Below are 56,746 nucleotides of genomic sequence, written 5' to 3' on the forward strand. Positions count from 1 at the left end.
TCGGCAGGCACATGCGGATCCTCGTCCCATGTCGACAGCAGCACCGGCATGCCTGCCAGCCACGGCCGCGCGCACTCGCGCGGCGCGCCCGGGGGGCCGATCAGCCCGCCGGTCAGGGCGATCAGGCCCGCATACCGGCGCCGCTGGCGCCAGAGGAATTCACTGCACAGGCAGGCGCCCTGCGAGAACCCCACCAGCACCTGCGAGGTGTAGGGAAAACCCATCGCCAGCAACGCCTCGGACAGCACCTCGATGCGCGCCAGCGCCTGTGACAGGCGCGGCTCGTTGGCCTCGAGCGGAGCGATGAAGCGCTCCGGATACCAGGTGTTTTCCGCGGCCAGCGGCGCGAACCATGCCACCTGGGGGCAGTCGAGCCGGTCGACCAGCAGTTCGCGCATCAGCGCCGGCGACTGGCCGCGGCCATGGACCAGGATCGCCGCCAGCCGGGCATTGCCCGCCGGCGCGTCGAACACGCTCAGCGGCGTGTGCAGGTGAGGATTGAGGACAGGCATGATGTTTCCGGCTTCGGGCCATGCACGGCCACACAGCGCGACGAGGGTCCGCTTCAGTAGTGCAGGCTTTCCAGCGATTGCAGGATGGTTGCGCGCTGGCTCTCGAACTGCGGCGCGATCTGCAGCGTCGAGCCCATGCTTTCATAGGGCTCGTCGATCAGGAACGCCTGGGGCTTCGACACGGTGGCCTCGAACATCGCGCCGCTGGGGGTACGCACGTAGATCGATTCGAAGTAGCCGCGGTCCTTGCGTTCGGAGGTGTCGGTCAAACCCAGGCCCTCGAGCCGCGCCTTCACCATGTCCTGCACCACGCGGTCTTCGACCTGGAATGCGCAGTGGTGCACGGTGCCCTCGCCGTAGGTCCAGCTGGCCTGGGGCAGGTCGGGCTCGAGCGAGAAATCGACCAATTTTCCGGAGGCACCGTCGCCGAAGGCATAGCGCAGGTACTTGCCATCGCGCCCGACTTCGCGCCCCGACCATCCTTCCTGCATGAATTGCTGCGACGACTCCATTTCGCGCACGTTCACCGCGATGGTATGCAGGCCGCGGATCGCGAACTCGGCCGGCACCTCGCCGTTGGAGTAAGGCGTACGCGCGTCATCGGCGATGCCGATCAGCTCGTACTCGACCCCGCACGGGTGGGCGAAGGCCAGCACGACCTCGCCAAAGCGTTCGGTACGGCGCACCTCGAAGCCGTGGTCGAGCAGGCGCTGGTGCCAGAACGGAATCGCCGAGCCTGGCACCGACAGCGCCAGGCTGCCGATCTGGCCCGTGCCCCGCGTGCCCTTGCGGCCGAAGTGCGCGACCGGGAAGCAGGTGATCAGCGTGCTTTCCTCACCCAGGTCGTTGCCGTAGTACAGGTGATAGAACGGCGTGCCGCCGTCGTAGATCAGGGTCTTCTTGACGCTCTTCAGCGAAAGCACCCTGGTATGGAAATCATAGTCCTGCTGCGCGGTCCCCACGCTGAGGGTGATGTGGTGGTGCCGCTGGATGGCTCGGTCGGCTGCTGTCATGGCGTCTCCTTCTGATTTCTGTTTGTCGATTTGCGGCGGTGGTCAGTCTGGCCCGCCCGCGCTGCGGGCGGGTGTCATGGCCTCGTCAACGAGGCTCCACACAAAGCGTCCCGAGGGTTCGCGCTGTTCCTCGGCGATATGGGCGATCAGCCCCGCGGCGCGGCTCAGCACGGCAAAGCCCCGCATCAGCCGCGCCGGGATGCCGATGTCGCCCAGCACCGCCGCCACGGCGCCGGTGGCATTGATGGTGATATGGCGGCCGGCGGCGGCATCGACTTCGGCGGCCAGTCGTTCCAGCGCGGCGCAGCGTTCCCCATAGGTGCCCAGCTCGCGCGCCAGCGCCAGCAGCGCCAGCGCGCGCGGATCGTCGGGACGGTGCAGGTGATGGCCGAAGCCGGGCACGGGCTCGCGCCGCGCACGGTATGCGCGCGCGATGCGCCGGGCCTCCGCTGCGCCGTCGGCACCGGCCGCCGCGATCTGGTCGAGCAGCCCCGCGGCGGGTTCCATGGTGCCGATGAACTGGCTGGCCACCGCCAGCAGGCCCGCCGCAACGCCGGCCTGCAGGTTTTCCGGCGAACTCGAATAGATCATGCGCGTGGCAATCGCGCTCGGCGTCATGCCATGTTCCATCAGCGTCACCAGCACCGCCTCGGCGATGCGGCGCTGCGCCGGGCCGGGCGCGCTGCCGAAGGTCTGCTTCATGAAGACGTCGATGAAGCTGGCCTGGCCGAGCAGGTCCGCAACCAGGTCGTCCTCGCCGTAATAGACCGCTTGCTCGGTGTAGCGACAGAGCCGCGTGCGCGGCGCAGCGGAGGCTTTGGGCGAAGTCATGTCGCGCTCCAGGTGGACAGGATCGACTCGCGCACCGCCGGCTTCAGCACCTTGCCGACCGCGCTGCGCGGCAATGCGTCGAACACGTGGATGTGCTTGGGCGTCTTGACCGAACCCAGCTCGCGCTTGACCAGCGCGATCAGTTCGTCTGCGGCAACCTGCATGCCGGGGCGCAACTGCACCGCGGCGTGCACGGCCTCGCCCCACTTGGCGTCGGGGATGCCGACCACCGAGCAGTCGGCCACCGCGGGGTGGGCGGACAGCACCACCTCGACGTCGCCGGGATAGACGTTGAAGCCGCCGGTGATGATCACATCGCGGATGCGGTCGCGCAGGAACAGGAAGCCGTGCTCGTCGAAGACGCCGGCATCGCCGGTGCGCAGCCAGCCGTCGACCAGCGTCTTGCGGGTTTCCTGCTCCGCTTTCAGGTAGCCGCTCATGACCAGGTCGCCGCGCACTGCGATCTCGCCCTCTTCCCCGGCGCCGAGCACGTTGCCGGCCTTGTCGACGATGGCCACCCGGGTCAGCAGCGACGGCCTGCCGACCGAAGCGAGCCGCTCGCCGTGCATCTCGCCCGGCGGCAGGAAGGTGATGATCTGCGGCGCTTCGGTCTGGCCAAACGACGTGCACAGCACCGGGCCGAACACCGCCTGCGCGTCGCGGATCTGTTCCGGGCGCATCGGCGCGCCGCCGTAGACCAGATAGCGCAGCGCCGGCAACGCGCGCGGCGCGCGCCGCTGCTCTTCGACCAGTGCCAGGATCAGCGTCGGCGGCGCGAAGAACAGCGTCGCGCCGTGGGCCTGGGCCGCATCGAGCAGGCCGGCCGGCTTGGCCGATTCCGGGAACACCAGCGCCCCGCCGGCACCGAGCAGCGGCAGCATGTAGGTGGAGGTTCCATGCGTGATCGGCGCCGCCACCAGGTAGCGGTCTGCCGGCGTCAGGCCAAGTTCGTGGATCTGGGTTGCGATATTGGCGTTCCATGCCCGCAGCGGCTGGATCACGCCCTTGGGAAAACCGGTTGAACCGCCGGTGAACTTGACCGCCTGCGCCGCTTCCAGCGGCACGCCGCCGCGGCCACGAGGGCCCATCACCACCGCAGCGAAATCGCCACCGTCTGCGCCGAGGTCGGACAACAGGCGCAACGGCGCCGCGATGCCGGCGAGGCGCCCGGCCATGCCGGCATCGGCCAGCACCAGCGAGGGCTCGACGAAATCGACAATGCGGCGCAGCTCGGGATCGCCGTTGCGCGGATTCAGCGGCACCCATACCTTGCCGGCGGCCAGTATCGCCAGGATCGCCACCAGGTGATCGACCGTGTTGGCGGCGCCGACGCAGACGCGGCTGCGGGGCAACGGATCGAGCGCCACCAGGGCCGCGGCGCGACGCAGCACCGCGTCGGCAAGCACCCGGTATGACAACTGGCCATCGGCACTGAAGATGGCGGTCCGCTCGGGGTGGCGGTGGGCGGCGCGCCACAGGAAATCAATGGGATACATGCGGGAAGCTTCTCCGAAATCGAGGAATGGATGCGTGGTTGCCGGATACGGGCAGCGCGGCAGGTCAAGCATCTGCATGGCTCGAACTATAGGACTTTGTTCGAACATTCGAATATTAGGAAAAACCCTGCGCGCAATGCTAAGATCGATCCGCGCGTCGCGGCGGCTGTCACGGGCATCGGCCGCGGCGCCGACGCCCTTGCCGCCGACCTCTCGCCAATTCATGCAAAGAGACATCGACCCCGTTTCCGCCGCCCTGGGCGCGACCTCGCCGCGCCATCTCGACCTGGCCCGCACGCTGATGCAGGAAATCGTGAACGGCAACCCTCCCGTCGGCGCGCTGCTGCCGACCGAGGCGGAGTTGTGCGAAACCTGGAACCTGAGCCGGTATGCGGTGCGCCAGGCGGTGCAGAAGCTGACCAACCTGGGCATGGTTTCGCGCCAGGCCGGTGTCGGCACGCGTGTGATCTCAGACCGTCCGCAAAGCCGCTTCACCCAGCTGATGGACTCACCTGCCGATCTGGTCAGCTATGCCAAGGGAACGACGTTGCGCACCTCGGCGTTCGGCACGGTGAAGGCAGATGACACGCTGGCGGCATTGCTGCGCTGCGCGCCCGGCGCGCGCTGGCTGCATATCCGCGGCACCCGCTTCGACAGTGCGCCCGGCCACGAGCCGATCGGGCTGGTCGACATCTATGTCGACGGCGCTTACGGCGAGCTGTCTCCGCCCGGCGAGACGCTCGACGTGCCGGTGTACACGATGGTGGAGAAGCAATACGGGATCAAGGTCACCCGCGTGGAGCAGGAGGTGCAGGGATGGCTGGTCGAAGGCGCGCAGGCCGCTGCCTTGCAGGTGCCGGACAAGTCGGCGGGCCTGCGCATCGTCCGCACCTATTTCCTGCGCGACCAGGCGATCATCGTGACCACCGGCGTGCATCCGGCCAGCCGCTTCAGCTACTGCTCGACTTACCAGCTGCAGCAGGCCGGCAGCTAGTGCGGCACTGAGCCCGCCTCAACCCCGGTGGGCCCAGCCGGTCATGCGCTTCTCGGCCACCGCGAACAGCTCGTACATCGCCATCGCCATCACCGCGATCACCACCAGCCCGGCAAAGGCCAGCGGCATCTTCATGGCGGAGCCGGCCGACACCAGCAGGTAGCCGATGCCCTCGTTGGCGGCATTCATCTCCGACACCGTGGTGCCGACAAAGGCCAGCGTGATCGCCACCTTCAGCGAGGCGAAGAAATACGGCAGCGCGCGCGGCAGGCCGACCTTGAACAGCACGTCGCGCCGTTTGGCGCCCAGCACGCGCAACACGTCTTCCAGTTCCGGCTCCAGCGTGGCCAGCCCGGTGGCGATATTGACCATGATCGGGAAGAACGAGATCAGGAACGCGGTCAGGATCGCCGGCCCGGCGCCGAGCCCGAACCACACCACCAGGATCGGCACGAAGGCGGCCTTGGGCAGCGCGTTGAAGGCGGTCATCAGCGGGTAGCTGGCGGCATAGAGCAGCCGCGACGAGCCCATCGCCAGCCCGAGCAGCACGCCCACGCCGATGGCCACGCCAAAGCCCACCATGGTGGTCCAGAAGGTGCGCCACGCATGGCCCGCAATCACGTCCGCATAGTCCGCCAGCGCGGCCACGATGGCGGACGGCGCCGGCAGGATGAAGTCGGATACGTCAAAGGCCATGCACGCGCCCTGCCAAAGCAGCAGCACCGCGGCCAGCAGCAGCCACGGCGCCACGCGCTGCACGCGGCGCTCCTGCGCGGAAGTCAGCATCATCATCATTGTCTTGCCTCGGGGTCTGCTTCAGTGTTGGCGCACATGGCCGATCTTCTCGCGCAGCGCGTGCACCAGCCCGGCAAAGGGCTCCGTATAAGTCAGCTCGAGATCGCGCGGGCGCGGCAGGCCGATCTCCTTGCGCAGCACGATGCGGCCGGGGCGCTGGCTCATCACGTAGACCGTGTCGGCGAGGAACACGGCCTCGCGCAGGTCGTGCGTGACCAGGATCACGTTGAAGCGCTGCGCCTGCCACAAGTCGCGCAGCACGCACCACAGTTCCTCGCGGGTGAAGGCGTCGAGCGCACCGAAGGGCTCGTCCAGCAGCAGCATGCGCGGCTGGTGGATCAGCGCGCGGCAGATCGAGGCGCGCTGCTGCATGCCGCCGGAGAGCTGCCACGGGTACTTGTCCTCGTAGCCGCCCAGGCCCACGGTATGCAGCAGCCGGCGGGCGCGGTCGACGTATTCGTCGCGCCTGGCACGCAGAGTCGAACGGTAGGGCTCGACGATTTCCAGCGGCAGCATCACGTTGTCGAGCGTGGTGCGCCATGGCAGCAGCGTTGGCGCCTGGAACGCCATGCCGACCTGCTTGAGCGGCCCGCTCACCTTCTGACCGGCCACCTTCACGGTACCGCGCGTGGCCGGTCTCAGCCCGGTCGCCAGCTTCATGAAGGTGGACTTGCCGCAGCCGGACGGGCCGACGATGGCGATGAACTCGCCCGGCGCAGCCTGCAGCGACAGGTCTTCCACCGCGAACTCGCCCTGGCGCGCGAGCGTGTCGTCATAGGCCAGCCAGACCCGGTTGAAATCGACGAAGGGCTCGACGGGCGCGGACGCTGCCGCCGCGGCAGCCGCGGTGGCCGGCATGGATTCAGCCAGGCCCGCCATCATCGCAGCACATCCAGTTCGGCCGCGCTCGGCAGGTACGCGTCGGTCCACAGCGCATCGGCGTTGATACGGCCCTTGGTGCCGAAGGCATCGGCCACCTGCGAGGCCATCAGCGACAGGCGCGGCTTGCTGATGCGGCCAAAGCCCTCGGCCTTGGCGTCGGGCGACCGGACCACGCTGTCCAGCGCCAGCTTCAGCCGGCGCGTTTCCAGCTTTTCGTCGATGATGCCGTCGCGCGCCTTGAGGGCGCGGATGCCCTCTTCCGGCCTCGCGATCACTTCGCGCGCCGACTTGCTGAAGGCGCGCAGGAACGCCTTCACCGCCTCCGGGTTCTTCCTGATGAATTCCTCCGACGCGATCACGGCGTTGCCGTACAGCTTCACGCCGAACTGCGGGTACGGCAGCACCACGATGTCCTCGTCCTTCACGCCGCGCGCGTTCAGGTTCAGGATCGACGTGAACGAGAACCCGGTGATGGCATCCAGATCGCCGCGCACCAGCATGGTTTCGCGCAGCGTCGGGTCCATCGCCTGCCAGTTGAACGACGATGCCTGCAGGCCGTTGGCCCGGGCGAAGATGGGGAAGGCGCGGCGGCCGGCGTCGAATACCGGCGCGCCCAGGCGCTTGCCGGACAGGTCCTTCGGCGCGCGGATGCCCGACTTCTTCAGCGCGAGGATGGCCGCGGGCGTGTTGTTGTAGACCATCATCACGGCCACCGGCTTGTTCTTCGCGTCCGGGTTGTTGCCGTAGAACTCCATCACCGACGACATGTCGGCGAAGCCCATGTCATAGGTGCCCGAGGCCACGCGGTTGACCACGTTGCCCGAGCCGTTGCCGGCATCGATCGCGACTTCCAGCTTCTCGGCCTTGTAGTAGCCCTTCTGCTCGCCGAGCAGGAACAGCGCCGCCGGCCCTTCGAAGCGCCAGTCGAGCTGGAACCGGACCTTGGTGGACGCAGCCTGCGCGTGGGCCGCGCCGGCGAATGATGTCGACAGCACCAGGCTGGTGCCGAGCATTGCGCCCAGCTTCAGCAGGCGGCGGCGTGCCGAAGCGCGGGCCGGGCGCGCACCGGCATGGCCAGCGCCTTCGGTGGCAGCCGTGAAAACGCCGGGCAACACTTGCGCAGCGCGGGATTTGGGCATGGCATCTCTCCGTGGATAGTGATTTCGGAGGGATTCGTCCGCAAGGGACATGCCAGCTTTGCCGGCCCCGTTCCAGGGCGTGCCCGCACGCGATTGTCGAACCAGAAATGGGCGTGGCGATTGCCGCGGCGGCATCGTCGGCAGCGATTGCCGACAATCCGCGCCGCGCCCTGGTGCAAGCCGGCGCGGCGCAACAGCGCTCAGGCGTCCTGCGTGGCGTCGCCCACGTCGAGCGCCAGCGCGTCCGCGCCGACCGCGTCGCCGCCCCTCGCGGCGGCGCGTGCCTGGATGTCCCACATCTCGGCATAGCGCCCGCCCGCGCGCATCAGCTGCGCATGGGTGCCGCGCTCGACGATGCGGCCGTGGTCCATCACCAGGATCTGGTCGGCATGAACCACGGTGGAGAGCCGGTGCGCGATCAGCAGCGTGGTGCGGTTCTGCGCCAGGCGCATCAGCTCGGCCTGGATCGCCTGCTCGGTGCGCGAATCCAGCGCGGAAGTCGCCTCGTCGAACACCAGCACCGGCGGGTTCTTCAGCAGCGTGCGCGCGATCGCCACGCGCTGCTTCTCGCCGCCGGACAGCTTCAGGCCACGCTCGCCCACGGGCGTGTCATAGCCCTGCGGCAGCTCGCGGATAAAGGCATCGATCTGCGCCGCCTGCGCCGCGGCGATGACTTCGTCGCGGGTCGCGTCCGGGCGGCCGTAGGCGATGTTGTAGTAGATGCTGTCGTTGAACAGCACGGTGTCCTGCGGCACGATGCCGATGGCGCGGCGCAGGCTGTCCTGAGTGATGGCGCGGATGTCCTGGCCGTCGATCTCGATCGCGCCGCCGCCCACGTCGTAGAAGCGGAACAGCAGCCGCGCCAGCGTCGACTTGCCCGAGCCGCTGTGGCCCACCACCGCGGTGGTGGTGCCGGCGGCGATGGTGAAGTCGACCCCGTCCAGGATGGTGCGGTCCGGCTCGTAGCCGAAACGCACGTCGCGGAAGCGCACCTGCGCCCCGCCGACTCGCAGCGGCGGCGCGCCCGGCGCGTCGGCCACCTCCTGGTGCGTGCCCAGCAGCACGAACATGCGGTCCATGTCGGTGGTGGCCTGCTTGATCTCGCGGTAGATCACGCCGAGGAAGTTCAGCGGGATATAGAGCTGGATCATCAGCGTGTTGACCAGCACCAGGTCACCCAGCGTCAGCTTGCCGTCGACCACGCCCACTGTGGCGCGCCACAGGATCAGGATCAGGCCGATCGCGATGATGGCCTGCTGGCCGAAGTTGAGGAACGACAGCGAGTTCTGCGAGCGGATTGCCGCGGTGCGGTACTTGCGCAGGTTCTCGTCATAGCGCTGCGCCTCGTAGGCTTCATTGCCAAAGTACTTGACGGTCTCGAAGTTCAGCAGCGAATCGATCGCCTTCTGGTTGGCGCGCGAATCCAGCTCGTTCATGCGGCGGCGGAAGTGCGTGCGCCATTCCGTTACCACGATGGTGAAGACGATATAGCCCACCAGCGCGGAGCCGGTGATGGCGGCGAACCAGATGTCGTAATGCAGGATGAAGAAGCCGATCACCAGCGCCATCTCCACCAGCGTGGGCAGGATGCTGTACAGCGAATACGAGATCAGCGACTGGATGCCGCGCGTGCCGCGCTCGATGTCCCGGCTCATGCCGCCGGTCTGGCGGTCCAGGTGGAAGCGCAGCGACAGTGCATGCAGGTGCCGGAACACCTGCAGCGCGATTTCGCGCACGGCGCTCTGCGTGACCTTGGAAAAGAGGATCTCCCGCAACTCGGTGAACAGCGTCGCGGACAGGCGCAGCATGCCGTAGGCGACGATCAGCCCGACCGGCACCGCCAGCAGCGCGCGCGGGTCTCCGGCGGAGATGTTCATGCTGTCGATCAGCCGCTTCATCAGCACCGGCACGCCCAGGTTGGCAACCTTGGCCGCCACCAGGCAGGCCAGCGCCAGCATCACGCGCCACTTGTAGTGCCAGACATAGGGCAGCAGGTTGCGCACGGTCTGCCAGTCGCTGCGGGGGGCGCGCTGGCCGGGAAAGAGCTTCACCGAGGCCGTGTCGGGGGCCTGCTCGGCGGTCGTGGAATAGCGGCGCATACGTTAGAATCCGGGCCAATGCGCGATTGTCGCAGAGATCGCGTTGCGCGGCTGGCGAAGGGTCTTTCGCTGCCACGCCCCATCCCCAGCCCTCAGCAGTCCACCCGCATACCGCCATGAACGCTCCCCACACCGTCCCCGCCCTGCCTGCCGGCAAGAACCCCGCGCTGCGCGTGGTGCCGATGCCCGCCGACGCCAACGTGCACGGCGATGTGTTCGGCGGCTGGATCATGTCGCAGGTGGATATCGCCGGCTCGATCCCGGCGGTCGAACGCGCACAGGGGCGCGTGGCCACCGTCGCGGTCAATTCCTTCCTGTTCAAGCACCCGGTGTTCGTGGGCGACCTGGTCAGCTTCTATGCCGACATCGTCAAGACCGGACGCACCTCGATCACGGTCGAGGTCGAGGTCTATGCGCAGCGCATGCGGCACAGCAATGAGATCGTCAAGGTGACCGAGGCGACGTTGACGTATGTGGCGACGGATGAGTCGCGGCAGCCGCGGGTGTTGCCGACGGCTTGAGGGATAAAAGGCTCCTGCCCATCGGTCGGTGTGCTCCCTCTCCCGCTTGCGGGAGAGGGTTGGGGTGAGGGCGGGCGCTGGCCGAAGCTATCGCGCTGGAAAAAACCGTTGGCCCCGCTTTATGTGGTTCCTTGCCTAGCCCACCCCTCACCCCGGCCCTCTCCCCATGAGGGGAGAGGGTGAACATCTTGCTTAGGCGAGATCAAGCGGCTTGGGAGCACTCCCTCATTCAAACTTCCTAAAATCCGGCTTCCGCTTTTCAAAGAACGCGCTGAACGCCTCCTTCGCCTCCGGCGCCACCAGCATGCGCCGGAACACCGCGCCCTCGTCGGCCATCTGCTTCTCCACTTCGGCCATCGCGCCGGCCTTCATCAGGCGCTTGGTCTCGCGCAGCGACGACGCCGGCAAGGCCGCCAGCTTGCGTGCCTGTGCCAGGGCAAAGTCATGCAACTCGGCCACCGGCAGCACCCGCGTCACCAGCCCGATCTCCAGCGCTTCCTGCGCGCTGAAGGCCTCGCCCAGCAGCAGCTTCTCGGCCGCGCGCTGGTAGCCGACCAGCCGCGGCAGCAGCAGGCTGGAGGCGGCCTCGGGGCACAGCCCGAGCTGCACGAACGGCAGCGACAGCTTGGCGGTGTCGGACGCATAGACCAGGTCGCAGTGCAGCAGCATAGTGGTGCCCACGCCCACCGCGGCGCCGCTGACCGCCGCGACCACCGGCTTGCTGGCATGGCTGATCTGGTACAGGAACTGGAACACCGGGGCGGCTTCGGCGCCCTCGCCCGCGCCGGGCGGGCGCTGCATGAAATCCTCAAGGTCGTTACCCGCGGTGAAGACTTCGGGCTTGCCGCGCAGCAGGATGGCGCGCACGGCGGGATCGGTCTCGGCCGCGCGCAGCGCGTCGGCCAGCGACTGGTACATCGCCGCGGTGATGGCGTTCTTCTTGTCGATGCGGTCGAATTCGAGCGTCAGGATGCCCTGCTCGATGCTGGTACGGATGCTCATGGTGTCCTCGTCTGTGGGAGTTATTCGAAAGGCGGCGGCGACTCGGCGAGATAGCTGAGCCCGAACGCGCGCGCGCCGACATTCAGTGCCACTGTCAGGCTCATCGGCGCCAGCATCAGCTCGACGCCCTGGCTTCGTGCGGTATTCGCCAGCGACTGGTACGCCGGCATCGCGCGCACTTCGTCCAGCGGGCCTGCATAGCAGGCCGAGATCGCCGGCACCAGCAGGTCGCCGGCGCGCAGGCATTGCTCGGCATGCTGCAGCACGCGGCGCCTGCCTTCTTCCGAGCCACGCGCCCTGGCGATGGCTTCGGTCTGGCCGCGGTGCATATGCACCACGGGGCGGAGGTTGAACGCGCTGCCCATCACGTAGCGGCCCCAGGTAATGCTGCCCTCGCCCTTCTGCCGTGCGCGGGTGTACAGGTAGAGCAGTTCGTCGGGCACCAGGAACATGTGGGCGGCATCGCGCAGCCGTGTTTCCACGGCCTCGCGCACGGCCTGCGGACTGGCGCCGGCCAGTGCCATGCGCGCGGCTTCGCGCACGATCAGCGCCTGGCCCGGGCCGATGGCCCCGGTGTCGACCACGGTCAGGTCGAACAGCCCCGGGCGTCCCGCTTGCTTGCGCAGCCGCACGCTGCGCGCCACGGTGCCGATCACCGCGCCGCTCGCATGCGCATACAGCTTGCTGCGCGTGCTGGCGATGGTGAACAGGATGGCGCGGTCGCACTGCGCCGCCACGTTGCGCAGCAGGTGTTCCTCCAGCTCGCGCTCGACCATCGGCACCGATTCGGCATAGTGGTCCTGGCGCCCGACCAGGTATTGCTGGTAAAGCCGCGGCAATGCGTCTTCATCGCGCGTGTCGGCGACGAACTGCTCGCCGGCGCGGATGCGGAACGGAATGGTGTGGACCTTCAGCGCGGCCATGACGTCGCGTGGCAAGTCGCACGCGGCATCGGCCAGGATGGCTGTCTCCTGCATATTGTTGTCTCCTCCCCTACCTGGTGACCCGCGTCGCGGGCGGCAGCCCCGGTACTGCTTTCTTCACCTGATGCAGAAGGGCGGGATGGCCATGGGCCATCCCGCAGGCGCGTTTATACGCGCTCGAATATACCTGCGGCGCCCATGCCGGTGCCGACGCACATGGTGACCATGCCGTACTTCAGGTTGTGGCGGCGCAGCGCATGTACCACCGTGGCCGAGCGGATCGCACCGGTCGCGCCCAGCGGGTGGCCCAGCGCGATCGCGCCGCCCATGCGGTTGACCCTCGCGGGATCGAGGTCCAGGTCGCGCATTACCGCCAGCGATTGCGCGGCGAAGGCTTCGTTCAGTTCGATCCAGTCGAGCTGGTCCTGGGTCAGGCCCGCCGCCTTCAACGCCGCCGGGATCGCTTCCTTGGGGCCGATGCCCATGATCTCGGGCGGCACGCCGCGCACCGCGAACGAGACGAAGCGCGCCAGCGGCACCAGGTTGAACTGCTTCAGGATCTTCTCCGAGACCAGGATCAGCGCGCCGGCGCCGTCCGAGGTCTGCGAGCTGTTGCCGGCGGTGACGCTGCCCTTGTTGGCAAACACCGGGCGCAGCTTGCCCAGGCCTTCGAGCGAGGTATCCGGGCGCGGGCCTTCATCCAGCGCGATGGTGCGGGTCTTCACGCTGACCTGGCCGCTGGCGAGATCGGGGAAGCGCTCGACGGTCTCGACCGGCGTGATCTCGTCGCGGAACTCGCCGGCCTGTTGCGCGGCGATGGCCTTCTGGTGCGACGCCAGCGAGAACGCGTCCTGGTCCTCGCGGCTGACCTGCCACTGCTGCGCCACCTTCTCGGCGGTCAGGCCCATGCCGTAGGCAATGCCGACGTTCTCGTCGCGGGCGAAGATCTCCGGCGACATCGACGGCGAGTTGCCCATCATCGGCACCATGCTCATCGATTCCACGCCGGCGGCAATCATCACGTCGGACTCGCCTACGCGGATGCGGTCGGCGGCCATCGCCACCGCGCTCAGGCCAGAGGCACAGAAGCGGTTGACGGTGATGCCGCCGACGGTGTTGGGCAGGCCCGACAGCAGCGCGCCGATGCGGGCCACGTTCAGGCCCTGCTGGGCTTCCGGGATGGCGCAGCCGACGATGGCGTCCTCGATCAGCTTCGGGTCCAGGTTCGGCACCTGGGCCACCGCGGCCTTCAGGATGGTGGCCAGCAGGTCGTCGGGGCGCGTGTGCTTGAAGGCGCCCTTGGGGGCCTTGCCGATCGGCGAGCGGGTAGCCGCAACGATGTATGCGTCTTGCAGTTGTTTCATGATCTCGGTTCCTCGCTAGCCTGATTAGTTACGCACCGGCTTGCCGGTCTGCAGCATGCCCATGATGCGCTCCTGCGTCTTGGCGGTGCCCAGCAGGTCGACGAAGGCCTTGCGCTCCAGCGCCAGCAGCCAGTCCTCGCTGACCAGCGCGCCGGCCTCGACGTCGCCGCCGCACACCACTTCGGCGATGCGGGTGGCGATCAGGAAGTCATGCGCGGAGATAAAGCCGCCGTCGCGCATATTGACCAGCGACGCCTTGATGGTGGCGATGCCCGAGCGGCCGGCCACCGGGATCAGCGCCGGCAGCGGCGCGCGGTAGCCGGCATCGGCCAGCGCGCGCACTTCGTTCTGCGCCACGTGCAGCAGCTCGTGCACGTTGAAGACGATCCTGTCCGACGGCTGCAGGTAGCCCATCTGGCGCGCTTCCAGCGCCGATGCGGAGACCTTGGCCATCGCCGCGCTCTGGAAGCGGCTGGTCACGAATTGCAGGATGTTGGTGCTGCCCGCTGCCTGCGCGGCGCGTGCTGCGGCCAGCGCGGCTTCCTTCAGGCCACCGCCGGCGGGCACCAGCCCCACGCCGACTTCGACCAGGCCCACGTATGTTTCCAGCGCAGCCACGCGTGCCGCCGAATGCAGCATCAGTTCGCAACCGCCGCCCAGCGCGATGCCGGACGCCGCCGACACCACCGGCACCGAGGCGTACTTCAGGCGCATCATGCCGTCCTGGAACTTCTTCACGAACGGCTCGATGCCCTTGGCGCCGCCCATCATGAAGGCCGGCATCGCCGCTTCCAGGTTGGCGCCGGCGGAGAACGGGCCACCCGGCGCGCCCAGCTGCAGCGAGGTCGGCTGCCACACCACCAGGCCCTTGTAGCCAGCCTCGGCCAGGTCGATGGCGCGGGTCAGGCCGTCGATCACGTCAGGCCCGATGGTGTTCATCTTGCTCTTGAACGAGACCACCAGCACGTCGTCCTGGCCCTCGCTGACCCAGATGCGCACGGCGTCGTTTTCCTCGACGGTGCGGCCCGCCTTGCGCGGATCGACCGCTTCGCTGCCCTTCAGCGCGGCACGGAACACCTGGCGCTGGTACACCGGCAAGGTGCTGCGCGCGACGAACGACTGCGTCGCCGGCGACCACGAACCTTCGGCGGCATGCACGCCCTGGCGCTCGGCGACGGGGCCTTCAAAGACCCATGCCGGCAGCGGCGCGGCCGAGAGCGCCTTGCCGCTTTCCACATCTTCCTTCACCCACTCGGCCACCTGCTTCCAGCCGGCCGACTGCCAGTCCTCGAACGGACCGGAGTTCCAGCCGAAGCCCCAGCGGATCGCCAGGTCGATATCGGCGGCGGAACCGGCGATCTGCTCCAGGTACACGGCGATGTAGTGGAACACGTCGCGGAACACCGCCCACAGGAACTGCGCCTGCGGGTTGGTCGATTCGCGCAGCAGCCTGATGCGCTCGGCCGGCTCTTTCTTCAGCATGCGCACCACGATCTCGTCGGCCTTCTTGCCCGACTCGACGTACTGGCCGGTCTTGGCGTCGAGCACCTTGATGGCCTTGCCTTCCTTCTTGTAGAAGCCGGCACCGGTCTTCTGCCCGAGCGCGCCCGCGTCGACCAGGCCCTTGAGCACCGCCGGGGTCTTGTAAACCGGCGCGAACGGGTCGTCGTGCAGGTTGTCCTGCATGGTCTTGATCACGTGCGCCATGGTGTCCAGGCCGACCACGTCCGCGGTGCGGAAGGTCGCGGACTTGGCGCGGCCCAGCTTGGCACCGGTCAGGTCGTCGACCACGTCGAACGGGATGCCGAACTTCTCGGCCTCGGCGAACACCGCCAGGATCGAGAAGATGCCGACGCGGTTGGCGATGAAGTTGGGCGTGTCCTTGGCGCGCACCACACCCTTGCCGAGCGTGGTGGTCAGGAAGGCTTCCAGCTGGTCGAGGATCTGCGGCTGCGTGGTCGCGGTCGGGATCAGCTCGACCAGGTGCATGTAGCGCGGCGGGTTGAAGAAGTGGACCCCGCAGAAGCGCGACTTCAGGTTATCGTCAAACCCGTCGGACAGCGCGGTGATCGACAGGCCCGAGGTGTTGGTGGCGAAGATCGCGTGCGCGGCCAGGTGCGGCGCGACCTTCTTGTACAGGTCGTGCTTCCAGTCCATGCGCTCGGCGATCGCTTCGATCACCAGGTCGCACTCTTTCAGCAGCGCGATATCGTCCTCGTAGTTGGCGGCCTGGATCAGGCCGGCCTCGTCCTTGATGCCGAGCGGCGCGGGCGACAGCTTCTTCAGGTTGTCGATGGCGCGCAGGGCGATGCCGTTCTTCGCGACCGGGGAAGCGGACGGGGCCCCTCCCCCGTCCTTGTCCTTGGCGGGAAGGTCGAACAGCACCACCGGCACGCGCGCGTTGATCAGGTGGGCGGCAATCTGCGCGCCCATGACGCCGGCACCCAGCACGGCGACTTTCTTGACGATGAAATTGGACATACTCGCTCCTGAGCAATGAGCGTTGTAAATCGTCGTCCCCGCGTACGCGGGGACCCAGTGACTTTGGTGTTCCGTCAGCGCCTGTAACGACGCCGGGTTCCCGCCTTCGCGGGACCGACGGACTTAGAACAGATCCGCGTCCAGCGCCATCAGCGAAGCCGAACCGGCGCGCGCCTTGCGGATCTCGGCGGCCGTTTCCGGCAGCAGCTTGGCAAAGTAGAAGCGCGCGGTGGCCAGCTTGGCGGTGTAGAACTTGTCGCCGCTGCCCTGCTTCTCCAGCGCGATCTTGGCCATGCGGGCCCAGAAGTACGCGAACACCAGGTGGCCCACCACGCGCAGGTACGGCACCGCGGCGGCTCCCACTTCGTCGGCGTTGCCCATCGCCTTCATGCCGATTTCCATGGTCAGCTTCTGCACCTTGTCGCCCAGGTCGGCCAGCGGGTTGACGAACTCCTGCATGGCTTCATTGGTGCCTTCGGCCTCGACGAATTCCTGCACGATCTTGCCGAAGGCCTTCATCTTCGCGCCCATGTCGCCCAGGATCTTGCGGCCCAGCAGGTCCAGCGCCTGGATGGTGTTGGTGCCTTCGTAGATCATGTTGATGCGGGCGTCGCGCACGTATTGCTCCATGCCCCATTCGGAGATGTAGCCGTGGCCGCCGAACACCTGCATGCCCTCGTTGGTCGAGGTGAAGGCGTTGTCGGTCAGGAACGCCTTGATCACTGGGGTCAGCAGCGCGACCAGGTCGCCCGCCTGCTTGCGCACGGCCTCGTCCGGGTGCGACAGCTCGCGGTCGATCTGCAGCGCGGTCCAGTAGCTGAAGGCGCGGCCGCCTTCGGCGTAGGCGCGCTGGGTCAGCAGCATGCGGCGCACGTCGGGATGCACGATGATCGGATCGGCGGCCTTCTCCGGCGCCTTCGGGCCGGTCAGCGCGCGCATCTGCAGGCGGTCCTTGGCGTAGGCGACCGAGTTCTGGTAGGCCACCTCGGTCAGGCCCAGGCCCTGCGCGCCCACGCCCAGGCGCGCGGCGTTCATCATCACGAACATGGCGTTCAGGCCCTTGTTGGGCTCGCCCACCATCCAGCCGCGCGCGCCGTCCAGGTTCATCACGCAGGTGGCGTTGCCGTGGATGCCCATCTTGTGCTCGATCGAGCCGCACTGGATGCCGTTGCGCTCGCCCGGGTTGCCGCTGGCATCCGGGATGAACTTGGGCACCACGAACAGCGAGATGCCCTTGGTGCCGCCCGGCGCGTCCGGCAGGCGCGCCAGCACCAGGTGGATGATGTTCTCGGCCAGGTCGTGCTCGCCGGCGGAGATGAAGATCTTGGTGCCGGTGATCAGGTAGGAGCCGTCGGCCTGCGGCTCGGCCTTGCTGCGCAGGATGCCCAGGTCGGTGCCGCAATGCGGCTCGGTCAGGCACATGGTGCCGGTCCACACGCCGGACACCAGCTTGGGCAGGTAGGCCTGCTGCAGCTCGGGGGTGCCGTGTGCGTGCAGGGCCTCATAGGCGCCGTGCGACAGGCCGGGGTACATGGTCCAGGCCTGGTTGGCCGAGTTCAGCATCTCGTAGACCACGTTGTTGACCACGATCGGCAGGCCCTGGCCACCGAAGGCCGGGTCGCACGCCAGCGCTGGCCAGCCGGCCTCGACATACTGCTGGTAGGCTTCCTTGAAGCCGGTGGGCGCCTTGACCACGCCGTCGCCGACATAGGTGCAGCCTTCGCGGTCGCCCACCTGGTTGAGCGGGAACACCACGTCCGAGCAGAACTTGCCGGCTTCCTCGATGACCTGGTTGATGGTGTCCGCGTCGATGTCCGCGTGCGGCGGCATCGCCTTGAGTTCGGCTTCGGCGCCGAGCAGTTCATGGAGCACGAACTGCATGTCGCGCAACGGTGCGGTGTACTGGCCCATCAGAGACTCCTTGGAGTTGTGCGATGCCGCCACGCCGCCCGCCTCGCTTGACGCGATCCGGTCCGACCCGACGGCCTCAGGTACGGTAAGACTGAATCAGCTTGTTGAGCGCGACCATGGCAAGCTCGGCGCTGTCGGGCAGGCGCAGGAAACGGGCGTCATGATGCAAGCCTAGTTCAAGGCTGTACATCTCGAACAGCATCAGGCGCGGATCGCAGTCCGCGCGCAGATGCCCCTCTTCCTTGGCCTGGTTGATGGCGCGGGTCAGCGCTGCCCGCCAGATGGTGACGCTCTTGACCAACTCGTCACGCACCAGGCTGCCGGCACGGTCGTCGTACTCCACCGCGCCGCTGATGTAGATGCATCCCGTCGTCACTTCCTGGATGCGCTTCTCCATCCAGCGCCGCACCATCGACCACAGCCGGGGCAGGCCGCGCGGCTCCTGCAGCGAGGGATAGAACACCTCCTGCTCGAACCGGCGGTGATACTCCCGCACCACCTCCACCTGCAGGTCCTCGCGCGAACCGAAATGCGCGAAGACGCCGCTCTTGCTCATCTGCATGCGTTCCGCGAGCAGGCCGATGGTCAGACCTTCGAGCCCGTCGCGGGACGACAATTCCAGTGCGGCATCCAGAATCGCCACGCGCGTCATCTCGCCCTTGCGCATGGGCGAGGGCGACGAGGCGGCGGATTCGAGACGGGCTGACTGGTGTCGCATGTTTTTTCTCCGTTCTGCGGCGCCTGCTGCGGCACCGCGTATGACCCTGACGTTGCATTCATTGCTTGCGGGCGGCCGGCGGATTTGCCGGTGCATACCGCGAATGCACGCAGTCTAAGCCAAAAAAGAACGGTCGTTCAGATTATTCTGGCGCGGCACCTGCCCATCAAGCTTTTAATTAGACCGCTGTTTCTAAACGGACTGCAATGCAGCATGTCCGCCAGCCGCGATGCTGCCACCGGTTTCAGCGCGGCCGTTGCCGCATGGCAGCAAACGCACACCGGCCGCCACGCCGTTTCAGTAGCGGCCGGTGACGCCGGCAATGATCACGCCCAGTCGCAGCAGCATATAGGCCGTCCAGTTGGCCAGCCGGTGCAGCGGCGAGCGCCGCGCATGCACGTCGGGCAGCACGCGCACGCTGCGGTGCGCAATGGCGCGCTCCAGCGCTTCGCGCAGTTCAGCGGCGAAGGCCGCATCATAAACGGCAACGTTGGCCTCGCGCGCGAGCAGCAGGCTGAACGGGTCCATGTTGCTCGACCCGACCGTGGCCCAGGCCTCGTCGACCACACCGACCTTGGCGTGCAGGAAGCTCTCGGCGTACTCGTAGATCTCGACCCCGGCCTCGAGCAACGAGGCATAGAGCGCATGGGTGGCGTAGTGCTGCAGCCGGTATTCGACCATGCCCTGCAGCAGCAGCCGCACGCGCACGCCGCGCTCGCGGCAGGCCAGCAGCGCGCGCCGCATCTTGTGGCCGGGCAGGAAGTAGGCGTTGGCCAGGATCACGTCGTGGCGCGCCGCGCCCAGCGCGCGCAGGTATTCGCGCTCGATGGTGCGGCGGTTGCGCAGGTTGTCGCGCAGCAGCAGCGTGGCGCGAATGCCGCCGGTGGCTTCGGGGCGCGGCGGCAGGTCGGTCACCAGCGGGTAGTCGGCGACCGCCGCGGCGCGCTCGCTGCCGCGCGCCTCGCGCAGCGACAGCCGCCACCACAGCCGCTCGGACGACAGCGCGATGCGGTCCACCAGCGGCCCGCTGACCTGCACCGCGAAGTCATAGCGCGGCCCCAGGTTGGCGCCTTCGAAGGGACCGTGGTTGTGGTCGTCGATGATGTTGATGCCGCCGACGAAGGCGACATGGCGGTCGATCACGGCGACTTTGCGATGCAGCCGGCGCAGGTGGCGCCGCGCCAGGCGGAAGCCGCGCAAGGCGCGGTAGACGCGCAGGCGCACGCCGCCCGCGCGCAGCCGCTCGGCCAGCTCGGCGGGCATGTCGCCGGCGCCGAAGCCGTCCACCGTCACCCGCACCGCGACCCCGCGCGCGGCGGCCCGGATCAGCGCGTCGGCGACGGCGCGGCCGACCTCGTCGTCGGCATAGATGTAGGTTTCCAGCATGACCTGGAACGCGGCCTGGTCGATGGCGGCGATCAGCGCCGGAAAGAAGTCGTGGCCGCCGTGCAGCAGCCGAACGGTATTGCCGGTGGTGGGCTTGCCGCGGCGCCAGGCCCAGCGCAGCATGTGGTGGCGATAGGTCGGCTCGCCGGAGGTGGCGGTGTCGTGCACCGGGGCGCTCTCGGCCTGGGCGGAGTGGGAGATCCGTGACATGCCGTGATTATCGGACAGTTTGCCGCGGGCAAGGCGCAGCCTGCACATTGCCGCCCGGAACTCTGCTATCGTCGATGCCGATGCCCGCCCCGCCGCTACCGCAGGTGGCTGCAGGCAGACTCCCGACGCCCCCTACGGAAACCATGGTGAAGGTATTCGGCATTACCGGTTCGTCCGGCAGCGGCAAGACCACGCTGCTGGACCAGCTCATCCCCTGCTTCGTCGGCGCTGGCCTGCGCGTGGCCGGCGTCAAGCACACCCACCACGGCTTCGATCCCGACACGCCCGGCAAGGATTCGTGGCGCATGCGCGCGGCCGGCTGCGCCAACGTCGTGCTGGTCGGCGCGCGCCACCTGACGCTGATGCGCCATTACCCCGAGGCCGTGCCGTCACCCGAGCTCGACGACGCGCTCGCGGTGCTGCCGCCCGATACCGACCTGGTGCTGGTGGAAGGATACAAACGCAGCGATTTTCCCAAGCTCGAAGTATTCCGCCCCGCGCTGGGCCGTGCACCGCTATGGGACGAGGTGCCGGGCGTGGTGGCGGTCGCGAGCGACGATCCCGCCGCCGTCGCCGCCATGACCACGCTGCCAGTGCTGGACCTGAACGATGCCCAGGCGGTGTTCGCCTTTATCCGCGACTATCCCCTGCCCGGCCGCGACGGCGGCGCGGGCTGACCGGGCTCTGCCTCAGGCGGCCTTGTCCGCGGGCGCGTCCCGCTCCACCATTTCGCCGAGCGGATGGCCCAGCTCCGCCACCAGCGGCACGTGGTCGGAGCGTTGCGCCCAGTCGCGCCCGGTCAGCGCGTGGGCGCGTTCGATCTCGTAGCCGCGCACATAGATGCGGTCGAGCTGCCACCACGGCATATGGCTGGGAAAGGTGTGCAGCCGCGCCCCACGCGCATGCGAGGCCTCGACCGCGCCCAGCGTATTGCAGATCTGCGCGTCGAGCCGGTGGTTCCAGTCGTTGAAGTCGCCGGCGATCACCAGCGGCACGCCCGCCGGCACCACGTTCTGCACACGCTCCACCAGGGCCTCGGCCTGGCGCGCACGGCTGCGCGCGAACAGGCCGAAATGCACGCAGATCAGGTGGGTCTCGACGCCGTGCACGTCCGCCACCGCGTGCAGCAACCCGCGCTGCTCGAAGCGGTGGTCGGAAATATCGAGGTTCTCGGACATCAGGATCGGATGGCGCGACAGGATCGCGTTGCCGTGATGGCCGTAGTCGTAGACCGCATTGCGGCCGTAGACCGAATGCGGGTACGCATCGGTCGCCAGGTAGTTGAGCTGGGTATGGTCGGGATCAAACAGCGCCGCCGCCACCAGGCGGTCGTTGCGGTCCTGCACTTCCTGCAGGAAGACGATGTCGGCATCCATGGCATGCAGGCCGGCCCGCACGTTCTGGATGCGCGGGCGCCGCGACAGGCCGGTCACCCCTTTGTGGATGTTGTAGGTGACCACGCGCAGCTTCATGGCCGGCCTCCGAGGGCTGCCTCGCGGCTGGCATCGGTGCCCGCAGCGGCCGGCGCGCCGGCACCGCCCGCGCGCCATCCCAGCTGGCGGATGGCATCGGCATTGCTGCTGGAAAAGCACTGTTGCGCCGCCTGCTGCCACGGCAGCCACTTGTACTGCAGGTGTTCACGTGGCGCCAGCGTCACCGGTAGTGCCTCGGCCACGCGCAGGCCGAACCAGTGCTCGGTATTGCGCGTCACCCCTTCGGCGTAGCGGTGGCGCCACTGCGGATAGATGTCATACTGGATGGCATGGCCCCAGTCGGTCAGCTGGTGTTCGCCGGCGATGATGCCGGTTTCCTCGGCGACTTCACGCGCGGCGGTCAGAGCCAGGGGTTCGTCCAGGGTGTCGAGGCTGCCGGTGACGGACTGCCAGAAGCCCGGGCGATCGGCGCGTTCCAGCAGCAAGACTTGAAGATCTGGCGTGTAAATCACCACCAGCACGGATTCCGGGATCTTGTATGACATGGGTCTGGGCCAAAGGACAAACCCAAGGATAGCGCAGGCGCGCGCGCTTGCCACGGGAAAGCGCTGCGGCGCCCGTGCGCGGGCGCCGCAACTTGTGGCCGTGTCAGGCTGCGCTGCGCGCGCCCTGCATGCCGTGCGGGGCCAGGTAGGGTTCGGTGCTGCCGTGGCGCTGCCAGGTGTCGAACACCTGCGGCGATTCGCCGTGGCCCCAGGCCGCGCGCAGCTGCTCCATCAGCGGTGCCAGCGCGTGGCGGTAGCGCTTGGCGGCGGCATGCGCGTGGGTGGCCAGGGCGTCGGCGCGCTGGCGCACTTCGCCCTGCAGCCGCATCCGTTCCTGCGCGATTTCCTTCTCGCGCTGGCCCAGCGTGTTGTACTTCTGGATCAGGAAGCGCTGGTAATCGCCGCCATCCATGCCCTGCGCCGCCTGGGCATTGACCTGCTCGAAGCGCAGCACGATGCTGCCGGTTTCCTGTTCGATATGGGCGGCCTCGGTATCCAGCGCCTGCAGCGCCTCCTGCACGCGCTGGGCGTCGCGGCGCAGCGCCTGCACCTGCGCGGCCTCGTCCTCGAACACGCGCTGCGCATCGAGGTAGGCTTGCACCACCGGTTGCGGCGCCACCACCAGCAGCGGATCAGCGCCATCGGCGCGCTGTCCGGCAAGCAGCGCATCGTCAGCCACGCGCAGGTTGCCCAGCTCGTCCAGCCAGCGTCCGCGCGTCATCACCACGCCGACGGTGTCCAGTGCCAGCCGGCGCAGGGCTTCGGCGCGCTGCATCTCGACCGGCTCGGCCGCCGCCTGGGGCGACGCCGCCTGCACCGCGTGGGCGATATCGGGCACGCACGCGGCCACCGTGGTCGCCACCGATTCGGACATGGCCTGCGCCGCGCGGCGCTGGGCGCGACGCAGCTCGAAACGGGCCAGCAGCATCATGATCAGTCCGGCCGCCAGCCAGGTCAGGATGGTTTCCTGGTGGGCCAGCAGGAACTGGCGGATCAGTTCGGTATCCAGGTTCAGGTTCACGAATTTCCTCCCGAGTGCCGGGGACCTTCATGACAGGGCCCCTCGGCAAATTACGTGTCAAAGGAAGGAGACCGGCCCGCCGCCGGCTTCGTTCCGACCGGTAACAAATCGAAACCAATGCGCCGGGTGCCGATGTTGCGCAAAAAGCAAAAAAGCCGCGCAACCGCGCGGCTTTTCTTGCAGATCATGCGATCGGGAACCGGTCAGGCGTTGGGCTTCGGTTCGGCGGTGCGCAGGCGGATATGCAGCTCGCGCAGCTGCTTCTCGTCGACCGAGCTCGGTGCCTGCGTCAGCAGGTCCTGGGCACGCTGGGTCTTGGGGAAGGCGATCACGTCGCGGATCGAGTCGGCACCAGCCATCATCGTGACGATGCGGTCCAGGCCGAAGGCCAGGCCGCCGTGCGGGGGCGCGCCGTACTGCAGCGCGTCGAGCAGGTAGCCGAACTTGGCGCGCGCTTCCTCGTCGTTGATCTTGAGCGCGCGGAACACCTTGCTCTGGATGTCCGAGCGATAGATACGGACCGAGCCGCCGCCCATTTCCCAGCCGTTCAGCACCATGTCGTAGGCCTTGGCCACGCACTTGCCCGGATCGGTCTCGAGGTATTCCAGGTGCTCGTCCTTGGGGCTGGTGAACGGGTGGTGCATCGCGACCCAGCGCGCGTCTTCCTCGTCGTACTCGAACATCGGGAAGTCCACCACCCACAGCGGCTTCCAGGCGTCCTCGAACAGGCCATTGGCCTTGCCGAAGTCCGAGTGGCCGATCTTCAGGCGCAGCGCGCCGATCGAGTCATTGACCACCTTGGCCTTGTCGGCGCCGAAGAAGATGATGTCGCCGTCCTGCGCGCCGGTGCGCTTCAGGATCTCGGCAATGGCGGCGTCGTGCAGGTTCTTGACGATCGGCGACTGCAGGCCGTCGCGGCCCTTGGCCACTTCGTTGACCTTGATCCAGGCCAGGCCCTTGGCGCCGTAGATGCCGACGAACTGGGTGTAGGCATCGATCTCGCCGCGCGAGATGGCGCCGCCGCCCGGCACGCGCAGGCCGACCACGCGGCCGTTGTCGCTGTTGGCCGGGCCCGAGAACACCTTGAAGTCGACGTCCTTCATCACCTCGGTCAGCTCGGTGAATTCCAGCTTGACGCGCAGGTCAGGCTTGTCCGAGCCGAAGCGGGCCATCGCCTCGCGGAACTCCATCACCGGGAATTTCGCGTCGAGGTCGACGTCGATGGCGTTCTTGAACACCGTGCGCATCATGTCCTCGAACAGGTCGCGGATTTCCTGCTCGGTCAGGAACGAGGTCTCGCAGTCGATCTGCGTGAATTCCGGCTGGCGGTCGGCGCGCAGGTCCTCGTCGCGGAAGCACTTGGTGATCTGGTAGTAGCGGTCGAAGCCCGACACCATCAGCATCTGCTTGAAGATCTGCGGCGACTGCGGCAGCGCGAAGAAGTGGCCCGGGTTCACGCGCGACGGCACCAGGTAGTCGCGCGCGCCTTCGGGCGTGCTCTTGCCCAGCATCGGGGTCTCGATGTCGATGAAGCCCTGCGCGTCCAGGTACTTGCGCACTTCCATCGCCACCTTGTAGCGCAGGCGCAGGTTGTACTGCATCTGCGGGCGGCGCAGGTCCAGCACGCGGTGCGTCAGGCGCGTGGTTTCGGACAGGTTGTCGTCGTCGAGCTGGAACGGGGGCGTGACCGACGGGTTCAGCACGGTCAGCTCATGGCACAGCACCTCGATCTTGCCCGAGGTCAGGTTGGCGTTCTCGGTGCCGGCCGGACGCGGGCGCACCTTGCCGGTGACGCGGATGCAGAACTCGTTGCGGATCTCTTCCGCGGCCTTGAACATCTCGGGGCGATCCGGGTCGCACACCACCTGCACCAGGCCCTCGCGGTCGCGCAGGTCGATGAAGATCACGCCGCCATGGTCGCGGCGGCGCTGGACCCAGCCGGTCAGGGCCACTTCCTGGCCCGAGAATTGTTCGGTCACCAGACCGCAGTAGTGAGTACGCATGGAGGACATAAGGAGATTCCCGGTAAAACGCGGCTGCCCGACAGCATCGGCCAGCCCGTGATCAGTTTGGAGGCTCAAGGATCGGTGGTCTGGACCGGTTCCTCGCTGCTGGACCTGCCGGCCGGACTCGTGGATACCGGCCGGGGCGCGCTGCCGTTCTTGCGCGGCAATTCCGCCGGTGCCACCACGCCCATCGAGACGATGTACTTGAGCGCGGCGTCGACGGTCATGTCGAGTTCGATGGTGTCGGCCTTGGGCATCATCAGGAAGAAGCCCGAGGTCGGATTGGGGGTGGTCGGCACGTAGACGCTGACGTACTCGCCCTGCAGGTGGTTCTGCACGTCGCCGCCGGGGCGCCCGGTCAGAAAGGCGATGGTCCACGAGCCCTCGCGCGGGTACTGCACCAGCAGCGCCTTGCGGAAGGCATTGCCCGACGACGACAGCAGCGTGTCGGACACCTGCTTGACGCTGGTGTAGATCGGCCCGACCACCGGGATATGGCCCAGCAGCGCTTCCCACCAGCGCACCAGGCGCTGGCCGATGAAGTTATGCGCGAGCAGCCCGACCAGCAGGATGAACAGCAGCGTCAGGATCGCGCCCAGGCCGGTCACGCGCTTGCCGAACATCAGCCGGTCCGGCCGCCAGGCTTCCGGCAGCAGCGCCAGGCTCTGGTCCATCGTGCCGATGATCAGGCTCAGCACCCACAGCGTGATGCCCAGCGGCACCAGCACCAGCAGCCCGGTCAGGAACCAGGTCTTGAGAGCGGAAGTCTTCTTGGCTACCACGGGCGGGTCCGGCTCAGTGGCAGGCGCAGGCGCTGCCGCAACCGCCGGCAGCCGGCGCCGCGCTCGCTGCAGCCGTGCCGCTCGACGACGATTCGGCCGCCGCCGGCGCGCTCGCCGCAGCCGCTGCAGTGCCGCCGGTGGCCGCGGGCGCGCTGGCGCCGCCGCTGCCGCCGCGGAAGTCGGTCACATACCAGCCGGAGCCCTTGAGCTGGAAGCCGGCAGCGGTCAGCTGCTTCTTGAACGCGCCGGCGGCGCCGCAGGACGGGCAGTCCGTCAGCGGGGCATCGCTCATTTTCTGCAGCACATCGCGCCCGTGGCCGCAGGCGTCGCAACGGTAGGCATAGATCGGCATGGTGTTATTTCGCGAGAAAAACTTGGGAATCGGTACCAGGGCGGACATCGCCGCCAGCCGGGGCGGCCGCGGGAATATCCCGCGCGGCGATGCAAAGCCTTGAATTATAAACCGTTCCGGGGCCGCCTGATCGGCGGAAATAAGGGGGTGGGCGCCCCCGCGCCGTCAGGCGATATGGACTTCCTTGACCGGCGCGTGATCTGCAATCCACTGCGGCAGCAGCGAGCCGATCACCATGCCGCTGACCGAGAACAGCAGTCCCACCATCTGCGGCGGCACCACGGCATCGGCAAAGGCAACCTCGCAGGTCAGCCAGGATGACAGGCCCAGCAGGATCGCCGCCAGCCCGCCCTGGCGGGTGGCGTGCTTCCAGAACATGCCGAAGGCCAGCGGCACGAACGACGACACCAGCGTGACCTTGTAGGCATTTTCGACCATATGGAAGATCGACAGGTGCGAGTTCAGCGCGAACAGCGTCACCAGCGTGGTGAACACCAGCACCACGGTCTGCATCACGCGCAGGAACTGCTTGTCGTCGAGATGGCGGAAATACGGGCGCAGGATGTTCTCGGCAAAGGTCACTGACGGCGCCAGCAGCGTCGCCGAGGCGCAGCTCTTGATCGCCGACAGCAACGCGCCGAAGAACATCACCTGGGCGAACATCGGCGCGTGCTGCAGGATCAGCTGCGGCAGGATCAGCTGCGAGTCGGTGTCGATGTACTTGGCCACCATGCCCGGGTCGATCAGCGTGGCCGAATACGCCAGGAACATCGGGATAAAGGCAAAGCAGAAATACAGCACGCCGCCCAGCACCGAGGCGCGGCCGGCGATCTGCTCGGTGCGCGACGAGGTCACGCGCTGGAACACGTCCTGCTGCGGGATCGACCCCAGCATCATGGTGAACAGCGCCGCGGCGAAGCCGATGATCTGCACGAAATCCAGTGCCGGCAGGAACTCGAACTTGCCCGCCGCGGCCGCGTGCGACACCACCGCCGTGACGCCGCCGGCCTGGCCGCTGACCTCGTAGCCGATATACATCATGCCGATCACGATGATGATCATCTGGATGAAGTCGGTGATCGCCACCGACCACATGCCGCCGAACAGCGTATAGACCAGCACGCTGCCAGCGCCGATCATCATGCCGGCCTCCTGCGACAGCGCGCCGTCCGACACGGTATAGAACACCAGCCCCAGCGCCTTGATCTGCGCCGCCACCCAGCCCAGGTACGAGACCACGATGCACAGCGTGGTCAGCACCTCGGCCAGCCGCCCGTAGCGGTTGTGGTAGTAGTCGCCGATGGTCAGCAGGTTCATCCGGTACAGCGGCCGGGCGAAGAACAGGCCCACCAGGATCAGGCACAGCGACGAGCCGAACGGGTCGGACACCACGCCCGACAGGCCTTCCTTCAGGAACACGGCAGGGATGCCCAGCACCGTCTCCGAGCCGAACCAGGTGGCGAAGACGGTGGCGGTGACGATATGGAACGGCAGGCTGCGCCCGGCGACGGCGAAATCGGTGGTGTTGCGCACGCGCAGCGCCGCCCACAGGCCGATGCCGACCGAGATTACCCAGTAGATGATGACAAACCAGATCAGCATGCCGCTGCCCTATGCAGAAGGTGCCCTTGTGGCGAAAAACCGAATGCCGGGCGGCAGGGCGCGGGTCGCGCACGGTGGCCCGGAGTCCAATTCATCGGTCGGGGCCGCATATCGGGGTGCCTGGCGCTGTCCCGGCGAGGCGGGCAACGCGGCGGGGCCCGCGGTCGTAGCCGAATCAAAACGCGGATTATAGCGACGCAGACCGGCGCGGGCGAAAAAAATTCCCCGCTGGCGCGAATGCGCCACGCGGGGCACCGCCTGCGCCACAAGCCGGATGCCCGGCGGGTTCAGCCGCCGCGCCGGCGCCATATCTGCCAGCGCTCCTGCCCCTGGAACACCGGCAGCGGCGCGGCCGAGGGCCGGTCCTCGATGCGCTCGAAGGCCGGCCCGAGCAGCGCATCGAGCTCCGTCTCCGGCATCGCGAACGGCGGTCCGCCGCGGTTCTCGCCCAGGTAGAAGTAGCCAGCCAGCAGCCCGCCCGGCGGCAGCAGCTCGGCCACGCGGGTGCCATAGGCCGCGCGCAGCGCCGGCGGCAGCGCGCACAGGAAGGCGCGCTCGTAGATGAGCTCGCACCGCGGCTGCGGCGTGAAGGCAAAGAAGTCGCCCTGCTGCACCACCGCCCCGGCCGGCCCGAGCGCGCGCCGCGCCGACGCCACCGCCTGCGCAGAAAAGTCGATCGCCGTCACCGGCCAGCCGCGCTCGAACAGCCACGCCGCCTCCCAGCCGTTGCCGCAACCGGGCACCAGCGTGGGACACGGCTGGCGGCCTTCGACAAAGCGGCGGAATTCTTCCGGCACGCCGCCCAGGTCCCAGGGCGTGAAGCCTTCCTTGAAGCGCTCGTCCCAGAACGCCGGGTCGCCGGCATTGCGCGTGGTAAAGCCGGGCACCGGCCTGGTGGTATCGCCCATGGGTCTGTCTCCGTCCTTTGTGGTATTGGCCTGCGCCTACCAGTAGCCGGCCCAGCCCAGCACATGCGTGAGTACGATGCCGGCGACAAAGCCGCCCACCAGCAGCACCGCGGTGCCGAGCAGCCGGTTGGTGCGACGCTGCTCCACCACCAGCATCGCCAGCAGCTTGTCCTGCTCGCCGTTGGTGGTGAGCGCCCGCCGCTCCAGGAACTGGTGCGCCAGGCGCGGGAAGTCGGGCAGCATCTTGGCCCACAGCGGCGCCTCAACCTTGATCCGCTCCCAGGCGCCCTGCCAGCCCACCTGCTCGTGCATCCAGCGCTCCAGGAACGGCTTGGCGGTCTTCCACAGGTCCAGGTCCGGATCGAGCTGGCGGCCCAGCCCTTCGATATTGAGCAGGGTCTTCTGCAGCAGCACCAGCTGCGGCTGGATCTCGACGTTGAAGCGGCGCGAAGTCTGGAACAGCCGCATCAGCACCATGCCCAGCGAGATTTCCTTAAGCGGCTTGTCGAAGTACGGCTCGCAGCAGGCGCGCACCGCGCTTTCCAGTTCTTCCACGCGGGTCTCGGGCGGGACCCAGCCCGATTCCACGTGCAGCAGCGCCACGCGGTGATAGTCGCGGCGGAAGAAGGCGATGAAGTTCTGCGCCAGGTAGTTCTTGTCGAATTCCGACAGCGCGCCGACGATGCCGAAGTCCAGCGCGATATAGCGGCCGAAGGTCTCGGGCTGCACCGACACCAGGATGTTGCCCGGGTGCATGTCGGCATGGAAAAAGCCGTCGCGGAATACCTGGGTGAAGAAGATCTCGACGCCCTCCTCCGCGAGCTGGTGCATGTCGACGCCGGCGGCCTTGAGCGACTCGGTGCGCGAGATCGGGATGCCGTGCATGCGCTCCATCACGAACACCGTGCTGCTGCACCAGTCCCAGAACACCTCGGGCACCAGCAGCAGGTTGGTGTCGGCAAAGTTGCGGCGCAGCTGGCTGGCATTGGCCGCCTCGATCATCAGGTCGAGCTCGTCGTGCAGGTATTTGTCGAACTCGGCCACCACCTCGCGCGGCTTCAGGCGCTTGCCGTCGGCCCAGAAGCGCTCCAGCCAGGTGGCCATGTCGCGCATCAGCGCCAGGTCGCTGTCGATCACCGGCAGCATGCCCGGGCGCAGCACCTTCACCGCGACCTCGCGCCCATGGCAGGGGCCGCCCTTGAGCGTGGCGAAGTGCACCTGCGCGATCGAGGCGCTGGCCACCGGCTGGTGCTCGAAGGTCTCGAACAGCTGGTCCAGCGGCCGCCCCAGCGAGCGCTCGATGATCCTGACCGCCACCGCCGAATCGAACGGCGGCACCTGGTCCTGCAGCTTGGCCAGTTCGTCGGCAATATCCGGCGGCATCAGGTCGCGCCGGGTCGACAGCACCTGGCCGAACTTGACGAAGATCGGGCCCAGCCGCGTCAGCGCCAGCCGCAGCCGCACGCCGCGCGGCATGTCGAGCTTGCGGCCGATGGTGATGACCCGCACCAGGAAACGGATCCTGCGGCTGCTGAAGCCGGAGAGCACCAGCTCGTCCAGGCCGTAGTAGAGGATGACGAAAAGGATCTTGCCAAGGCGCAGGAGGCGGGTCATTCGGGAGTCTTCACGGGGCCGGGCAGGCAGTCAGTGGATGATCGGGGGGAAGCGCGGCTTGGCCGCCTCAGCGGTGCGGCGACGGCAGCTTGCCGGACGGGCCGGACGCGCCGGACGGGCCGGAGGAGCCCGGCGCTGGCGGCGTGCCGCCGCGCTCCAGGCGCTCCAGCCGCTTCTCCAGCCGCGCCAGGCGGTCGCGCACCTGGCCCACGCCGGCGCCAAAGTCATCCAGCGCGGCGTGGCGTACCAGGGTCGGCTGTTCGTCTAGCAGGTAGTCGGTGACGTTGTCCAGCAGCGCCCGGCCCACGCGCGTGGCCTGCTCATGGACCTGGCGCGCGCCATCGACCACGCGCTGCGCCACGCTGTCGCTGACCGGCCCGCCGAGGATGCCGCGCAGCGCGCGCGACAGGTCCTCGGCGGCATCCCAGCGCAGGTTGCGCGCCAGCGTCGACACCGTATTGGCCAGCTCGGCGTCGCCCTCGATGCGCACATGGCGCATGGCGGCCGCCTGGCCACCTTCGGCCACGTCTGCGGCAACCAACGGCCACTGCTGCACCGGCACGCGCAGCGTCACCGCGGGCGCCTCGGCCGCGCGTGCCAGCTCCGTGCAGCCGTGTTCGGTCACCTTCAGCGACAGCTCGAAGGCGGCGGCGTCGAAACGGATCACGCGTCCGGCAAACGGCGCCAGCTGGTTGCGGGCCCACGGCTCCTGCTCGAGCAGGTGATTCAGTGCCGCGACGGCAGGCGTGGCCAGGGCGGAAGGCAGAGTATTCATGACAGCGCGGTTGGCGGGCAGGCGGCGACGCGCGGGACCGGCGTCGCAAACAAAAAGGCCCACGCTTTCGCGTGGGCCTCCATTCTAAGCTACTCCCCCCGGCGCATCACCGCCGCGGGGTGCGGCATCAGGACTCTTGCTGGATCCCGGCCAGCAGCCAGCCACCGCTGCCGGAGACCGGCTTGGCCAGGTTCCAGACCTCGCCGAACGGCTGCGCCGCCTCGCCCGCCTTCTCGCGGATCATGCCCGAGAAACGCACGCTGGCCAGGTGCTGGGCCGGCGACGACTCGATGCCGAGCAGCTGGGCTTCGAGCGTGACCACATCGGTCTTGTTGACCTCGGCGCCGCGCTCGGCCAGGTCCATCTTGATCTCGGCGAACATTTCCGGCGTGGTGAACTCGCGGATATCGTCCAGGTTGCCGGCATCCCATGCAGCCTGCAGGCGCACGAAGTGAACCTTGGCGTTGCGCAGGAAGGATTCGGCGTCGAAATCGGCCGGCACGCCCCACGGCTGCTGCGCCACGGCCCCCGCTGCGACCGGCGCTGCGGATGCCGGCAGGACCGGGCTGCCCGACACGTTGCCCGACACGTTGCCCGACGAAAGTGGCGTCGGCTCGCCGCGGAACATCGGCTCCGCGTTGCGGCCGAGGTTCGGCGCGCCGCCGGCACCGGCATAGGCCGGCTGAGCCGTGCGCTTGCTGCCACGGAACTTGCGGATCAGCCAGATCGCGGCAAAGGCCACCAGCGCGATCAGGATCAGGTTGGACAGGAAGGTCAGCGCCGCGCCGCCCAGGCCGAAGTGCGACAGCAGCCAGCCGATGCCCAGGCCGGCGGCGATGCCGCCGAGGATGCCGCCCCAGTTGCGCTTGGGCGCCGCGGCCGCGGCCGCGCCGGCTGCGCCGGCGGTGGCCGGTGCCGCCTGCTGTGCGGGTTGCTGCGCCTGTTGCGTGGGCGAGGTAGGCTGGGTCTGCTGGCGCTGGGTCACCGACTCGGACTGCTTGCCAATGCTGCGCGAGCCGCCCATGCGCTTGGCCTCGGCGTCGAACGCCATGCCGACGGCCAGCGCCGTGACCAGCGACCCCACCAGGAATTTTCCACGAATTGACGACATATGCTGTTATCCCCTGTCAGTTTCACCCATATACGGGCGAGCATGGCGATTTCAAGTGTTCTTTCAAGTGTTCTCAATACTTGCGCCCGACGTGGAGCGCCACCACTCCGGCCGTCAGATTGAAGTATTCGACATTCTCCAGGCCTGCATGTTCCATTAAGCGTACAAGCGAAACCTGGTCTGGATGCATTCTGATCGATTCCGCGAGATAGCGATAGCTGGGGGCATCCCCTGCCACGCGCTGGCCCAGCCACGGCAGCACCTGGAAAGAATAGACGTCGTAGGCCTTCTCCAGCGGTTTCCACACCTTGGAGAACTCCAGCACCATGACCTTGCCGCCCGGCTTGACCACGCGGCGCATCTCCGCCAGCGCAGCTTCCTTGTGCGTCATGTTGCGCAGGCCGAAGGCGACCGTGACCAGGTCGAAGTAGTTGTCGGGGAACGGGATTTTTTCCGCGTCGCACAGCGCCACCGGCGTGACGATGCCCTTGTTGAGCAGCCGGTCGCGGCCCACGCGCAGCATCGACTCGTTGATGTCGGTCAGCCACACCTGTCCGGTCGGGCCGGCCTGCTTCGCGAACGCCTTGGCCAGGTCGCCGGTGCCGCCGGCAATGTCCAGCACCTTGTGACCCGGGCGCACCCCAGCCTGCGCGATGGTGAACATCTTCCACAGCCGGTGCATGCCGCCCGACATCAGGTCGTTCATCACGTCGTACTTGCTGGCCACCGAATGGAACACGCCGGCAACCTTGCCGGCCTTTTCCGTTTCGTCGACCTTTTCGAACCCGAAGTGGGTTTCACTCATCTTTCAAGACTCCAGGATTGTCGGGGGCGGCTCAGTGATGGCCGCAGGCGTGCCCGCCACCTGCGGCGGGCATCGGGGTGTCGCGGTCCGCGCCGGCGGCTTCCAGGCGCTGCAGGTAGTCCTGCCACAACGCGTCCTGGTTGTCGCCCAGGCGGTACAGCAGGTCCCACGAATAGATGCCGGTGTCGTGGCCGTCGGAAAAGCGGATCTGGATGGCGTAGTTGCCGACCGGCTCGACCGCGTCGACGCCGACCTCGCGCTTGCCGGTCTGCAGCACCTCCTGTCCAGGGCCATGGCCCTGGACTTCGGCGGAGGGCGAATACACGCGCAGCAGCTCGAACGGCAGCCGGAAGCTGCGGCCATTGTCGAAGCCGATCTCGAGCACGCGCGATTGCGTGTGCACCGTCAGCGCGGTGGGATGGGGGGTGTCTTTTTCCAGGCCTGCCATGGTGATCGCGGCCCGCTGAGGGGCGCCGGTGAGGGTGATTGCCGCATGATGCCGCCGTGGCCGCGCCGGCTGCCGCGGCAGCCCCGCATCACGCTTCGCATACGACCCGATAGCTTACCCCAGGCTCGCCGGCTTGCGCAGCCCGGGCCGCTTCCGCGTCCTGCGGCACGTAGCGCAGCCTGCGCTGGTGGAACGCCGCCACGGTGCTGCGGTGCGCAATGCTGACGATCGCCGTTTGCGGCAACTGCTCCACCATCAGCTGGTACATGGCGCGCTCGGTATCCTCGTCCAGCGCGCTGGTGGCTTCGTCGAGGAACAGGTAGTCGGGCTTCTGCAGCAGCGCGCGCGCAAAGGCCAGGCGCTGCTGCTCGCCCGGCGACAGCCGCAGCGACCAGTTGTCGAACACGTCGAGCTGGTCCGCCAGCGCGGCCAGGCGGGTCTGGCGCAGGGCCGCCTGCAGGACTTCCTTGCTGTGCTCGGTGCCCGCGTCCGGGTAGGCCAGCGCATCGGCCAGCGTGCCGATCGGCAGGTAGCTGCGCTGCGGCAGGAACAGCCGGCGTGCCCCTTCCGGCATGGTCACCGTGCCGCTGCCGTACGGCCAGATCCCGGCGAGCGCGCGGAACAGCACGCTCTTGCCGCAGCCTGATGGGCCGCTGACCAGCCAGCGCTCGCCCGGCGCCACCGCCAGCGAGAACGGCGCCACCAGCGGCCGCTGGCCCACCGCCGCGCCGCGCGCTGCGCGCACCGGCAAGGCCAGCGCCAGGCTGTCGATGGCGATGCCCTCCTGCGGCTTGCCGTGGTAAGCCACCTCGATATCACGGCTGCCATCCTGCGACGCATCCTGCCGCTCGGCCACGCGGATGGCTTCGTGGAAGTCGATCAGGCGGTTGGCCGCCGCCTTCCAGCCCACCAGCGTGGCATAGCTGTCGACGAACCACGACAGCGCGCCCTGCACCTGGCCGAACGCGGAACTGGTCTGCATCAGCCCGCCCAGCGTCATCTTGCCGGCGAAGTAGCGCGGCGCCGCGACCAGGATCGGGAAGATGATGGCGAACTGCGCATAGCCGGAACTGACGAAAGTCAGCCGCCGCGTATAGCGCATCAGCTGGTTCCAGTTGGCGCGGATGCGGTCGAAGCGCGCGCGCAGGCCGGCCTGCTCGGTCGGCTCGCCGCGGTACAGCGCCACCGGCTCGCTGTTCTCGCGCAGGCGCACCAGCGTGAAGCGGAAGTCTGCTTCGTATTGCTCCTGCTGGAAGTTCAGGCCGATCAGCGGGCGGCCGACCACGTGCGCCACCAGCGAGCCGATCACCGCATAGCCGGCCGCGAACCACACCATATAGCCGGGGATGGTCCATTCGGTGCCGCCCAGCGCGAAGCTGATCGGTCCGGACACGGTCCACAGGATGCCGACGAAGGACAGCAGCGTCACCACCGAGTTGAGCAGCCCCAGCGACAGCGACAGCGCGCCGTCGGTAAACAGGCGCAGGTCATCGGCAATCCGCTGGTCGGGGTTGTCGGTGGCGTGGGTCTGTTCGATGCGGTAGTAGGCCTGGTGCCCGAGCCAGTGCCCCATGAAGCGGCCGGTCATCCAGGTACGCCAGCGCATCTGCAGCATCATGGTGTAGTACTGGCGCGAAATCGCCGCGACGATGAAGAACGCCGCGATCCATGAGAAGCGCAGCAGCAGCACCTTGAACGAGGCATAGTCGCGCTGCTCCAGCGCGTTGTAGAACACGCGGTTCCATTCGTTGAGCAGCACGTTGATATAGACGATGCCCAGGTTCAGGGCGATCACCAGGGTAAGCAGGCCAAGGCCAGCCACGCGGTCTTCGGATTTCCAGTAGGGCTTGATCAGCGCCCAGGTCGCTGCCATGCGCAGCCGGCTCTGGATCTTGAGGGCCTTGGCAGGGACGGCCGGGCCCGGTACGGTGACTGAGGTCGGAGTGGAGGACATAGGGACAGCGCTTGACCCGCCAGCGGATGCCGGCCGGGCTTGTTGTTCTGGATACCGTGGCGACGGGCCACGGCGTCAACAGCATTCAGACGGCCGGGGCCGGGCGCGGGTTCCGCGCGCCCCTCAGGCGTCGTCGGCCTGGAGCAGCGAAAGCGCCGTGCGCAGCGCCGGCAGCCGGCTGGCCAGTTCCTGCACGCGCGCGGTATCCGCGGCGCGCTGCGGCGCCGCCCAGATGGCCTCGGGGAAATGCGTGTCCCAGCGGTAGCGCGGAATGATATGCCAGTGCAGGTGCGGCACCATGTTGCCGAAAGCGGCCAGGTTGACCTTGTCAGGCGTCATCACTTCGCGCACCACCCGCTCCGCGCGCGCGACCAGCCGCATCAGCCACGCCTGGTCGGCCTCGTCAAGGTCGCTCAACTCGGCCACGTGGTCGTTCCAGACGATGCGGCAGAAGCCGGGAAAACGGTCATGCTCGACCAGGATCAGGCGGGCGCGGTCGCCCATCCAGACCAGTTCGCCGCCGTCGGAGCGGCACAGGGCGCAGTCGGGAACTCCGCTCATGAGGTGATTTTATCCATGGATGCTTGTTGTTCGCGACAAGGCTCGCTGTCGTTTCCGCATATGCAAAAAACGTGCTGAGGATACCGTTTTCAGGTTTGGCTTATTGTTTCCCTTGTTTGCCGCTGGAATAGTGATTGCCTCCAGGCAACAATCAAATAGTAGTCATGACCAGCTGCGTGCACCGCAAACAGGCAAATCGATGGATCGCCGCCCTCAGGCTTTGCGCGCTCCTGCTCTGGAGTATGAGCCTTGCTTCCCCGGCGACCGCCGACTGCATTGTCACAAGCGGCAATCCCGGCACTGCAACCATCTCGCTACCGGCAACAATCAGTGTACCGCGCGACACGCCGACGGGAACCGTTCTCTACGACAGCAACTGGGTTGCGGCCGGCCCGGTAAATATTTCGTGCAGCGGCACGTTCCAGTACACGTATGGCTATGCGAGCCCGATGCAGCTGGTGCCCGGCTACAGCAACGTATACCAGACGACTGTCGCCGGCATCGGCATCAAGGCGGGTTGGGCAAACTGGATGTCCGGCACGCCCAGCATCGACAGCGCCCCGCTGGCCTCGCCGCCGGTATCACAAGCCATTACCAACCAGGCCTGGACCCCATACGGCCCGATGAGCCGCTACCGCATGCAAATGGTCGTCACGGGTCCGGTGAGGCCGGGTACCGTTACGCTGCCCCCCCTGCTGGCGCAAGCCAGCTATGGCTCGCTGACCGTTGCCCAGCTGATGATAAGCGGCAATACGCAGATCATCGCCCCGGCCTGCACCGTGCAGACCCCCTCCTTGACCGTCAACATGCCGCCGCTCAGCGCCTCCGCCTTCCAGGCCACGGGCTCGACAGCCGGCCAGACCGCATTCAGGCTGTTGCTCAGCTGCTCCGGTCCGACTGCCATCGCCATGACCCTCACCGATGCCACGCAGCCCGGCAACACAGGCAGCAACCTGTCGCTGGCAAGCGGGTCGAGTGCCGGTGGGGTGGCCTACCAAATCCTCTACAACGGCACGCCGATGAGTTTCGGGCCCGCGTCGGCGGTAGCCGGCAACCTCCACCAGTTCAATGTCGGCACCGTGACCGGCGCCAGCGACATGCAAGTCCCGCTGACTGCGCGCTACATCCGTACCGGCACTGTGACGCCGGGCACGGCCAATGCCGCCGCGACGTTCACAATGAGCTATCAATAACGGCGCAGGAGCGCCGTACACCAGCCCCCGCAGCGGCACACTTACCCTCCCGCCGGCACGCGCCTTCGGGGCATACTCGGGAGCCAGTTCTCGCGTAGCCGACGACTGGCTCCCCTTGCTCAGACCAGCACCCTCTCAATGCCGCCGGCATTGGCCTTCTGCACGTACTCGGGAAGCCAGTTTTCACCCAGCAGGTGCTTGGCCATCTCGATCACGATGTAGTCCGCCTGCACCGACGCATCTTCCTTGTAGCGCGACAGTCCCTGCAGGCACGACGGGCAGCTGGTCAGGATCTTGACGTCGCCGGTAAAGCCGTCGGCGCGCAGCTTGTCGGCACCCTTGGTCATTTCCTCTTCCTTGCGGAAGCGGACCTGCGTCGAGATATCCGGGCGCGTCACCGCCAGCGTGCCCGACTCGCCGCAGCAGCGCTCGTTCTTCTCGATCTTGCCCAAACCCGTGTTGCCGCCCATCAGGTCGTTGACCAGCTTGGTCGGGTCCATGGTCTTGATCGGGGTGTGGCAGGGATCATGGTACATGTAGCGCGTACCGGTCACGCCCTCCAGCTTGACGCCCTTCTCGAGCAGGTACTCGTGGATGTCGATGATGCGGCAGCCCGGGAAGATCTTCTCGAATTCATACCCGGCGAGCTGGTCGTAGCAGGTGCCGCAGCTGACCACCACGGTCTTGATGTCGAGGTAGTTCAGCGTGTTGGCCACGCGGTGGAACAGCACGCGGTTGTCGGTGACGATCTTCTCGGCCTTGTCGTACTGGCCGCTGCCGCGCTGCGGATAGCCGCAGCACAGGTAGCCCGGCGGCAGCACGGTCTGCACGCCGACGTGCCACAGCATCGCCTGCGTCGCCAGCCCGACCTGCGAGAACAGCCGCTCCGAGCCGCAGCCCGGGAAGTAGAACACCGCTTCCGATTCCGGCGTGGTCGCCTTCGGGTCGCGGATGATCGGCACGATCTCGTTGTCTTCGATGTCGAGCAGCGCGCGCGCGGTCTTCTTGGGCAGGTTGCCCGGCATCTTCTTGTTGATGAAGTGGATCACCTGCTCGCGCACCGGCGGCTTGCCGACGGTCGCGGGCGGATGCGCGGTCTGCTTCTTCGCCAGCTTCTTCAGTACGTCGTTGCCCAGGCGCTGCGCCTTGTAGCCCCAGTCGATCATGACCTTGCGGGTCAGGTTGATGGTCTCGGGGTTGGTGGCGTTGAGGAAGAACATCGACGCCGCGGTGCCGGGGTTGAACTTCTTCTGCCCCATCTTGCGCAGCAGGTTGCGCATGTTCATCGAGACGTCGCCGAAGTCGATCTTGACCGGGCACGGCGTCACGCACTTGTGGCAGACGGTGCAGTGGTCGGCCACGTCGGAGAACTCGTCCCAGTGCTTGACCGAGATGCCGCGGCGGGTCTGCTCCTCGTACAGGAAGGCCTCGACCAGCAGCGAGGTCGCCAGGATCTTGTTGCGCGGGCTGTACAGCAGGTTGGCGCGCGGCACGTGCGTGGCGCACACCGGCTTGCACTTGCCGCAGCGCAGGCAGTCCTTGACGCTTTCGGCAATGGCGCCGATGTCGCTCTGCTGCATGATCAGCGACTCATGCCCCATCAGGCCGAACGATGGCGTATAGGCATTGCGCAGGTCGGCGCCAGGCAAGAGCTTGCCCTTGTTGAAGCGGCCCTGCGGGTCGACCTTCTGCTTGTAGGCGCGGAAGTCGCCGATCTCTTCCTCGGTCAGGAACTCCAGCTTGGTGATGCCGATGCCGTGCTCGCCCGAGATCACGCCGTCCAGCGATCGCGCCAGGTCCATGATGCGGGCCACCGCGCGGTGCGCATCCTGCAGCATGTCGTAGTCGTCGGAGTTGACCGGGATGTTGGTGTGGACGTTGCCGTCGCCGGCGTGCATGTGCAGCGCCACGAAGACGCGGCCGCGCAGCACCTGCTTGTGGATCTTCTGGGCCTCGTCCAGGATCGGCTTGAATTCGCCGCCGTTGAAGATCTTGCGCAGCTCGGCACGGATCTCGTTCTTCCACGACACGCGGATGGTGCGGTCCTGCAGCAGGTGGAACACGCTGGCGTCCGGCTGCTGGTGCAGCCGCGCCTCGAACTCCTGCCCGAGCAGCCCCAGCCCGTGCCCGATCAGCGAGGCCTTGGCCTGCGCCAGCGGCGTGTCCAGATGGCCTTGCAGATAGCGCCAGCGCGCACGGATCTCGCGCAGCAGCGTCAGCGCGTGCTGCACGCGGTCTTCCAGCAGCTCGGCGCTGGGGATTTCGTTGGCGTCGTCGCTGCGGCCCAGCGGCAGGTTGCCGCGCGCGAAGAACGCTTCCAGCGCGTCGACCAGCTGCAGCTTGCTCTTGATCGACAGCTCGATATTGATGCGCTCGATGCCGTCGGTGTATTCGCCCATGCGGTTCAGCGGAATCACCACGTCTTCGTTGATCTTGAAGGCGTTGGTGTGCTTGGCGATGGCGGCGGTGCGCGAACGGTCCAGCCAGAACTTCTTGCGCGCCTCGGGGCTGACGGCGATAAAGCCTTCGCCGCTCTTGCCGTTGGCCATGCGGATCACTTCCGAGGTGGCGCGCGCCACGGCGTCTTCATCGTCGCCGACGATATCGCCGATCAGCACCATCTTCGGGAAGGCGTTGCGCTTGCTCTTGGTGGCGTAGCCGACCGCGCGCAGGTAGCGCTCGTCCAGGTGCTCCAGGCCGGCCAGGATGGCGCCGCCGGGCTTGCGCGTCTCGGCATCGAGGAAGTCCTTGATCTCGACGATGCTGGGGATGGCGTCGCGCGCCTGGCCGAAGAACTCCAGGCACACGGTGCGGATGAACTTCGGCATGCGGTGCAGGATCCAGCGCGCGCTGGTGATGATGCCGTCGCAGCCTTCCTTCTGCACGCCGGGCAGGCCGGCCAGGAACTTGTCGGTGACGTCCTTGCCCAGGCCTTCCTTGCGGAACTTGCGGCCCTCGATGGCGAGCGTCTCGGTGCGCAGCACCTTCTCGCCCGGGGCGCGGTTGCCGTCCGACCACTTCAGCTCGAAGGTGGCCACCGGCACGTCGTGGATCTTGCCCAGGTTGTGGTCCAGCCGGGTGATTTCCAGCCAGTTGCCCTCCGGGTCCACCATGCGCCACCAGGCCAGGTTGTCCAGCGCGGTGCCCCACAGCACGGCCTTCTTGCCGCCGGCGTTCATGGCGACATTGCCGCCGATGCACGAGGCGTCGATCGAAGTCGGGTCGACCGCGAACACCAGGCCAGCCTTATCGGCCGCGTCAGCCACGCGGCGCGTCACCACGCCGGCGCCGGAGAAGATGGTCGCGACCTTGTGCGACACGCCCGGCAGGTCGGTCTGCTCGACCGGCCCCAGCTGCTCCAGCTTCTCGGTATTGATCACCGCGCTCATCGGCGTCAGCGGCACGGCGCCGCCGGTGTAGCCGGTACCGCCCCCGCGCGGGATGATGGTCAGGCCGAGCTCGAAGCAGCCCTTGACCAGGCCGGCGATCTCTTCCTCGGTGTCGGGCGTCAGCACCACGAACGGGTATTCCACGCGCCAGTCGGTGGCGTCGGTCACGTGCGACACGCGCGACAGGCCATCGAACTTGATGTTGTCCTTCTGCGTGACGCGGCCCAGTACGCGCTGCGCGCGCTTGCGCAGGTCGTAGGCGGCGGCGAATTCGTTCTTGAAGTCCTCGATCGCCTGCTTGGCGAAGGCGACCAGCTGCTCCACGCGGTGCGAGCGGTCCTCGGCGGCGGGCTCGGCGTGCTCGGCACGGTCGGCGGCGCGGCGCTTCTCGATCTCGTTCAGGCGGTGGTGCAGCGCGCTGACCAGCATCTGGCGGCGCTTGGGATTTTCCAGCAGGTCGTCCTGCAGGTAGGGATTGCGGCGCACCACCCAGATATCGCCCAGCACCTCGTACAGCATGCGGGCCGAGCGGCCGGTGCGGCGCTCGCTGCGCAGCTCGTCCAGGATGCGCCAGGCTTCCTCGCCGAGCAGGCGGATGACAATCTCGCGGTCCGAGAAGGACGTGTAGTTATAGGGGATTTCACGCAGGCGCGGCGGGGCGTCCTGCGCGGCGAGCTTGGCGTCGAGCACGAGTGGGGCGTTCATGGGGGGACCGCTTCCTGCTGCGCACGGGGACAGTGCGCGAATCGTTCAGTAAAGGGCGATTGTACTGCAAGCCCTGCTTTCGCCGCACCGCAGCATGACGGAATCCTTGTCGGAACAAGGGATTAGCGACTGTCCGGGCGCCCGATGCGCCCCGCAAGACGGTCCCGAAGCCGCGCCGGAATCAGAACCAGGCCTTCACGGTGTGCGCAATGTTCTGCCAGAAAGTGTCCGGAATCCACATCAGCCCAGCGGTCATGACCAGGTAGCGCAGGAACTTGCCGACCGCCATCCAGGCCAGGCTGGGCCAGAAAGACAGGCGCAGCCAGCCGGCCAAAGTGCACAATGGATCACCAACGCCGGGCAGCCATGACATCAGCAGCGTGGGCGGGCCCAGCCGGCGCATCCAGCGGAAGTAGCGCGCATCGAGCTTGGGCTTGGGCGGCTTGCGCGCGTGGGCGCGGTGCTCCAGGTGTTCGGCCTCGTGCTCGCGCGCACGGCGCCGCTTGTGGTAGCGCACCAGTGCCAGCTTGGCCGCGTAGCCCAGCCACCAGTCGATCGCGCCGCCAACCGTGTTGCCGGCGGTGGCCACCAGGATCGCCGGCCAGAACATCTGCGGATTGAGCTTGACGTAGCCGAACACGGCGGGCTCGGAGCCGAGCGGCAGCAAGGTGGCCGACACCAGGCTGACCACGAAGATCGCGGGCAGGCCTACCTTGGGCAAGGCAATGGTTTCGAACAGCCAGTCGAAGAAGGCTTCCATGTAAGGGGACAGGGCCGGTGGCGCGGCTCATTCTAGCGGGCCGTGCCCCAAACGGGGCGCGGGCAAACCACATGGCACCTGTGCGGGATTTGTGATTAACTGTTAGAGCCTGTCGCGGCCAAACGTTCGCCGGCCGTGCCGATGCGCCGGCCGCAAGGTTCGCTGGCGCACCAACCGCAGTTGCAGCGGCAGCACCAATATCACGAATTAGCCGTCCTATAGCCGTCTTAAGCGGCAGTACCGCGTCGTGGCCAGTCCCGCGCTTTGCTTTCGGGATCTGGGAATTGGTCATGCGCGTCCACCCCACATGGAGACAAGCATGGCGATTCCGATCCGCCTGACGGTCAACGGCAAGCCCGTTGACGCGCAGGTAGAACCCAACACCCTCCTGGTCCAGTTCCTGCGCGAACAGCTGCGCCTGACCGGCACCCACGTCGGCTGCGACACGGCGCAGTGCGGCGCCTGCACGGTCCACCTGGATGGCCGGGCGGTCAAGTCGTGCAACATCCTGGCGCTGCAGGCGGACGGCGCCACCGTGACCACCATCGAAGGACTGGCCGGGGACAAGGTTGGCAACGGCCTGCACCCGATGCAGGAGGCTTTCCGCGAATGCCACGGGCTGCAATGCGGCTTCTGCACGCCGGGCATGGTGATGAGCGCGACCGCGCTGGTCCAGCAGCATCCCGACGCCGACGCCGCCACCATCCGCGCCCACCTGGAAGGCAACCTGTGCCGCTGCACGGGCTACCACAATATCGTGCGTGCGGTGCAGCAGGGCCAGGCGGCCATGCAGGGCACGGCGGCCAGCGCCGCCAGCGCGGAATAAGGGGGACCTGCCATGAACGCACCCGACAACCAGCGCCTGGTGGGCGCTTCGGTCAAGCGCAAGGAAGACTACCGCTACCTGACCGGCAACGGCCAGTACACCGACGACATCGTGCTGCCGCAGCAGAGCTACGGGTATTTCCTGCGCTCGCCGTACGCGCACGCGCGCATCCGCTCGATCGACAAGACCGCGGCGCTGGCCGCGCCCGGCGTGATCGCCGTGCTGACCGGCGCCGAGCTTGCCGCCGACAAGGTGGGCGGCCTGCCCTGCGGCTGGCTGATCCACAGCATCGACGGCACGCCGATGAAAGAGCCGCCGCACCCGGTGATCGCCCACGACAAGGTGCGCCACGTCGGCGACCAGGTGGCGCTGGTGATCGCCGAGACCCTGCAGCAGGCGCGCGACGCCGCCGAGCAGATCGAGGTCGACTACGAAGAGCTGCCTGCCGTGGTCGGCGCCGCCGATGCCGCATCGGCGTCGACGCTGGTGCACGACGACGTGCCGGCCAACACCTGCTACACCTGGGGCCACGGCGACAAGGCCGCCACCGACGCCGCCTTCGCCAAGGCCGCGCACGTGACCACGCTGGAGATCGTCAACAACCGGCTGATTCCCAACGCAATCGAGCCGCGCGCGGTCAACGCCAGCTATGCGCGCCAGGACGACAGCTACACCGTCTACGTCGCCAGCCAGAACCCGCATGTCGAGCGCCTGCTGATGGGCGCGTTCGTGCTGGGGCTGCCGGAATCGCGGCTGCGCATCATCGCGCCCGACGTCGGCGGCGGCTTCGGCTCCAAGATCTTCCTGTATCCGGAAGACGTGGCGCTGACGTGGGCATCGAAGAAGGTCGGCCGCCCGGTCAAGTGGACCGCGGACCGCAGCGAGTCGTTCCTGACCGACGCGCACGGCCGCGACCACGTGACCAAGGCCGAGCTGGCGCTCGATGCCGACGGCAAGTTCCTGGCGATGCGCGTGCATACGGTCGCCAACATGGGCGCGTACCTGTCGACCTTTGCCAGCAGCGTGCCGACCATCCTGTATGCGACGCTGCTGGCCGGCCAGTACTCCACGCCGGCGATCTATGCGGAGGTCAAGGCGGTGTTCACCAACACCGCGCCGGTGGATGCCTACCGCGGCGCGGGGCGGCCCGAAGCGACCTTCGTGGTCGAACGGCTGGTCGAAACCGCCGCGCGCGAGCTGAACATCGATCCGGCCGAACTGCGGCGCAAAAACTTCATCCGCCAGTTCCCGTACGCAACCCCGGTGGGCCTGACCTACGACACCGGCGACTACGAGCCGTGCCTGGCGCGCGCGCAAGAGCTGGCCGACGTCAAGGGCTTCCCGGCGCGGCGCGACGAGGCGAAGCAGCGCGGCAAGCTGCGCGGCCTCGGTTATTCCTGCTACATCGAGGCCTGCGGGCTGGCGCCTTCCAACATCGCCGGCGCGCTTGGCGCGCGTGCCGGCCTGTTCGAGGTGGGCGAGATCCGCGTGCACCCGACCGGCACGGTGACGGTCTTCACCGGCTCGCACAGCCATGGCCAGGGGCACGAAACCACTTTCGCGCAAGTGGTGGCCGACCGCCTCGGGCTGCAGCTCGACCAGGTCGAGATCGTGCACGGCGACACCGGGCGCGTGCCGTTCGGCATGGGCACCTACGGCTCGCGCTCGCTGGCGGTGGGCGGCTCCGCCATCGTCAAGGCGCTCGACAAGATCGAGGCCAAGGCCAAGAAGATCGCCGCGCACCTGCTGGAGGCGTCTGACAGCGACATCGAGTTCAGCAACGGCGTGTTCCGCGTGGCCGGCACGGACCGCACCAAGACCTTCGGCGAGGTCGCGCTGAGCGCCTACGTGCCGCACAACTACCCGCTCGACAAGCTCGAGCCGGGCCTGAACGAAAACGCCTTCTACGACCCGACCAACTTCACCTACCCGTCCGGCGCCTATGTGTGCGAGGTGGAGGTCGACCCCGACACCGGCGCGTCGCAGGTGGTCAAGTTCACCGCGGTCGACGACTTCGGCAACATCATCAACCCGATGATCGTCGAAGGCCAGGTGCATGGCGGCATCGGCCAGGGGCTGGGCCAGGCCATGCTGGAGCAGTGCGTCTACGACGAAGACAGCGGCCAGCTGCTGACCGGCTCGTACATGGACTACGCCATGCCGCGCGCCGGCGACCTGCCCGACTTCACCGTCGAGACCGCCAGCGGCACGCCCTGCACGCACAACCCGCTGGGAGTGAAGGGCTGCGGCGAGGCCGGCGCGATCGGCTCGCCGCCGGCCTTCATCAACGCGCTGGTCGACGCGCTGTCGCCGCTGGGGGTGAAGGATGTGCAGATGCCCGCCACGCCGCATCGCGTATGGCAGGCGATCCAGGCAGCGCAACCCCAGCCCTGAGCCACCGCACCGCAAAGGAAACCGACATGTACGCATTCAACTTTGAACGCGCCGCGGATGCCAAGGCGGCGGTGGAAAAACTCAAGGCCGATCCCGACGCCAAGTTCCTCGGCGGCGGCCAGAGCCTGCTGGCGGCGATGAAGCTGCGGCTGGCATCGCCGTCGACGCTGGTCGACGTCGCGCGCATTCCCGGCATGGCCGAGATCCGCGTCGAAGGCAAGGAGGTCGTCATCGGTGCCGCCGCGCGCCATGCCGACGTGGAAGCCAACGCCGAGGTGCGCCAGCGCATCCCGGCGCTGGCGGCGCTGGCCGGCGGCATCGGCGACCGGCAGGTGCGCGCGATGGGAACCATCGGCGGCGCGCTGGCGAACGATGACCCGGCGGCGTGCTATCCCGCGGCGGTGCTGGGGCTGGGCGCCACCGTGGTCACCGACCGGCGCAGCATCGCGGCGGATGACTTCTTCAAGGGCCTCTACGAAACCGCGCTGGAACCCGACGAGCTGATCACCGCGGTGCGGTTCCCGATCCCGGATCAGGCGGCCTATGTGAAGTTCCGCAATCCGGCATCGCGCTTTGCGCTGGTGGGGGTGATGGTGGCGCGCACCGGCAATACGGTGCGCGTGGCGGTCACCGGGGCGGCCGACAGCGTGTTCCGTTGCCAGCCGCTGGAGCAGGCGTTGTCGGCCGACTTCAGCACGCAGGCGGCGCGTGGGGTGAAGGTCGATGCGGGGAAGCTGAATACTGACCTGCATGCGTCGGCGGAGTACCGGGCGCATCTGATTCCGGTGCTGGCGGCAAGGGCGGTGGAGGCGGCGGTGAAGGGGTAGTGGCGCATCACCTGTCCCATTGTGGTCTCCCCTCTCCCGCAAGGCGGGAGAGGGGCCGGGGGTGAGGGCCGGCGCCTCCACGAAGTGAGCGCCGTCGCTAATTCCAGCCCCCCGCCAAACACCCCCCCCACGCCCCCCCGCGGAAGAGGGGAGCAAACCGCTGGCGTGCGAGGCGCGTCGGCAAAACAGAACGCTTCATGCTCCCCACCTCCATCGACGACACCCTCGCCCAGCTCGAACACCAGCAATACTTCGCCGACCGCGAAACCGCCACGGTGCTCTACCTCGCGCTGCGCATGCAGCGTCCGCTGTTCCTCGAAGGCGAGCCCGGGGTCGGCAAGACTGCACTGGCGCAAGCCATGGCGGGCGTGCTCGGCACGCGCCTGCTGCGGCTGCAATGCTATGAGGGACTCGACGCCGCCAGCGCCCTGTACGAATGGGACTACCCGCGCCAGATCATGGCCCTGCGCCTGGCCGAAGCCCGTGGCGAGCGGCCCGAGGCGCAATCGCTGTACCACGACGACTACCTGCTCAAGCGCCCGCTGCTGGAGTCGCTGCTGCCCGATCCCGCCGCACCGGGCGTGCCGCGCGTGCTGCTGATCGACGAGATCGACCGCGCCGACGAACCGTTCGAGGCCTTCCTGCTCGAGGTGCTGTCCGAATTCCAGGTGTCGATTCCCGAGATCGGCGTGATCCGCGCCGAGCGCCCGCCGCTGATCGTGATCACCTCCAACCGCACGCGCGAGGTCCACGACGCGCTCAAGCGCCGCTGCCTGTACCAGTGGGTTGGCTATCCCGACCGCGACCGTGAATTGCAGATCGTCGCCGCGCGCGCGCCCGAGGCCGCTGCCGCGCTGCAGGCGCAGGCGATTGACTTCGTGCACAGGCTGCGCGGCATCGACCTGTTCAAGGCGCCCGGCATCGCCGAGGCCATCGACTGGTGCCGCGCGCTGGCGGCGCTGGGTGTAACCGAGCTCGACCCGCAATCGGTGCGCGACACGCTGGGCGTGCTGCTCAAATACCAGGACGACCTGGCGCGCGTCGACGGCCCCACCGTGGCGGAACTGCTGGCGGGCGCCGCGCCGGGAGGCTGAGCCGTGCCCATGCTGCACGCCGCGGCGCGCAGCGGCGGTCCGCATGCAGGACTGCCGGTGCTGGCGCGCAACGTCACCCACTTCATGCGGCTGCTGCGCGACGGCGGCTTCGCCTTGTCGCCGGCGCACGCGGTCGATGCACTGGCCGCGCTGCGCCTGGTCGACATCGGCCGGCGCGACGACGTGCGCGCCGCGCTGGCGGCGCTGGTGCTGTCCGGCCCCGACCAGCGGCCGCTGTTCGACGCCGCCTTCGACCTGTTCTGGCGCGATCCCGACTGGGAAGGCAAGCTGCGCGCGCTGCTGCTGCCGCGTGTCGACGCGGGCGCGCCGCCGCCGAAGCGCAGCAACCGGCTGGCCGATGCGCTGGCCGCGCGCCAGCCCGATATGCCCACGCGTCCGGCACAGACCGAAGCCGAGCGCATCCACGTGCCGCTGACCTTCTCCGACCAGGAACGCCTGGCGCAGCGCGATTTCGAAACCCTGACCGCGCAGGAATGGCGCGCCCTGCAGCATCTGGTGCGCACCCGCCGCACCCACCTTGCGCTGCAGCGCACGCGCCGGCTGCGCGCCGCCACCTGCGGCACGCACGCCGACCTGCGCGCCAGCGCGCGCCTGGCGGTGCGCCAGCACGGTGAGTGGCTGCGCTGGAAATTCCGCAGGCACGCCGAGCGCAAGCCGCCGCTGGTGCTGCTGCTCGATATCTCGGGCTCGATGAGCCAGTACTCGCGCGCGGTGCTGTACTTCTGCCATGCGCTGATGCAGTCGCGCGAGCGGTTGTCGGTGTTCCTGTTCGGTACGCGGCTGACCAATATCACCCGCTCGCTGCGCGAGCGCGACCCCGACGAAGCCGTCGCCGTGATTACAAGCCAGGTGCGCGACTGGGCCGGCGGCACCCGCATCGGCGCCGCGCTGGCGAGCTTCAACCGCCACTGGGCGCGCCGCACGCTGTCCGGCCGCGCCACGGTGCTGCTGGTGACCGACGGGCTCGACCACGAACATATCGACCTGCTCGGCGACGAAATGGCTCGCTTGCGCCGCTTTGCCCATCGCATCGTCTGGCTCAACCCGCTGCTGCGCTACCCTGGATTCACGCCGCAGGCGCGCGGCGTGCAGGCGATCCTGCCGCATGTCGATGCGCTGCGCCCCGCGCACAACCTGGATAGCCTGCTGGCGCTCGAATCCCTGCTGTCCGACCAGGGCGGGCTGGCGCGGGCCGGCGCCCCCAACTCGCCAAGAAAGGAAACCCCGCCATGGAAATGAACCAGAGCCAGCGCCTGCCGGTGCCGCAGCAGGTGGCATGGGAAGCGCTCAACGACACCGAGCTGCTCAAGCAATGCATCCCGGGATGTGAGAGTATCGAGCCCGACGGCGACCACGCCTACCTGCTGGCGATGACGGCCGCGGTGGGCCCGGTCAAGGCGCGCTTCAAGGGCCGCATGGCGCTGGAAGACATCCAGGCGCCCGACAGCTACACCATCCGTTTCGACGGCCAGGGTGGCGCGGCGGGCTTCGGCAAGGGCAGCGCCCAAGTCCGGCTGGAACCAGACGGCGATGAAACTGTCCTGACCTATACCGTCAACGCCCAGGTGGGGGGCAAGATCGCCCAGATCGGCTCGCGGCTGGTGGACGCCGCGGCACGCAAGATGGCTGACACCTTCTTTGCGCGCTTCACCGAGGCCGTCACCCCTGACGCCACAGACAGCACGCCAGCGGCCGAGGGCGCCCCCGCCGCAGCCGCCGGCGACAACTCCGATAACGAACCGACAGAACAAGCGAAGCGGAAACGATCATGGACAGCGTGGATCTCGAAGTCCTGAAGAACAGCGTGCAGTGGCAGCAGCAAGGCCACCGCGTGCTGCTGGTGACGGTAGTGCGGACCTGGGGATCGTCGCCCCGGCCCGAGGGTGCGATGCTGGCCGTGCGCGACGACGGCCTGGTGGTCGGTTCGGTCTCGGGCGGCTGCATCGAGGACGACATCATCGACCGCGTGCGCCGCCAAGGCATCACCTCTGACCGGCCTGAAGCGATCAAGTACGGCATCAGCGCCGAGGAAGCGCACCGCTTTGGCCTGCCGTGCGGCGGCACCATCGAGCTGGTCGCCGAGCCGCTGGGTCCGGCCAGCGGCATCGCCGAACTGCTCGACGCCGTGGAGAACGGCCGGCTGGTCGCGCGCACGCTCGACATGACCACGGGCGCGGCCACGCTGGGCCCGGCCAATGCCACCGACGGGCTGGCGTTCGACGGCAAGACCCTGCTCACCATCCACGGCCCGCGCTACCGCATGCTGGTGATCGGCGCCGGGCAGCTGTCCAAGTACCTGTGCCAGATCGCGGTCGGCCTGGGCTTCCAGGTCACCGTGTGCGACCCGCGCGAGGAATACACCGAGACCTGGGACATCCCCGGCGTCACCATGGTACGCACCATGCCGGACGACACCGTCACCGACATGAAGCTGGACGAACGCTGCGCGGTGATCGCGCTGACGCACGACCCCAAGCTGGACGACCTGGCGCTGATGGAAGCGCTGCGCACCCGCGCCTTCTATGTGGGCGCGCTGGGGTCGCGCCGCAACAACCAGGCGCGCCGCGAACGGCTCAAGGAGTTCGACCTGACCGAGCTGCAGCTGGCACGGCTGCACGGCCCGGTGGGCATCTATATCGGCAGCCGCACGCCGCCGGAGATCGCGATCTCGATCCTGGCCGAGGTGATCGCGGCCAAGAACCACGTCTCGCTGCCCGACATCCTGCAGGTGGAAGGCGCCAAGGCCGCGCGCGAAATGGCTGCCAGCACCGGCAGCAGCTGCGACGTGGCGCCCGATCCTGCCTGACGACCCCGCGAGTGCCGCCATGACCGCCGCCCCCAACGCTCCCCTGCTCCGCACCGACCTGCCCACCGGCATCCTGCTGGCAGCGGGCTTCGGCCGCCGCTTCGATGCCGCCGGCCAGCGCAACAAGCTGCTGGAGCTGCTGCCCGGCGGACGCTCCGTCGCCTGGCGCAGCGCCCGCACGCTGGCCGCGGCGCTGCCCGAATCGATTGCCGTGATCCGCCCCGGCAACCCGGCGCTGGCGGAAGAACTGCGCCGCGGCGGCTGCCGCGTGCTGGAAGCGCCCGAGGCCGAAGCCGGCATGGGCGCGGCGCTGCGTGCCGCCGTGGCGGCAACGCCCGAAGCGCGCGGCTGGGTCGTGGCGCTGGCCGACATGCCTTGGCTGCCGATGGAACTGATCCGCGCGGTGGCGCTGACCATCACCACGCCCGACACCATCGCCGCGCCGTGGCGCAACGGCCAACGGGGCCATCCAGTGGGCTTTGGCGCGGCCTGGCGCGACGCCCTGCTGGCACTGGACGGCGACGAAGGCGCGCGCGCGCTGCTGAAGGACAAGCCGGTGACGCGGATCCTGACCGAGGACGAGGGCGCGTTCCGGGATATCGATACGCCGGCGGATCTGCGCTGAGACAGAAGCAAGCCGGCTCAGCCGCCGCCCTGCTGCGCTTCGGCCAGTTCGGTGGTCTTCACCGCCATGATGAAATCATTGCGGTGCAGGCCCTTGATCTTCTTGGTGCGCCACGACACCGTCGCATGTCCCCAGCCGAAGCTGATCTCGGGATGATGCCCCTGCGCCTCGGCCAGCTGGCCGACGCCGGTCACGAAGGCCAGCGCCTGCGCGAAATTGCCGAAGCTGAAACGCCGCTCGAGCCGCGTCGCGCCATCGGCCAGTTCCCAGCCTGGCGCCTGCTGCAGCAGGGTCTCGGCCTCGTCGGGCGTCAGCGGCGGCACGCCGCCGCGGCAAGGCGTGCACGATTGCGCTGCCAGGTTTTCTTCGCTCATGGTCTTGCTCCCCGACCGGAACGCGCCGTCGCTATGCGCCTTCGGTCTCGGTCAATGCGCGCAGGTATTCACGGCTCCACCAGTGCACATCCTGCGCGCGGATGCGCTCCAGCAGTTTCTGGTGGCGCTGCTGGCGCTCGGCCAGCGGCATGTGCAGCGCCTGCTGGATCGCCTGCGCGGTGGCGCGCGTGTCATAGGGATTGACCAGCAGCGCCTCGCGCAGCTGCTCGGCCGCGCCGGCAAAGCGCGACAGCACCAGCACGCCCGGATCCTCCGGATCCTGTGCCGCGATGAATTCCTTGGCCACCAGGTTCATGCCGTCGCGCAGCGGCGTCACCAGCGCCACGCGGCTGGCGCGGCACAAGCCGGGCAGCCGCTTGCGCGCGGTGGTGCGGTGGATATAGCGCACCGGCATCCAGTCCAGCTCGCCGAATTCGCCGTTGATCGAGCCGCTCAGCTGCTCCATCTCGCGGCGCAGGTCGACATAGGCGTCGACCGATTCGCGCGAAGGCGCGGCAATCTGCACCAGCGTCGCGCTCGAGCGGTTCTCGGGATACTCGGCCAGCAGCCGGTAGAACGCCTTGAGCCGCTGCGGCAGGCCCTTGGAATAGTCGAGCCGGTCGATGCCCAGCAGCAGCCGCCGGCGCGCATATTGCGCGCACATCATCTCGTAGGTTTCCTGCGCTTCCTCGCCGCGGCCCAGTTCCATGAACTCGTCGACGTCGATGCCGATCGGAAACGCCTGCGCCCGCACCGTGCGGTGGAAGGCGCGGTAGCGATGCTCGCCCATCGGCTCGGCCTGCGCTTCGGCCTGCACGTAGCGCGAGAAATGCTCGACGTCGGCATGGCTCTGGAAGCCGAGCAGGTCGTAGGCAAACAGCGCGCGCATCAGCCACTCGTGCTGCGGGATCGCGGCCAGGATCAGCGGCGGCGGCAGCGGCACGTGAAGGAAGAAGCCGATCTTCTGCCCGCAGCCGATCGCGCGCAGCTCGGACGCCAGCGGGATCAGGTGGTAGTCGTGGATCCAGATGATGTCGTCGGGCTGCAGCAGCGGCGCCAGCTTGCGCGCGAACAGCTGGTTCACGCGCCGGTAGCCGTTGAGGAAGTTGGAATCGAAATCCGCCAGGTCGAGCCGGTAGTGGAACACCGGCCACAGCACGCCGTTGCTGTAGCCCAGGTAGTAGGCGTCATGGTCCTCGCGGCTCAGGTCGACGGTGGCCAGCGTGACGTTGCCGGCCTGCTGCAGGTGCAGGTCGCCTTCGCCGGGCGTGCCACCCTGGGCGGTTTCCAGCGCCTTGCCGCTCCAGCCGAACCACAGGCCGCCGGTCTGCCGCAGGGCCTCGGACAGCGCGACGGCCAGGCCGCCCGCGGCGACGTTGCGTGGATCTGCGACCCGGTTGGATACCGCTACAAGTCTTGGCATAGATGTTTTTCTTCAGTTCCTTGTTCTTGGTGCCGGCACTGCGTGCCGTGCGCGGATGCCGCCCCCCACTCGTTCATCGCCGCTCAGATCACCGTATCCCACGGCGCCGACAGCCGCATGGCGCCATTGATCAGCCCGACCATCGAATAGGTCTGCGGGAAATTGCCCCACATCTCGCCGGTCACCGGATGGGTATCCTCGGACAGCAGTCCGAGCGGGTTGCGCGCGGCCAGCATGGCCTCGAAGATTTCGCGCGCCTGGTCGCGGCGGCCGATGCGAGCCAACGCGTCGATGCGCCAGAAGGTGCAGATATTGAAGGCGGTCTCGGGCTTGCCGAAATCGTCCGGGGCCTCGTAGCGGCGCATGTAGGGGCCATCGCACAGCGAGGTCTCAAGCGCCTTGACGGTGGCGATGAAGCGCGGGTCGCGCGGGTCGATGAAGTTGACCTCGGCCATCAGCAGCACGCTGGCGTCAAGCTCGCGCCCGCCGAAGCTTTCGGCGAAGGCCTGGCGCGATTCGCTCCACGACTCGGCCAGGATGCGTTCCTTCATGCGATCGGCGTGGCCGTGCCAGTAGGCGGCGCGCTCGGGCAGCACCAGTTTTTCGGCCACCTTGGCGAGCCGGTCGCAGGCGGCCCAGCTCATCAGCGCCGACGAGGTATGCACGCGCGCCCGCGTGCGCAGTTCCCACATGCCGGCGTCGGGCGTGCCGAATACCCGCACCGCCTGCTCGCCCACCGCTTCGAGGCGGCCGAACTCGGCCGCGCCGCCGCGATGCAGCAGCCGGTGGTCATGGAAGGCCTGCGCCGCGCCCAGCACCACATTGCCATAGACGTCGTGCTGGAAGTGCTCCTGCGCCTGGTTGCCGACCCGCACCGGCCCCATGCCGCGGTAGCCGGGCAGGTGGTCGAGCATGCTCTCGGGCAGTTCGCGCTCCAGGCCGATGCCGTACAGCGGCTGGATATGGCCGTCCTGCGACTGCATCACCACGTTGGAGAGCCAGCGCAGGTAGTCCTCCATGGTGCCGACCTCCGACAGGCTGTTGAGCGCGCGCACCACGAAGAAGGCATCGCGCAGCCAGCAGAAGCGGTAGTCCCAGTTGCGGCCGCTGCCCGGCGCTTCCGGAATGCTGGTGGTCATGGCCGCGACGATGGCGCCGGTCTCTTCGTACAGCGACATCTTCAGCGTGATGGCGGCGCGGATCACCGCGTCCTGCCATTCGCGCGGCACCGCCAGGCGTCGGCTCCACAGCCGCCAGTAGGCGGTGGTTTCCTGCTCGAAATCGCGCGCCGTCTCTTCCACGCCGTGCGCCAGGGTCTCGTCCGGGCCCAGGATGAAGTTATGCCCGCGCGTGACCAGGAACGGCGTATGCGACAGCACGTAGGCAAGCGGCGCGTCGGTGGTCATGCGCAGGGTCATGTCGTCGCCGATGTAGCGCACGTGGCTGCTGCCGCGCGTCACCTGCGGCGCCTTGCGACCCCACTCGAAGCGCGGCGCCACCACCACGCGCACGCGCGGCGCGCCGCGCACCGGGCGGATGCGGCGAATCAGCGTGGTCGGCCGGAAATAGCGCCCCAGCCGGAAAAAGCGCGGGGCGAAGTCGGTGATCTCCAGGCAGTTGCCGTGGATGTCCGTCAGCCGCGTGCGCAGCACCGCGGTATTGGGCTCATACCACTGCCGCGACGAATGGAAGTCCTCGATCTCGATCGAGAAATGGCCGGCGTTCTCGCTCGGGTCCAGCAGGGCATTGAACACCGGGTCGCCGTCGAAGCGCGGCAGACAGGACCAGACGATGCGTCCGCGGCAATCGACCAGCGCCGAGATGGCGCAGTTGCCGATCATGCCAAGCGACAGCGACGGATTGGCGAAGCGGGTGCCGCCGTCCACGGTGCGGTTAACGCCTTCGGTCGGCGGCTTGCCCAGCTCCGCCGGGCTGCTCGGATTGGTCACGGCAGGTTCTCCCTTACGATGTCGTTGAGCCCCGGCCCGGGCCCGGCCCGGCCTCGTGGGGCACGGCGCGCGGTGCGCCGGCACTGGCCGATGACGCCAGCGCATGCGCCGAGCGGTGCAGCCAGCTGCGCAGCGCTGCCGGCCCGGGCACGCTCACCGCGGCGACGGTCTCGCGCTGGCCCACCAGCACGCCCAGGCCGCCCAGCTTGCGCACCGCGGCGAAGCCGGGTTCGTCGGTCATGTCGTCGCCGGCAAACAGCGGCACGCGCTGGGCAAAGGGCGCGGCCTTCATGAAGGCCGCGATGGCATCGCCCTTGTCGACGCCGGCCGGCTTGATCTCGACCACCATCTTGCCCGGCAGCGCTTCCAGGCCGACGGCATGGCGCAATACGTCAGTGACCGCGGCATCGACGATGCCGGCCAGCTCGGGCGCCTGCCGGTAATGGATCGCGACCGCGACCGACTTGCGCTCCAGCCGCAGCGCCGGGTAGGCGCGCACCAGCGCTTCAAGGTGGGGGATCAGCGGTTCGAGCCCGGGGGCGTCGGTCTTCGACACCATGCCGCCGTCGGTGCGGAATTCGGCGCCGTGGATGCCGGCCGCGGGCAATTGCAGAGGCTGCAGGAAGTGGTCGAGTTCGATGATTGGCCGCCCCGAGATGACGGCCAGCGCGCCGTCCAGCCGCTGGTACAGCGTGCGCAGCGTGCCGACCAGTTCTGGTTCGACCTGCACCAGTTCGGGCCGCGGGGCCAGGTCGGCCAGCGTGCCGTCGAAGTCGAGAAACAGGGCGGTATTGGGTTCGATTAGCGGTAGCTGTGGCATCGCGTGAAACCGTAACACGTCGTTTTGACCGGCGTCCACCGGACGCCGTCCTACATGGCGCAAGCGCAACCCCGGGCCGATGCAAGTCCGGCGCCAGCCTGCCCGCCCACATTCCCGCCTCGCCGCAAGTGAATGCCGAACCACTCTGTCCGGCGTGACCGTGGTGTAGCGGGCACTGTCGCCAGGGGGCTGCCGGGTCTCACGGCCCGGGTGCGCGAGGCCGGCATCCTTTATCATTGACGGTTTCCGCCAGAATTTCCCGGCTTTTTTGCGCGCCAATGGCGCGCGCCGGCCAGCCCCGAGACCATGACCCGCCAGTCCGCCGCCCGACCCGATTACCTGAAGAAGATCCTGACCGCCAAGGTCTATGACGTGGCGCAGGAGACCGAACTGACCTATGCGCACCAGTTGTCGGCCCGCACCGGCAACTCGGTCTGGTTCAAGCGCGAGGACACCCAGCCAGTCTTCTCCTTCAAGCTGCGCGGCGCGTACAACAAGATGGCGTCGCTGTCGCCGGAAGAGCTCAAGCGCGGCGTGATCGCCGCATCGGCCGGCAACCACGCGCAGGGCGTGGCGCTGGCCGCGGCCCGGCTGCAATGCAAGGCCATCATCGCCATGCCGGTGACCACGCCGCAGGTGAAGATCGACGCCGTGCGCGAGCGCGGCGGCCAGTGGGTCGAGATCATGCTGCACGGCGAGTCCTACAGCGACGCCTACAACCACGCCGCGGTGCTGGAGAAGAAGCACAAGCTCACCTTCATCCACCCGTTCGACGATCCCGAGGTGATCGCCGGCCAGGGCACCATCGCCATGGAAATCCTGCGCCAGCACCCGGGCCCGATCCATGCCGTGTTCGTCGCCATCGGCGGCGGCGGGCTGATCTCCGGCGTCGCCGCGTACATCAAGGCGGTGCGCCCCGAGATCAAGGTCATCGGCGTGCAGACGGTCGATTCGGACGCGATGAAGCGCTCGGTCGATGCCGGCAAGCGCATCGAACTGAAGGAAGTGGGCCTGTTCTCCGACGGCACCGCGGTGAAGCTGGTCGGCAAGGAGACCTTCCGCGTCACGCGCGAACTGGTCGACGACATCATCCTGTGCGATACCGACGCGATCTGCGCGGGCGTGAAGGACGTGTTCCAGGACACCCGCAGCATCCTCGAGCCGGCCGGCGCGCTGGCGGTGGCGGGCCTGAAGGCGTACGCCGAGCGCGAGAAGCTCAAGGGCCAGCACCTGGTGGCGATCGCCTGCGGCGCCAACATGAACTTCGACCGCCTGCGCTTCGTCGCCGAGCGCGCCGAGGTGGGCGAGGCCCGCGAAGGCGTGTTCGCCGTGACCATCCCGGAAGA

The 56,746-nt window shown here is 68.0% G+C and carries 49 protein-coding genes (2 of these 49 running past the window's edge); 13 read left to right on the forward strand and 36 right to left on the reverse strand.

From position 1 onward, the window contains the following. The 4 genes in view from AC3FMM_RS05110 to AC3FMM_RS05125 are tightly spaced (at most 53 nt apart) and all read right to left on the reverse strand, a layout consistent with a single transcriptional unit that may run on beyond the window. On the reverse strand, nucleotides 1–512 hold the 5' portion of the coding sequence (locus AC3FMM_RS05110; protein ID WP_115708162.1) for an alpha/beta hydrolase. Its footprint begins 148 nt before the window's first position; the window shows 512 of its 660 coding nt (coding positions 1–512); its start codon is at nucleotides 510–512; its stop codon lies beyond the left edge, outside the window. 53 nt (nucleotides 513–565) lie between these two features. Next, the gene (locus AC3FMM_RS05115; protein ID WP_115708160.1) at nucleotides 566–1,525 is read right to left on the reverse strand and encodes a VOC family protein; all 960 of its coding nucleotides are present in this window, start codon (nucleotides 1,523–1,525) and stop codon (nucleotides 566–568) included. A gap of 42 nt (nucleotides 1,526–1,567) precedes the next feature. Beyond that, nucleotides 1,568–2,356: a citryl-CoA lyase gene (locus AC3FMM_RS05120; RefSeq protein WP_488686197.1), complete on the reverse strand. Its 789-nt coding sequence runs from the start codon at nucleotides 2,354–2,356 to the stop codon at nucleotides 1,568–1,570. Beyond that, nucleotides 2,353–3,852 carry a class I adenylate-forming enzyme family protein gene (locus AC3FMM_RS05125; RefSeq protein WP_326346998.1) on the reverse strand — a complete coding sequence of 500 codons (1,500 nt, stop codon included), beginning with the start codon at nucleotides 3,850–3,852 and terminating at the stop codon, nucleotides 2,353–2,355. The genes AC3FMM_RS05120 and AC3FMM_RS05125 overlap by 4 nt, the downstream gene beginning before the upstream one ends. 223 nt (nucleotides 3,853–4,075) lie before the next feature. Between AC3FMM_RS05125 and AC3FMM_RS05130 the strand changes: the two genes are divergently transcribed. Further along, nucleotides 4,076–4,846, forward strand: coding sequence for a GntR family transcriptional regulator (locus AC3FMM_RS05130; RefSeq protein WP_326346999.1), 771 nt, complete (start codon nucleotides 4,076–4,078; stop codon nucleotides 4,844–4,846). Nucleotides 4,847–4,864: 18 nt separating this feature from the next. On the opposite strand, the gene AC3FMM_RS05135 is transcribed toward AC3FMM_RS05130, so the two are convergent. The 4 genes from AC3FMM_RS05135 to AC3FMM_RS05150 form a co-directional block, all read right to left on the reverse strand. After that, nucleotides 4,865–5,638 carry an ABC transporter permease gene (locus AC3FMM_RS05135; protein ID WP_326347055.1) on the reverse strand — a complete coding sequence of 258 codons (774 nt, stop codon included), beginning with the start codon at nucleotides 5,636–5,638 and terminating at the stop codon, nucleotides 4,865–4,867. A gap of 24 nt (nucleotides 5,639–5,662) precedes the next feature. Continuing rightward, nucleotides 5,663–6,499 (reverse strand): ABC transporter ATP-binding protein, encoded by an 837-nt coding sequence (locus AC3FMM_RS05140; RefSeq protein ID WP_115711545.1) that lies wholly within the window; start codon nucleotides 6,497–6,499, stop codon nucleotides 5,663–5,665. Between the two features lie 20 nt (nucleotides 6,500–6,519). Beyond that, nucleotides 6,520–7,662, reverse strand: a complete 1,143-nt coding sequence (locus AC3FMM_RS05145; RefSeq protein WP_198035961.1) for an ABC transporter substrate-binding protein — start codon at nucleotides 7,660–7,662, stop codon at nucleotides 6,520–6,522. Between the two features lie 200 nt (nucleotides 7,663–7,862). Beyond that, the gene (locus AC3FMM_RS05150; protein WP_414249785.1) at nucleotides 7,863–9,761 is read right to left on the reverse strand and encodes an ABCB family ABC transporter ATP-binding protein/permease; all 1,899 of its coding nucleotides are present in this window, start codon (nucleotides 9,759–9,761) and stop codon (nucleotides 7,863–7,865) included. A gap of 116 nt (nucleotides 9,762–9,877) precedes the next feature. Here AC3FMM_RS05150 and AC3FMM_RS05155 point away from each other — a divergent pair, with 116 nt between their 5' ends. Next, entirely contained in the window at nucleotides 9,878–10,282 is a 405-nt protein-coding gene (locus tag AC3FMM_RS05155) for an acyl-CoA thioesterase (protein ID WP_062796782.1), read from the forward strand. 225 nt (nucleotides 10,283–10,507) lie between these two features. Here the strand turns inward: AC3FMM_RS05155 and AC3FMM_RS05160 are convergent, their stop codons facing one another. From AC3FMM_RS05160 to clsB, 7 genes are all read right to left on the reverse strand, one after another. Then, entirely contained in the window at nucleotides 10,508–11,284 is a 777-nt protein-coding gene (locus tag AC3FMM_RS05160; protein WP_473703477.1) for an enoyl-CoA hydratase, read from the reverse strand. 20 nt (nucleotides 11,285–11,304) lie between these two features. Further along, entirely contained in the window at nucleotides 11,305–12,261 is a 957-nt protein-coding gene (locus AC3FMM_RS05165; protein WP_488686198.1) for a DegV family protein, read from the reverse strand. A gap of 113 nt (nucleotides 12,262–12,374) precedes the next feature. Continuing rightward, complete coding sequence (locus AC3FMM_RS05170) at nucleotides 12,375–13,574, reverse strand: acetyl-CoA C-acyltransferase (RefSeq protein ID WP_115679371.1); 1,200 nt, start codon at nucleotides 13,572–13,574, stop codon at nucleotides 12,375–12,377. 21 nt (nucleotides 13,575–13,595) lie between these two features. After that, nucleotides 13,596–16,052 carry a 3-hydroxyacyl-CoA dehydrogenase/enoyl-CoA hydratase family protein gene (locus AC3FMM_RS05175; RefSeq protein WP_326347003.1) on the reverse strand — a complete coding sequence of 819 codons (2,457 nt, stop codon included), beginning with the start codon at nucleotides 16,050–16,052 and terminating at the stop codon, nucleotides 13,596–13,598. 123 nt (nucleotides 16,053–16,175) lie between these two features. Then, nucleotides 16,176–17,963 (reverse strand): acyl-CoA dehydrogenase C-terminal domain-containing protein, encoded by a 1,788-nt coding sequence (locus AC3FMM_RS05180; protein WP_115708140.1) that lies wholly within the window; start codon nucleotides 17,961–17,963, stop codon nucleotides 16,176–16,178. A gap of 76 nt (nucleotides 17,964–18,039) precedes the next feature. Beyond that, complete coding sequence (locus AC3FMM_RS05185; RefSeq protein WP_025583452.1) at nucleotides 18,040–18,630, reverse strand: TetR/AcrR family transcriptional regulator; 591 nt, start codon at nucleotides 18,628–18,630, stop codon at nucleotides 18,040–18,042. Nucleotides 18,631–18,978: 348 nt separating this feature from the next. Next, nucleotides 18,979–20,325, reverse strand: coding sequence for a cardiolipin synthase ClsB (clsB, locus tag AC3FMM_RS05190; protein WP_488686199.1), 1,347 nt, complete (start codon nucleotides 20,323–20,325; stop codon nucleotides 18,979–18,981). 98 nt (nucleotides 20,326–20,423) lie between these two features. Here clsB and mobB point away from each other — a divergent pair, with 98 nt between their 5' ends. Next, a complete protein-coding gene (gene mobB / locus AC3FMM_RS05195) occupies nucleotides 20,424–20,954 on the forward strand; it encodes a molybdopterin-guanine dinucleotide biosynthesis protein B (protein ID WP_115711541.1) in 531 nt (176 codons plus the stop codon). Nucleotides 20,955–20,966: 12 nt separating this feature from the next. Here the strand turns inward: mobB and AC3FMM_RS05200 are convergent, their stop codons facing one another. From AC3FMM_RS05200 to AC3FMM_RS05270, 15 genes are all read right to left on the reverse strand, one after another. Next, on the reverse strand, nucleotides 20,967–21,749 hold the full coding sequence (locus AC3FMM_RS05200) for an endonuclease/exonuclease/phosphatase family protein (protein WP_115708136.1): 783 nt from the start codon (nucleotides 21,747–21,749) through the stop codon (nucleotides 20,967–20,969). After that, nucleotides 21,746–22,255 carry a dihydroneopterin triphosphate diphosphatase gene (nudB, locus tag AC3FMM_RS05205; RefSeq protein WP_115708134.1) on the reverse strand — a complete coding sequence of 170 codons (510 nt, stop codon included), beginning with the start codon at nucleotides 22,253–22,255 and terminating at the stop codon, nucleotides 21,746–21,748. Before nudB ends, AC3FMM_RS05200 begins: the two co-directional genes overlap by 4 nt. Before the next feature lie 103 nt (nucleotides 22,256–22,358). After that, nucleotides 22,359–23,270 (reverse strand): hypothetical protein, encoded by a 912-nt coding sequence (locus AC3FMM_RS05210; protein WP_116313226.1) that lies wholly within the window; start codon nucleotides 23,268–23,270, stop codon nucleotides 22,359–22,361. A 209-nt stretch (nucleotides 23,271–23,479) separates the two neighbouring features. Then, nucleotides 23,480–25,288 carry an aspartate--tRNA ligase gene (gene aspS, locus AC3FMM_RS05215; RefSeq protein ID WP_115708132.1) on the reverse strand — a complete coding sequence of 603 codons (1,809 nt, stop codon included), beginning with the start codon at nucleotides 25,286–25,288 and terminating at the stop codon, nucleotides 23,480–23,482. Between the two features lie 65 nt (nucleotides 25,289–25,353). Continuing rightward, nucleotides 25,354–26,064 (reverse strand): DUF502 domain-containing protein, encoded by a 711-nt coding sequence (locus tag AC3FMM_RS05220; RefSeq protein ID WP_115708130.1) that lies wholly within the window; start codon nucleotides 26,062–26,064, stop codon nucleotides 25,354–25,356. A gap of 13 nt (nucleotides 26,065–26,077) precedes the next feature. After that, nucleotides 26,078–26,416 (reverse strand): FmdB family zinc ribbon protein, encoded by a 339-nt coding sequence (locus tag AC3FMM_RS05225; protein WP_115711538.1) that lies wholly within the window; start codon nucleotides 26,414–26,416, stop codon nucleotides 26,078–26,080. Nucleotides 26,417–26,581: 165 nt separating this feature from the next. After that, nucleotides 26,582–28,018: a high affinity choline transporter 1 gene (locus AC3FMM_RS05230; protein ID WP_115708128.1), complete on the reverse strand. Its 1,437-nt coding sequence runs from the start codon at nucleotides 28,016–28,018 to the stop codon at nucleotides 26,582–26,584. A 287-nt stretch (nucleotides 28,019–28,305) separates the two neighbouring features. After that, nucleotides 28,306–28,926 (reverse strand): methyltransferase domain-containing protein, encoded by a 621-nt coding sequence (locus AC3FMM_RS05235; RefSeq protein WP_115708126.1) that lies wholly within the window; start codon nucleotides 28,924–28,926, stop codon nucleotides 28,306–28,308. A 36-nt stretch (nucleotides 28,927–28,962) separates the two neighbouring features. Beyond that, nucleotides 28,963–30,540, reverse strand: a complete 1,578-nt coding sequence (gene ubiB, locus AC3FMM_RS05240; protein ID WP_116312135.1) for a ubiquinone biosynthesis regulatory protein kinase UbiB — start codon at nucleotides 30,538–30,540, stop codon at nucleotides 28,963–28,965. A 67-nt stretch (nucleotides 30,541–30,607) separates the two neighbouring features. Continuing rightward, a complete protein-coding gene (locus tag AC3FMM_RS05245) occupies nucleotides 30,608–31,315 on the reverse strand; it encodes a ubiquinone biosynthesis accessory factor UbiJ (protein WP_414249790.1) in 708 nt (235 codons plus the stop codon). Between the two features lie 127 nt (nucleotides 31,316–31,442). Next, on the reverse strand, nucleotides 31,443–32,426 hold the full coding sequence (locus AC3FMM_RS05250) for a Tim44 domain-containing protein (protein ID WP_488686201.1): 984 nt from the start codon (nucleotides 32,424–32,426) through the stop codon (nucleotides 31,443–31,445). 73 nt (nucleotides 32,427–32,499) lie between these two features. Further along, the gene (gene ubiE, locus AC3FMM_RS05255) at nucleotides 32,500–33,231 is read right to left on the reverse strand and encodes a bifunctional demethylmenaquinone methyltransferase/2-methoxy-6-polyprenyl-1,4-benzoquinol methylase UbiE (RefSeq protein ID WP_115679357.1); all 732 of its coding nucleotides are present in this window, start codon (nucleotides 33,229–33,231) and stop codon (nucleotides 32,500–32,502) included. Between the two features lie 31 nt (nucleotides 33,232–33,262). Continuing rightward, nucleotides 33,263–33,679, reverse strand: coding sequence for a gamma-butyrobetaine hydroxylase family protein (locus AC3FMM_RS05260; protein WP_012351720.1), 417 nt, complete (start codon nucleotides 33,677–33,679; stop codon nucleotides 33,263–33,265). Nucleotides 33,680–33,767: 88 nt separating this feature from the next. Continuing rightward, nucleotides 33,768–35,633, reverse strand: coding sequence for an ABC transporter ATP-binding protein/permease (locus tag AC3FMM_RS05265; protein ID WP_115708117.1), 1,866 nt, complete (start codon nucleotides 35,631–35,633; stop codon nucleotides 33,768–33,770). A 123-nt stretch (nucleotides 35,634–35,756) separates the two neighbouring features. Continuing rightward, entirely contained in the window at nucleotides 35,757–36,194 is a 438-nt protein-coding gene (locus AC3FMM_RS05270; RefSeq protein WP_115708115.1) for an HIT family protein, read from the reverse strand. Between the two features lie 164 nt (nucleotides 36,195–36,358). Here AC3FMM_RS05270 and AC3FMM_RS05275 point away from each other — a divergent pair, with 164 nt between their 5' ends. After that, nucleotides 36,359–37,387, forward strand: a complete 1,029-nt coding sequence (locus AC3FMM_RS05275) for a fimbrial protein (protein ID WP_116312131.1) — start codon at nucleotides 36,359–36,361, stop codon at nucleotides 37,385–37,387. 119 nt (nucleotides 37,388–37,506) lie between these two features. On the opposite strand, the gene AC3FMM_RS05280 is transcribed toward AC3FMM_RS05275, so the two are convergent. Continuing rightward, nucleotides 37,507–41,481, reverse strand: coding sequence for a DUF3683 domain-containing protein (locus AC3FMM_RS05280; protein WP_414249793.1), 3,975 nt, complete (start codon nucleotides 41,479–41,481; stop codon nucleotides 37,507–37,509). Nucleotides 41,482–41,662: 181 nt separating this feature from the next. Continuing rightward, nucleotides 41,663–42,241: a YqaA family protein gene (locus AC3FMM_RS05285; RefSeq protein ID WP_111518313.1), complete on the reverse strand. Its 579-nt coding sequence runs from the start codon at nucleotides 42,239–42,241 to the stop codon at nucleotides 41,663–41,665. Nucleotides 42,242–42,560: 319 nt separating this feature from the next. On the opposite strand from AC3FMM_RS05285, the gene AC3FMM_RS05290 reads away from it, so the two are divergent. The 8 genes from AC3FMM_RS05290 to AC3FMM_RS05325 all read left to right on the forward strand — a co-directional run bounded on the left by AC3FMM_RS05290 (nucleotide 42,561) and on the right by AC3FMM_RS05325 (nucleotide 50,834). Then, a complete protein-coding gene (locus tag AC3FMM_RS05290) occupies nucleotides 42,561–43,067 on the forward strand; it encodes a (2Fe-2S)-binding protein (protein ID WP_115679351.1) in 507 nt (168 codons plus the stop codon). A 12-nt stretch (nucleotides 43,068–43,079) separates the two neighbouring features. Beyond that, nucleotides 43,080–45,461 carry a xanthine dehydrogenase family protein molybdopterin-binding subunit gene (locus AC3FMM_RS05295; RefSeq protein WP_115708110.1) on the forward strand — a complete coding sequence of 794 codons (2,382 nt, stop codon included), beginning with the start codon at nucleotides 43,080–43,082 and terminating at the stop codon, nucleotides 45,459–45,461. A gap of 26 nt (nucleotides 45,462–45,487) precedes the next feature. Next, nucleotides 45,488–46,288, forward strand: a complete 801-nt coding sequence (locus AC3FMM_RS05300) for an FAD binding domain-containing protein (RefSeq protein ID WP_115679349.1) — start codon at nucleotides 45,488–45,490, stop codon at nucleotides 46,286–46,288. A gap of 197 nt (nucleotides 46,289–46,485) precedes the next feature. Beyond that, entirely contained in the window at nucleotides 46,486–47,382 is an 897-nt protein-coding gene (locus tag AC3FMM_RS05305; RefSeq protein WP_116312130.1) for an AAA family ATPase, read from the forward strand. A 9-nt stretch (nucleotides 47,383–47,391) separates the two neighbouring features. Further along, nucleotides 47,392–48,642, forward strand: a complete 1,251-nt coding sequence (locus AC3FMM_RS05310; protein WP_488686220.1) for a vWA domain-containing protein — start codon at nucleotides 47,392–47,394, stop codon at nucleotides 48,640–48,642. Then, nucleotides 48,633–49,199, forward strand: coding sequence for an SRPBCC family protein (locus AC3FMM_RS05315; protein WP_115708106.1), 567 nt, complete (start codon nucleotides 48,633–48,635; stop codon nucleotides 49,197–49,199). The genes AC3FMM_RS05310 and AC3FMM_RS05315 overlap by 10 nt, the downstream gene beginning before the upstream one ends. Then, nucleotides 49,172–50,209, forward strand: a complete 1,038-nt coding sequence (locus AC3FMM_RS05320) for an XdhC family protein (protein WP_115708105.1) — start codon at nucleotides 49,172–49,174, stop codon at nucleotides 50,207–50,209. The genes AC3FMM_RS05315 and AC3FMM_RS05320 overlap by 28 nt, the downstream gene beginning before the upstream one ends. Nucleotides 50,210–50,228: 19 nt before the next feature. After that, nucleotides 50,229–50,834, forward strand: coding sequence for a nucleotidyltransferase family protein (locus tag AC3FMM_RS05325; RefSeq protein ID WP_252667171.1), 606 nt, complete (start codon nucleotides 50,229–50,231; stop codon nucleotides 50,832–50,834). A 17-nt stretch (nucleotides 50,835–50,851) separates the two neighbouring features. Here AC3FMM_RS05325 and AC3FMM_RS05330 read toward each other — a convergent pair whose 3' ends face one another. The 4 genes from AC3FMM_RS05330 to otsB all read right to left on the reverse strand — a co-directional run bounded on the left by AC3FMM_RS05330 (nucleotide 50,852) and on the right by otsB (nucleotide 55,400). After that, on the reverse strand, nucleotides 50,852–51,208 hold the full coding sequence (locus AC3FMM_RS05330) for a 4a-hydroxytetrahydrobiopterin dehydratase (RefSeq protein WP_488686202.1): 357 nt from the start codon (nucleotides 51,206–51,208) through the stop codon (nucleotides 50,852–50,854). Between the two features lie 31 nt (nucleotides 51,209–51,239). Further along, a complete protein-coding gene (otsA, locus tag AC3FMM_RS05335; protein WP_018008747.1) occupies nucleotides 51,240–52,631 on the reverse strand; it encodes an alpha,alpha-trehalose-phosphate synthase (UDP-forming) in 1,392 nt (463 codons plus the stop codon). An 83-nt stretch (nucleotides 52,632–52,714) separates the two neighbouring features. Further along, nucleotides 52,715–54,580 (reverse strand): glycoside hydrolase family 15 protein, encoded by a 1,866-nt coding sequence (locus tag AC3FMM_RS05340; protein ID WP_115708103.1) that lies wholly within the window; start codon nucleotides 54,578–54,580, stop codon nucleotides 52,715–52,717. Nucleotides 54,581–54,593: 13 nt separating this feature from the next. Further along, nucleotides 54,594–55,400: a trehalose-phosphatase gene (otsB, locus tag AC3FMM_RS05345; protein ID WP_115708101.1), complete on the reverse strand. Its 807-nt coding sequence runs from the start codon at nucleotides 55,398–55,400 to the stop codon at nucleotides 54,594–54,596. A gap of 306 nt (nucleotides 55,401–55,706) precedes the next feature. On the opposite strand from otsB, the gene ilvA reads away from it, so the two are divergent. Further along, a protein-coding gene (ilvA, locus tag AC3FMM_RS05350) for a threonine ammonia-lyase, biosynthetic (RefSeq protein WP_115706203.1) crosses the window boundary here: on the forward strand, nucleotides 55,707–56,746 show its 5' portion. It continues 499 nt past the right edge of the window; 1,040 of the gene's 1,539 nt are visible here — the first part of the coding sequence; the start codon lies at nucleotides 55,707–55,709; the stop codon falls past the right edge of the window.

The sequence above is a fragment of the Cupriavidus sp. 207A1 genome, from assembly GCF_057798955.1.

Bases quoted from the DNA above. Each gene is read 5' to 3' on its own strand.
- AC3FMM_RS05285 (WP_111518313.1), bottom strand. From the start codon at position 42,241: ATGGAAGCCTTCTTCGACTGGCTGTTCGAAACCATTGCCTTGCCCAAG.
- AC3FMM_RS05265 (WP_115708117.1), bottom strand. From the start codon at position 35,633: ATGTCCTCCACTCCGACCTCAGTCACCGTACCGGGCCCGGCCGTCCCT.
- AC3FMM_RS05180 (WP_115708140.1), bottom strand. From the start codon at position 17,963: ATGGGCCAGTACACCGCACCGTTGCGCGACATGCAGTTCGTGCTCCAT.
- AC3FMM_RS05270 (WP_115708115.1), bottom strand. From the start codon at position 36,194: ATGAGCGGAGTTCCCGACTGCGCCCTGTGCCGCTCCGACGGCGGCGAA.
- AC3FMM_RS05235 (WP_115708126.1), bottom strand. From the start codon at position 28,926: ATGGGCGATACCACCAGGCCGGTGCCCGGCTTTACCACGCGCAATGCC.
- AC3FMM_RS05300 (WP_115679349.1), top strand. From the start codon at position 45,488: ATGTACGCATTCAACTTTGAACGCGCCGCGGATGCCAAGGCGGCGGTG.
- AC3FMM_RS05160 (WP_473703477.1), bottom strand. From the start codon at position 11,284: ATGAGCATCCGTACCAGCATCGAGCAGGGCATCCTGACGCTCGAATTC.
- AC3FMM_RS05120 (WP_488686197.1), bottom strand. From the start codon at position 2,356: ATGACTTCGCCCAAAGCCTCCGCTGCGCCGCGCACGCGGCTCTGTCGC.
- AC3FMM_RS05175 (WP_326347003.1), bottom strand. From the start codon at position 16,052: ATGTCCAATTTCATCGTCAAGAAAGTCGCCGTGCTGGGTGCCGGCGTC.
- otsA (WP_018008747.1), bottom strand. From the start codon at position 52,631: ATGCCAAGACTTGTAGCGGTATCCAACCGGGTCGCAGATCCACGCAAC.
- AC3FMM_RS05155 (WP_062796782.1), top strand. From the start codon at position 9,878: ATGAACGCTCCCCACACCGTCCCCGCCCTGCCTGCCGGCAAGAACCCC.
- AC3FMM_RS05225 (WP_115711538.1), bottom strand. From the start codon at position 26,416: ATGCCGATCTATGCCTACCGTTGCGACGCCTGCGGCCACGGGCGCGAT.
- AC3FMM_RS05290 (WP_115679351.1), top strand. From the start codon at position 42,561: ATGGCGATTCCGATCCGCCTGACGGTCAACGGCAAGCCCGTTGACGCG.
- ubiE (WP_115679357.1), bottom strand. From the start codon at position 33,231: ATGAGTGAAACCCACTTCGGGTTCGAAAAGGTCGACGAAACGGAAAAG.
- AC3FMM_RS05135 (WP_326347055.1), bottom strand. From the start codon at position 5,638: ATGATGATGCTGACTTCCGCGCAGGAGCGCCGCGTGCAGCGCGTGGCG.
- AC3FMM_RS05150 (WP_414249785.1), bottom strand. From the start codon at position 9,761: ATGCGCCGCTATTCCACGACCGCCGAGCAGGCCCCCGACACGGCCTCG.
- AC3FMM_RS05245 (WP_414249790.1), bottom strand. From the start codon at position 31,315: ATGAATACTCTGCCTTCCGCCCTGGCCACGCCTGCCGTCGCGGCACTG.
- AC3FMM_RS05310 (WP_488686220.1), top strand. From the start codon at position 47,392: ATGCTGCACGCCGCGGCGCGCAGCGGCGGTCCGCATGCAGGACTGCCG.
- AC3FMM_RS05145 (WP_198035961.1), bottom strand. From the start codon at position 7,662: ATGCCCAAATCCCGCGCTGCGCAAGTGTTGCCCGGCGTTTTCACGGCT.
- AC3FMM_RS05275 (WP_116312131.1), top strand. From the start codon at position 36,359: ATGACCAGCTGCGTGCACCGCAAACAGGCAAATCGATGGATCGCCGCC.
- AC3FMM_RS05260 (WP_012351720.1), bottom strand. From the start codon at position 33,679: ATGGCAGGCCTGGAAAAAGACACCCCCCATCCCACCGCGCTGACGGTG.
- AC3FMM_RS05320 (WP_115708105.1), top strand. From the start codon at position 49,172: ATGGACAGCGTGGATCTCGAAGTCCTGAAGAACAGCGTGCAGTGGCAG.
- AC3FMM_RS05305 (WP_116312130.1), top strand. From the start codon at position 46,486: ATGCTCCCCACCTCCATCGACGACACCCTCGCCCAGCTCGAACACCAG.
- aspS (WP_115708132.1), bottom strand. From the start codon at position 25,288: ATGTCCTCCATGCGTACTCACTACTGCGGTCTGGTGACCGAACAATTC.
- AC3FMM_RS05140 (WP_115711545.1), bottom strand. From the start codon at position 6,499: ATGCCGGCCACCGCGGCTGCCGCGGCGGCAGCGTCCGCGCCCGTCGAG.
- AC3FMM_RS05165 (WP_488686198.1), bottom strand. From the start codon at position 12,261: ATGCAGGAGACAGCCATCCTGGCCGATGCCGCGTGCGACTTGCCACGC.
- AC3FMM_RS05250 (WP_488686201.1), bottom strand. From the start codon at position 32,426: ATGTCGTCAATTCGTGGAAAATTCCTGGTGGGGTCGCTGGTCACGGCG.
- ubiB (WP_116312135.1), bottom strand. From the start codon at position 30,540: ATGACCCGCCTCCTGCGCCTTGGCAAGATCCTTTTCGTCATCCTCTAC.
- AC3FMM_RS05315 (WP_115708106.1), top strand. From the start codon at position 48,633: ATGGAAATGAACCAGAGCCAGCGCCTGCCGGTGCCGCAGCAGGTGGCA.
- nudB (WP_115708134.1), bottom strand. From the start codon at position 22,255: ATGTCATACAAGATCCCGGAATCCGTGCTGGTGGTGATTTACACGCCA.
- AC3FMM_RS05185 (WP_025583452.1), bottom strand. From the start codon at position 18,630: ATGCGCAAGGGCGAGATGACGCGCGTGGCGATTCTGGATGCCGCACTG.
- AC3FMM_RS05200 (WP_115708136.1), bottom strand. From the start codon at position 21,749: ATGAAGCTGCGCGTGGTCACCTACAACATCCACAAAGGGGTGACCGGC.
- AC3FMM_RS05125 (WP_326346998.1), bottom strand. From the start codon at position 3,852: ATGTATCCCATTGATTTCCTGTGGCGCGCCGCCCACCGCCACCCCGAG.
- AC3FMM_RS05130 (WP_326346999.1), top strand. From the start codon at position 4,076: ATGCAAAGAGACATCGACCCCGTTTCCGCCGCCCTGGGCGCGACCTCG.
- AC3FMM_RS05330 (WP_488686202.1), bottom strand. From the start codon at position 51,208: ATGAGCGAAGAAAACCTGGCAGCGCAATCGTGCACGCCTTGCCGCGGC.
- clsB (WP_488686199.1), bottom strand. From the start codon at position 20,325: ATGTGCAGGCTGCGCCTTGCCCGCGGCAAACTGTCCGATAATCACGGC.
- AC3FMM_RS05230 (WP_115708128.1), bottom strand. From the start codon at position 28,018: ATGCTGATCTGGTTTGTCATCATCTACTGGGTAATCTCGGTCGGCATC.
- AC3FMM_RS05280 (WP_414249793.1), bottom strand. From the start codon at position 41,481: ATGAACGCCCCACTCGTGCTCGACGCCAAGCTCGCCGCGCAGGACGCC.
- AC3FMM_RS05115 (WP_115708160.1), bottom strand. From the start codon at position 1,525: ATGACAGCAGCCGACCGAGCCATCCAGCGGCACCACCACATCACCCTC.
- otsB (WP_115708101.1), bottom strand. From the start codon at position 55,400: ATGCCACAGCTACCGCTAATCGAACCCAATACCGCCCTGTTTCTCGAC.
- AC3FMM_RS05325 (WP_252667171.1), top strand. From the start codon at position 50,229: ATGACCGCCGCCCCCAACGCTCCCCTGCTCCGCACCGACCTGCCCACC.
- AC3FMM_RS05295 (WP_115708110.1), top strand. From the start codon at position 43,080: ATGAACGCACCCGACAACCAGCGCCTGGTGGGCGCTTCGGTCAAGCGC.